Source organism: Aeromonas finlandensis (genome assembly GCF_000764645.1).
Taxonomy (GTDB): Bacteria; Pseudomonadota; Gammaproteobacteria; order Enterobacterales; family Aeromonadaceae; genus Aeromonas; species Aeromonas finlandensis.
In genome coordinates, this window is record NZ_JRGK01000010.1 from 1 (window position 1) to 45,544 (window position 45,544).

The following is a 45,544-nucleotide window of genomic DNA, read 5'->3' on the forward strand; positions in this document are numbered from 1 at the left end:
GGTCAATATCGTCGGCGGCGGCTATGTCAGCCTGCTCAAGGTGGTGATGATGCCGTTGGTGTTCACCTCCATCCTCTCTGCCATCAACAAGCTGGAGCAGGCCCAGTCCCTCGGCAAGATCAGCGCCGTGCTGATCGGCTCCATGCTGACGCTGGTGATGATCGCCGGTGTGGTGGGGATGACGGTGACCCATCTGAGTGGCCTCACTGCCGAAGGGCTGCTGAGCCACGGCAGCGACAGCGCGGCGCTGCAACAGAGCATGAGCACCATCGACAGTGCCCAGACGCTGCCTGCCCTGCTGCTCTCGCTGGTGCCCACCAACTTTGCCGCCGATATGGCGGGTAGCCGCGGCCTCTCGGTGATCGGGGTGGTGATCTTCACCGTGCTGGCGGGGGTTGCTCTGCTCCAGCTGAAGGCGGAGCACCCGGAGGCGGGGGCTCGCGCCGCCGTGGCCATCGACACCCTGCAACTGTGGGTGATGAAGATGGTGCGGGTGGTGATTGCGCTCACCCCCTATGGGGTGATGGCGCTGATTGCCCGGGTGGTGGCTCACTATCCCCTGAGCGAGATCCTCAGCCTGCTCGGCTTTATTCTGGTCTGCTATGTCGCCATTCTGGCGATGTTTGCGGTACACATGGTGTTCCTGCTGCTGATCGGCCAGAATCCGCTGCACTATTTGCGGGAAGTGTGGGGCGTGCTCACCTTCGCTTTTGTCTCCCGCAGCAGCGCCGCCTCCATCCCCCTCAGCATCGAGACCCAGCAGCGTCTTGGGGTGCCCGCCAGCATCGCCAACTTCGCCGCGTCGTTCGGTGCCAATCTGGGTCAGAATGGCTGCGCCGGTATCTACCCGGCCATGATGGTGGCGATGATCGCCCCCATGCTCGGCATCAACCCGTTTGATCCCCTGTTCCTGCTCACCCTGCTGCCGGTCATCGCACTCGGCTCCATCGGGGTTGCGGGGGTGGGCGGCGGTGGCACCTTCGCCGCGCTGATCGTGCTCTCCACCCTCAATTTCCCCATCGCGCTGGTGGGGGTGATGATCGCCATCGAGCCGCTGGTGGACATGGGCCGTACCGCCCTCAACGTCAACGGCTCCATCATGGCGGCGATGATCACCAAGCGGTTGTTGGGCAAACAGCAGCTGGCTGAAGTGCAGAGTCAGGAGCAGACACTGGAGCAGCCACAGGCCGCCAGCTAACCCTGAGTGCCACGCAATATGAAAGAAGCCCGCAGTTGCGGGCTTCTTTATGTCGGCAGTGTTGCCTTGTGGGCAGGCGCGGTTACTCGGCAGAGACGGGGTAACCGGCTCCTTTCCAGGCGAAGATGCCGCCCGGCACCCGATAGACTTGTTGGTAGCCCTGAGTCACCGCCCAGGCGGCGGCGTTGTGGCTGCGGCCGCACTTGACGAAGCCGCAGTAGATCACCACCGGGCGGGACTTGTCTTCACCCAGCAGCGCCTGGAACTGCTCCGGGGTGCCGCTCCCCTCGATGATCTCGCTCCAGTTGTCGCCGGACTTGGCCTCCTTCACGAAGACGAAGTTCTTGGCGCCCGGGATGTGCTCTTTCTTGTAGGAGTCCTCATAGGGCATGGTATCGATGATCACCAGCTCCTCACCCTTGTCCATCCGGGTCTTCAGCTCGGCCACGGTTAGCAGCTGATAGCCCCCCTGCTGCGTCTCTTGCGCCAGCTGCACCGCCGACTGCTCCAGCTTCACCTCCTGCTCGAACTGGTTGTCGCCACAGCCACCAAGGGCAAAGCTGGCGGCGATCAGCGAGGCCAGCAGGGTGCGGGATCGCAATGTCATCATGTCACTACTCCTTTAGAACGGGAAAAACAGGGCGGGAAGTTCGCAGCAGGGCGCCCGCAAGCGTCAGTAGCAGCAGATCCCGCACAATGGCTTGTGGCAGCGAGCTGAGATCAGCCTTGCCAAGACAGCCGCAAGAGATGTCGAGCCCGATGGCAATGCCATAGCCCAACACCGGAATAAACAGGGCGAGCAGCCCGATCACCAGCCACAGCCCCCAGCGTCGGTTGGCGATCACCGCCACGCCCGCGCAGAGCTCAAGGGCGATCAGCCCCCAGCTAACCAGTGGGATCAGCGGCGGCCAGATCAGCCCGAAGGCCGCAATCTGTTCGACAAACAGGGCGGGGGATACCAGCTTGAACCCGGCCGAGGCGACGAAGAATCCCCCCAGCGCCAGCTTGGCCAGTATGCGCAGCAATGCAGGCATCATCTACCTCTTTATGGAGAGAGGTAAATTCTAACCATTACCGATTGAGCCGCAATGGCTAAACCCATGGCGAGCAAGATAAATCTCGATTTTGCGGGGCGGCGCGCGGGAGGGGCGCCATCATACCCTGATGGCGGCGTTGCGCGGGTCTGACGCTTCCGCTTGTCTGGCTTGTTCCCGATCGTGCTGGTGGGTCAGCAGCTCCGCCGCCAGCTCGATGGCCCGCTCGAGCAGCACCAGCAGGCTGTCGAGCGTCAGGTGATCGAGCCACTCGCGGGCCCAGATCAGGGTCTCCCCCTGTTCGGTCTGATCCAGCAGAAACACCGGCTCGTCGCTGAGGTGATTGAGCAGGGGCATGTTGGGCATGGCGTGGCCCGGCAGCAGCAGATAGATCACCAGATGGCCCTCATCCTCTGCCAGCGTCAGCACCAGCTCGTCGTTGATGGCCAGGGTGGTGGCGGTCTGTCCGGCCGCCGGGACGGGGAGTCCGAGTTGTGTGAACAGGGCTGTGATGAGTGCGTGATACATGGCCGAACCTCGAACGGGGTGAGAGTGACACCCTATGCGGCTGATCGGCCGCTGCTTATCACTCATCGTCCTCTTTTTTTAGGTGCGGGTCGGTAGAGAAGAGGGGGAGGCCGGAAGTGTGAGCTGGCAGGCATCTTCTGCGGGTCAGCCCGAATCCTAAAAAAGCGGGGCCATCGCTGACAGGGCGACAGGTGCGGGCGGCGTACGCTGGGGCTCTTCTCTCTTATCAGTGCAGGACCCTCGCCATGAAAATTGCCTCACCGGATATCGATGCCACCCGTCATCAGCCGCCAACCCCTGACGCGACATCAGCGGCCACCGCTCGCCTTGGCAGTGCCAGATTGCGGCTGCTGGATGCCGGTAACCGGGAGTTTGAAAAGGGGATCCGCCGTGGCGCTGGCCGTCAGCAGAGCCCGGAGCTCAAGGCGGTCAAGCAGGCGGTGCGGCACTATCAGGCCCAGCCAGCGCCTTCACTGGCCGGGCTGGCGAAGATAGAGCAGGCGCTGCAGTTCTGGATCGACTCGGGCAAGAACCGCTCCCGTCAGCAGGATCCGGTGTTGCAGAAACTGGTCGATGACATCGCGGTCCGCCGTCAGGCGTTGGCGCAGGGGGGCAAGCCTCCGTCATTTCAGTTGGCGTGGGTCTGCAACGAGCAGGGGCGGGTCAACCAGCCTATCGAGAGCAACCAGCGGATCCGCCAGTGGTGCAGCGAGTTGGCTCGCTTGCAACAGGAGGGGGCCAACGACCTGTTTAAGCGGGAGCTGCAAGGGGGGCTCGATCTGATGTTCGGGGTGAGTGAGGGGATGATGGCGCGGCGGCTGGAGCGGGCGCCGACCCGGGAGGAGGTTGCAGCCAGTCACGAGTGGCAGCTGTTCTGCGGCACCTTGCGTCAGGCGCTGCCCGCACTGGGCGAGCTCAAGCCACAAGCCACCGCCGAGGAGAATGGCCGCGAGATCCTGCTGACTCACAGCCAACTGCTGGAGCTGGGCCACCTCAAGGAGGTGCTGGATCTCGGCATTAAGCAGAAGGTGAGCCAGCAGGGGGAGATCGGCCTGCTCAGAACCGAGCTGCTGACCGCGCTGGTGGATGGCCTGGATGAGCCCTGGCTTGAGCGCGAGGCGCAGGAGAAGGCGCTCTGGCAGAGAGAGGCCACATCAGGCAAGCACTATCAGAGCGGCGTGCGGGCCGAGCTCAAGCACCCTCTCTCTGCGGCCAGCAAGGAGTTGAAACCGGGCGAGCCCAAGGAGTTGAAACCGGGCGAGCCGGTGAGTCAGAAGGCCTTTAGCGGGCTCGGTCTGGTCAGTGCCAGTGCGCTGGTGGAGGCTTTCGCCAAGATCGAGATCGGCAAGTGGGAGGGGCGCCGCGACACGCCGGTAGGGGAGTTTGCCGGCAAGGCGGCCCTGACCCAGGAGAACAAGGCGAGTGCCAAGGCGGAGCTGGTGATTGGCAAGGCGGAAGGTTCGTTGGCATTCAATGCGCCTCCCCGCGTGCTGAACGACACGGCAGGGGAGCGCTACAAGCCGGGCCCCCACGATGTGAGTCTGCTGCGCATCGGTGCCAGCGCCGAGCTGGTGAGCAAGCTGGGGTTGTCGGTGGAGGGGAGCTGGACCATCGGCAATCTGCTCAACGCCAAGCTGGCAGGGTCGGCCGAGGTGGGGGTCAACGCCAAGCTGGAGGCCGGGGCTGCGGCCATCATGACCCCCAATGGGCCCGTGGTCAGTGTCACCGCGAATGCCTCGGCCTTTGCTGGCGTGAAAGCAGAGGGCAGTGCCCAGCTCAATCTGTTCAAGAGCCAGTATGCCGATGCCTACAGCCTCTCGGCCAAGGTGCGTGCCTCTGCCAATCTGGGGGTCGGCGCATTGGCCGGGGCCACCGCCGCCTTCGGGCCGGAGGGGGCCAAGTTTCATACCACCCTTGGCGTGACGCTGGGGGTCGGTTCCGATGTCGGCTGGGAGGGCGGGATCAACGCCATGGCCACCAAGGCCTATGCGCTGGAGCTGGCCGCCCGCGCCGTGACCAATTTTGATCAGCGCAAAGGGGAGCTGCTCGATGGGCGGGCGATGGCGGCAGGGAATGAAAACCGTCTCTTCGAGCTGGCCCAGCGGGTCGATGGCCGGATTGCCGCCCTCGGCACCCAGTTGGACGAACTGCAGCTGGCCGCCAGCGAGAACCGGATCCGGATGCAGGAGAGCCTGACCGATCCCGATATCGCCGCTGGCCGCAGCGCCATGGCGCAGGCCATCGACGATGCCTTCGGGCAGGATCGGGTTGATGAGCAGGGGATCGTCACCGTCCCTGAGCGGGCCGCCGAGCGCAACGAGAAGCTTGAGCTCACCGCCCGGCTGCTGCGGGATCACGCCATCAAGGTGTAACCGCCAGCGCGGGCAGTGGACAAAAAAGAGGGGCTCCCGCGCGGGAGCCCCTCTGTCATTGCGGTGTAGCGGTTCAGGGGAACTGGGGCAGCCACTGGCGCTGGGCGGCATACATCTCGTCGAACATCTGCTGGATCTGTTCCAGGGTGCAGACGGTGGCGGTGACCGGGTCGAGGGCCAGCGCGTAGCGGGCGGCATCGAGATCGCCGGTCAGGGCCGCCTGCACAATCAGCTCCTGCACCGCGGTGTTGCTCTTGCACAGGCTGGCGCACTGGGTCGGCAGTCGCCCCATCGCCTGCGGTTGCAGCCCCTTCTCATCGACCCAGATTGGCACTTCCACCACGCACTCGGCGGGCAGGTTCTCCACCAGCAGCCCCTCTGGCTGGCAGTTGGCCAGGTTGCCGTTGATGCGGGTGCGCTCGCCGCTCACCATGGCGTGGATCAGCTTGGGCCCGTTGAGCATGTTGGGGGCGATGACGAAGGGCTTCTCCCCCGCCAGCTGGGCGGCGATCTCCGCCTTGCCGGCGGCGTGGACCTGCTCTTCCAGTGCCAGCAGATTCCAGCGCTGGGGCAGGAAGTGGTTGATCATCGCCTCGTTCTTGCGGAAGTAGGGGAGGTAATCGCTGCAGTGCCAGTGGTTCTCGGTACACCAGAGGCCGAAGAACTTCAGCACTTCGCAGCGCACGCCGTCTGCCTCGCGGGTTTTCGGATCATCCACCAGCGCCCGGATCCGCGGCTGCATATCCTCGCCATGGATGGCGAAGCGGGTGATCCAGGTCATGTGGTTGATCCCGGCGAACTCGTACTCCACCTCGGCGGGCACATCGTGATACATCAGGCGCTGCCAGCGCTCCGGGGTGGAGGGGTGATCCACCCAGGGGCCGACCCCCAGATAACCGGCGAGCTGGGCGACGGTGTAGCGCACCCCGTAGCAGAGGCCGATGGATTGAATGCCGCTCGCCTCCTTGGCCGCCCAGGTGAGGGGGGCCAGCGGGTTGGCGTAGTTGATGAAGAGGGCGTTCGGGCAGAGCGCCTCCATATCTCGCAGGATCGCCAGCATGGGCGGAATGTGGCGCAGGGCGCGGAAGATGCCGCCCGGTCCCATGGTGTCACCCACCTCCTGGATCACCCCGTATTTGGCCGGGATCGCCATATCCAGCTTCCAGGGGGCGAGGCCGCCTACCTGAATGGCGCTGATGACGAAGTCCGCGTGGCGAATCGCATCGCGCTGGCTGGTGGTCTGGCTCACCTTCATCGGCAGGCCGGATTGCGCCACCATCATGGTGATGAGGCGGTGGCTCTGGGCCAGCACCTCGGGATTGAGATCCATCAACACCAGCTCGGTGCCCGCCATGGCGGGGTAGGAGAGCAGGGCCGAGACGATTTGGCGGGTAAACATGACGCTGCCTGCGCCTATGATGGTGATCTTGCTCATGTCGGAACCTTATTGGAAAAACGGGAGCGCCAGCGTCCCTGTTGAAGTTGCAGCAGGCTGCCGTGGATCATCAGGGCGACGAGGATCATCACCCCGTAGACCAGGCGGGTCCAGAAGCCGTCGAGACCGGCACTGATGATGCCCGCCTCCAGCATGCCGATGATGCAGGCGCCAAACAGGCTGCCCAGCAGGGTGCCCTTGCCCCCCAGCACCGAGGTGCCGCCGATGAAGACGGAGGCAAATACCAGCAACATGTAACCCTGTCCCTGATTGGGCCACCAGCTGCTCATCTCGACGCTGATCAGCACCCCGACCAGCGCGGCAAGCAGCCCCATCAGCATGAAGAGGCCGAGCCGCATCCGGTTGACCGGCACCCCCATCAGGCGGGCGGCCTCCGGGTTGTCACCGATGAAGTTGATGTTGTCGCCCAGCGCGTGATGGGACAGCAGCAGCCAGAGCAGCAGTGCCGCCAGCAGGCTCCAGAGGGCCTGGGCGGGCAGCCACTCCCACACCCGCCCCGTCAGCAGGGTATGGAGCAGGGTGTCGCGGATCTCGGGCAGGCTGAGGGCCAGCCCGTCAGCCAACACAGTGGTGAGGCCGCCGATAAAGAACTGGGTACCTATGGTGGCGATGATGGAGGGGATCTGGAACTGCACGATCAGCAGGGCGTTGAGCAGCCCACACAGCAGCCCCCCCGCCATCGCCCCCAGCAGTGCCAGCAGCGGCGAGCCGGTGTGCTGGAACAGCCAGGCGAAGATGAATCCCCCCAGTGCAATGATCGCCGGAAAGCTCATGTCGATCTCGCGGGCGATGATCAGCAGGGTCATCCCCAGTGCCAGCAGTATGGTCAGCGGAATGGTCGAGAGCAGGGAGGTGTAGATCCGGCCATTGAAAAAGGTGACCGGACTGATGCTGGCAAACAGCCCCCACAGCAGCAGCAGGATCAGCCCGGTCAGTAAAGGCGCTCGATTGGCGAGCAGGAAGTGTCTCATTGGCTGCCCCTTCTGACGGCATCCAGCAACGCCTGTTGCAGGGTAGGGAGAGTCATGTCGGCCTTGTGGTACTGGGCGACGATGGCGCCCCTGTCCATCACCACGAAGCGGTCGGCGACCCGGTAAGCATCGGCCATGTTGTGGGTGATGAGCAGGCAAGCACGCCCCTGTGCCCGCAGCTGTTCGATAAAGCTGAGCACCTTCTCCACCTCGCCGAGGGAGAGGGCGGTGGTCGGCTCATCGAGGATCACCAGCCGGGCATCGAACAGCATGGCGCGGCCGATGGCCAGCCCCTGCCGCTCGCCGCCGGAGAGCAGGCTGACCGGGGCATCGACGTTGGCGCCGATGCCGCGAAAATGGAGCACCCGCAGCAGTTCGGCGGCCCGGCGTCGCTCCTCCTGCCGGTCGATAAAGCCCCAGCGATTGCGCAGATGGCGCCCCAGAAAGAGGTTGCGCCAGACGCTCTGCTGCTCGCCGAGGGCGCCGCTCTGATAGACGGTCTCGATGCCGAGCCGACGGGCGGTGGGCACATCGTAACGCGCGCCAGCCACCGTCTGCCCGGCGATGGTCAGGGTGCCGCTGCCGAACGGTTCGGCCCCGGCAATCACCCGGATCAGGGTCGACTTGCCCGTGCCGTTGTCGCCAAGCAGGGCGACCACTTCACCCGCCCGCTGCTGAAAATGGATATCCCGCAGGGCCTGCACCGGTCCGAACCATTTGTTCAGCCCGTGCAGTTCGAGGACCAGTGGCGCCATTTAGCGCAGACCTTTGGCCGCCAGCGGGGCGATGAGCCCGATGTTGTCCTTGGCGACAAAACCGGCCCCGGTGTTGATGTCCAGACCGGAGAAGCCGTAACGCTTGCTCAGCACCAGCTGAACCACGGAGAGGTAACCCATCAGGTAGGGTTGGCCGTCAGCCACCAACTGTACATAACCGGACTGGATCCCGTCAGCGGTGGCGGGGGAGAGGCTGAAACCACCGACAAACAGCTCACCGGGTTTGACGGCGGCGTTGCGCAGGAAGTTGCCCATCTGGGCGGTCAGGGCACCGTGATCCACCATCACCATCTTCACGTCGGGATGGGTGGCCAGATAGGAGGTGACGACCGGGGCACCCAGGGTCGGGTCCTTGTCCACTTCCTGCGAGATCTGGATGAAGTCGACCTTCATGCCTGCCTCTTCCAGGGTCTTGATAATGCCGCGGGTGGAGTCGCTGCGCTGGGCGATATCCTTGATGCCCCATACCATGGCGCGGTCACCCTTTTTCAGGCCGCTGCGGCGCAGGGCCTCTTTGGCCAGTTTGATGCCGCGGGTGGCGTTGTTGTCACCCACATAGCCAAAGCCATTGCTTCGCTCAATGTCCATGGTGCCGGAGAGCTCGGTGTCCACCGAGGTGACCTTGATCCCCTTGGTGATGGCGTCGCTGATCAGTGGCTGGTAGGCGCTGTCGCCAGGCAGGCCAATGACGACGATGCCTGCGGGTTTGGCGGCTACCGCCTGCTTGAAGTTCTCGATCATCTTCTGGGGTTGCCAGTCGGAGTAGACCAGACGCAGATCCACCCCCAGATCTTCTGCCGCCTGCACGGCGCCGCTCTGCACCACGGTGACATAGGATTCGCCGACCGGGCCGCCGAGATCAAACCAGATGGTCATATCCTTGCCGGAGGGGGCCGCGTTCGCTTGAGAGGCGAGCAGGCAGCCGGACATCAGCAGGCCGGTGAGCCAGCGTTTGGCCGTGTGAGTTTTGCCAGTGTGCGTGTTGTGCATGGTGTTTCTCCTTGTAGTAAATGCAGGCGCGGTGGATCCCGTGCCGTGAGGCACAGGCAATCCGCATAACCGGATAAATGCGGTTGCTGCCACGGTCGGGTGCCGGGCGGTCAAATTTGGTTGATTTTGCAGGTTCAGGCGGCTGGGTAGCGGGCCAGCTCCTGATAGTCGCCGTCCGCTTCGCAGCGAAAGACAGCGGCCGTTTCACCGCGCTGACACCAGCCTTGCCACTCGTTGGGCAGGCAGTGGAGGCGAATGGCTAGGCCGCAGCCAGCGCTGAGCTGGCGCGGCACGTCGCAGACCCGAAACGACTGGTCGTGTTGCTCCAGCCGCTTGCGCAGCCTGACCGTGCCGAGGGTGGAGTGGAACAGGTAGAGGAACTCCTGCTTCATGATGTGCCTCCCGTGCTGGCGCGAGCGCCGAACAGCGCGGCCCCCAGCGCACCGGCAAACTGGGCATCCGGATGGGTGGCTACCTCGCAGCCCAACCCGTCGGCCAGATAGTGGCGGAAGGTGGCGCAGTGGCTGACACCGCCGGTAAAGAGCACGGTCGGTCTGGCGCCGAGGCGGCCGATGAAGTTGGCGCTGCGCCGGGCCATAGATCGGACGATACCGGCCAGGATCGACTCGGCCGGAATGCCCGCCGAGCGCAGGCTGATCGCCTCCGACTCGGCAAACACGGTGCACATGCTGCTGATGTCGTGGGGCTCGGCCCCCAGCAGCAGCTCGTCGAGCTGCTCGACCCGCGCGCCCAGCGTGCGGGTGATCACCTCGAGAAAGCGGCCGGTACCGGCGGCGCACTTGTCGTTCATCAGAAAGTCGGTGAGGTTGCCGTCGCCATCGAGCTGGATCACCTTGCTGTCCTGGCCGCCGATGTCGATGACGGTGTGTACGCTAGGGCAGAGCAGGCGGGCACCCAGCCCGTGGCAGGAGATCTCGGTGACCCGACGATCGGCGAACGACGCCAGATCCCGGCCATAGCCGGTCAGCGTCAGATGGGGGGGGGCTGGCAAATCGGCCGACAGTTCGGCCCAGCCCTGCTCGATGGCTGCCAGCGGACGAAAGGGGGTCGGCACCAGAAAACGGCGGACGATGCGTCCGCCATTCCGGCTATCGAACAGGATCCCTTTGGTCGCGGTGGAGCCCGAGTCAATCCCGATAGAGAGTGACACGGCGACTCCTTACAGCATTTCGATAAAGGCAGCCAGCCGGGTCGCCAGTTGTCCCTTGTCGGCGCTGGAGTAGTCGGTCTCGACCGCCATATAGGGGATGCCGTGGCGTTCGCGCACGTGGCGCTTGATAGCCTGCGACTCCACCGCATAGGTGTGGCAGGCCTGCAGGATCACGTCGATCACCCCGTCCGCCTGATACTCCTCCACCATCTGGCTCAGCAGTGTCATCCGCTGGTGGTTGGGGGAGATGCAGGAGCAGCCGATGGCCAGATATTTGTCGGTCAGGGCATCGAACGGATCACCCTCTTCGCTGACGCACTGCTCGGTCGCCTTGGCTCCGGTGCAGTTCTCGTAGCCCACCACCCAGCCACCGTGCTCCTCGATGAGGCGCACCACCTTGTCGGCGGCGCCGCCGATGGGGCAGCCGGTGATGAGGATGCGCGGGCGAGCGTCGAGCCGCTTGCCCTCGGCATACTCGGCCTTGATGCGGCGGGTCATCTCTTGCAGCTCGGTGATGAGCTGCTCCTTGTCGAAGCGGAAGGTGGCGCCATAGACCACCTTGAGCAGATCGGTGCCGCTCAGCGCCGGGGGATTGAGCTGCCCCAGCCGGTAGAAGTCGGCCAGTGCGCGGCGCTCGCGGTTTTTCAGCAGGATCGCCTGGTGCAGCGCCTGATCTGTGATGGGCTGGCCAAACTGCTGCTCCAGCACCTGCTTGAAGCGGACGATCTCGCTGCGCCACAGGGTGCGGGAGGCCTCGTCATCGGCGCGGTTGGGCAACTGCATCACATGGACCGGTTTGAACTCACCCATGTACTCGTACATCTTCTTCTTGCCGTCGCAGGTAGTTTCACCCACCACCAGATCGGAGAAGTAGAAGTAGGGGCACTTGTCGGTTTTGGCAAAGCCGTAGCTGCTTTTGATCAGCGGGCAGAGGTTGCGGGGCAGATCTTTCTCGGCCTCTTCAATGGTCTCGTCGCTGGTGGAGCAGAGAGACACCACCACGGCGCCGGCGGCCATCGCCACTTCCTGCGGCATGAAGGTGCAGTAGGTTCCGACCAAGGGGATCTGTCGCTCCTTGAGTGCCATCACAGCCAGAAAGCCCTGACGACGGGCATCTGAAAAACTCTCGAAAATGGCTGGCAACTCAGTGATCAGTGACATAGGCGATCCTGCCCTGGTGGAAAATGAGAAAAACAGAAAGGCCGTCCGATACGGCCTTTCCAACAGCGAAATTATACATTTGGAGGTAGGGTTAAAAGTGCGCTGGATCACAAGGAGTCAGAATAGTCCTTAATAATGAAGCGGTTATTAGGTGAGGGGATGGCATGGATGGGCTGCACGGGACCTGCGGTCACGGCAGAAAACAAAACAGGCACCCGAAGGTGCCTGTTGTATTGAACCATTAATCAGCTCAGTGACGCAGCCCGGTGCCCCGGGAGATGAGCCACCAGGCGATACCGTAGAGCGCCACGATAAAGCCGATGATGATGAGATAGGCGGTGCCGAGCGGCACGTCGGAGATGCCGAGGAAGCCGTAGCGGAACGCGTTCACCATGTAGATGATGGGGTTCACTTGGGAGACACCCTGCCAGAAAGGGGGCAGCAGGCTGATGGAGTAGAACACTCCGCCCAGATAGGTGAGCGGCGTCAGCACGAAGGTGGGGATGATGCTGATGTCGTCGAAGGTCTTGGCAAACACCGCATTGATAAGCCCGCCCAGCGAGAAGAGGATCGAGGTGAGCAGCACGGTGAAGCAGACGCTGAACAGATGGTGGATCTGCAGCGGCACGAAGAACAGCGACACCAGGGTGACGATGAGGCCGACACAGAGGCCGCGCGCCACGCCACCACCCACATAACCGGCGATGATGACGTAGTTGGGCACCGGCGCCACCAGCATCTCCTCGATGTTGCGCTGGAACTTGGCGCTGAAGAAGGAGGAGGCGACGTTGGAGTAGGAGTTGGTGATCACCGACATCATGATGAGGCCGGGCACGATGAACTCCATGTAGGTGAAGCCACCCATGTCACCGATGCGCGAACCGATCAGGTTGCCGAAGATGACGAAGTAGAGGCTCATGGTGATAGCGGGCGGCACCAGGGTCTGGATCCAGATCCGGGTAAAGCGGCTCACCTCCTTGGCCAGAATGCTCTTGAAAGCGATGTAGTAAGTGGTCAGGTTCATGCTTTTCTCCCCTCTTCGACCAGACTGACGAACAGCTCTTCCAGCCGGTTGGCCTTGTTGCGCATGCTCACGACCTGCACCTGCTGACTCGACAGCTGCTCGAACAGGCTGTTGAGGGACTGGCTCTTGTCGAGATCTACCTCGAGAGTGCGTTCATCCGGCATCCGGCCGTTGAACTGTGGTACGTCCGGTACGGCAGAACCTGGCGCAAGGTCGAGCAGGAAGGTCTCGCGGCCCAGCTTGCCCAGCAGGTTTTTCATGCTGGTGTTCTCGATCAGGCGCCCCTTGTCGATGATGCCGATGTTGCGGCAGAGCATCTCCGCCTCTTCCAGATAGTGGGTGGTGAGGATGATGGTGACGCCCTGCTCGTTGAGCTCCTTGAGGAAGGTCCACATGGAGCGGCGGATCTCGATATCGACCCCGGCGGTCGGTTCATCGAGGATCAGCAGTTTGGGTTCGTGCATCAGGGCGCGGGCGATCATCAGGCGGCGCTTCATGCCACCGGAGAGGGTGCGGGCAGCCATGTCGCGCTTCTCCCACAGATCGAGCTGGCGCAGATACTTCTCGGCGCGGATCTTCGCTTCCGCCTTGGGTACGCCGTAGAAACCGGCCTGATGGGTGACAATCTGGATCACCTTCTCGAACTGGCTGAAGTTGAACTCCTGCGGCACCAGCCCGAGCTGGGCCTTGGCCTGTTCCAGATCGCTGTCGATGTCGTAGCCAAACACCTTCACCTTGCCGGCGCTCTTGTTAACCAGCGAACTGATGACGCCGATGGTGGTGGATTTGCCCGCGCCGTTCGGGCCGAGCAGGGCGAAGAAGTCCCCCTGCTTGACGGTAAGATCGATGCCTTTAAGGGCTTCGACGCCCCCCTGATAGGTCTTTTTCAGGCCGCTGATTTCCAGTGCGTTCATTGCAACCTCTGTGATGGTTGAACCCGGCTTGATACAGAAAAGGCGGCCAAGGCCGCCCGCACAGAGCAAATGGCACCAGGCCACTTCACCCGTGATAATTCTGAACCTGGCTTACTCCTGGGGTACCACTTTGCCGATAAACGGCAGGTTGCGGTACTTCTGGGCGTAGTCGATGCCACAGCCGACCACGAATTCATCCGGGATGGCGAAGCCGATCCAGTCGACCGGCACCTGCACTTCGCGGCGGGAAGGTTTGTCCAGCAGGGTGCAGATGGCGAGGGATTTCGGCTCGCGCAGGGAGAGGATCTCGCGCACCTTGTTGAGGGTGTAACCGGTGTCGATGATGTCTTCGACGATCACCACATCCTTGCCCTTGATGTCATCATCCAGGTCTTTGAGGATGCGGACGTCACGGGTGCTGTGCATGCCGGAGCCATAGCTGGAGGCGGTCATGAAGTCCAGGGTGATGGGCAGCTGGCACTGGCGGCAGAGGTCGGCCAGGAAGATGCAGGAACCGCGCAGTAGCGCAATCATCACGACTTCATCGGAACCCTGATAGCGGGCGGTGATCTCTTCACCCAATTTGGCGATCCGGGCGGCTACTTCAGCCTCGGAGATCATCACCTCGACGGTGTGTTTCATCACTTACTCCCATAAGGCCAAAAGGGATTTGGCCGTTCATGAATATCAAAACAGATGATTCTACCACTCGTGTCGAAGGGTGCTAGAGATACATGGTGCTTTTATCGGCTTATTTTAATTGATAGAGTTAGCAGACACTCAGGCATGATTAAATACTATAAACACCATAATCAATAACTATTAGATGATAAAAACTATGGAACCACGCGCAGAAATAAGACGTCGTACCCGGTTGTCGCCGGAAGCTCGTCGCTCCCAATTGATGGAATGTGCCATCGAGGTGTTCTCCCGTCGCGGCATTGGCCGTGCGGGTCACGCCGAGATAGCTGAACAGGCCAAGGTATCGGTTGCTACCGTATTCAACTATTTCAACACCCGCGAGGAGTTGGTAGATGAGGTGCTGGCCGAAATCGAGCGCTTTGTGCACCAGATGCTGTCGCAGGCATACGATATCAACGGCTCTATCTTTGACAAGATAAAATGTCATGTGAGTCTGTGTGTTAATGCCGCCTACGACCAGCCTGATTACGCAGGTATCTGGCTGGAGTGGAGTTCATCGGTCCGGGAAGAGGTATGGCCCCGCTATACCCGGCTGCTCGATCAGTCTCTTGAACTGATCGCCAGCGAGCTGCAAGCCGCCATGGATGCAGGGGAGATCACCAGCGTGCTGTCAGCACAGGATCTGGCCCGCTCTTTGACCGGTTTTGGCTATGTGATGATGCAGATGATCAATCAACCCCAGCGCCCGGCGCGCGAAGAGGTGACTGATTTCCTGTTCAAGTACGTGACGGCGCCTATTCAGGCTTGCTGATGCGGCTTAACGAAAAAGGCGCCCCTCATCGAGGGGCGCCTTTTTTATGGCCGGATGTGGCGGGTCACCTCAGTGGTGGCCATAGCCCCAGCGGCTGGTCAGCGCATGCTCGACGCCCAGATGATCGAGGATGCGGGCGACCATAAAGTCCACCAGATCCGCGATGCTTTTCGGCTCATGATAGAAACCGGGGGCGGCAGGCATGATGGTGACCCCGAGCCGCGCCAGTTTCAGCATGTTCTCCAGATGGATCGCCGAGAAGGGGGTTTCGCGGGGCACCAAAATCAGCTGGCCGCGCTCCTTGATCACCACGTCCGCCGCCCGCTCCAGCAGGTTGTCCGAGGTGCCGTTGGCAATGGCCGAGACGGTGCCCATGGAGCAGGGGCAGATCACCATCTGCTTGGGGGCTGCCGAGCCGGAAGCCACCGGCGAGAACCACTCCTCCTTGCCGCAGGCTACAATCTGCCCCTCCTTGGCGCCATATTGGCGACAGAGATACGCCGATAGCTCTTTCGGCGAGCCGGGCCACTCCTGCTGCTGCTCGGTTTTGAGCACCACACGAGCTGCCGATGAGGCGAGCAGATAGACCCGATAGTCCGCCTGCACCAGACACTCAAGCAGGCGCAGGGCGTAGGGGGCGCCGGAGGCGCCGGTCAGCGCCAGGGTGATCGCTTTGTTCATAGTTCGCCGTGGTAATCCTTGAGGCGGGCGATCAGCTTGTCATGAATGCCGCCGAAGCCGCCGTTGCTCATGATCAGAATATGGTCGCCATCGCGGCTCTCAGCCACCAGCCGGTTGATCAGGGTCTCCAGATCGTTGAACACCTTGGCAGGTCGGGTCATGTGGGAAGTCACTTCCCCCAGATCCCAGCCGATGTTGGGTGGCTGGAAGAAGAACACCTCGTCGGCGCCATCGAAGCAGCCGGCCAGCTCCTCCTTGTGTACTCCCAGCTTCATGGTGTTGGAGCGTGGCTCCAGTACCGCCAGAATACGGGCTTCACCCACCTTGGCGCGCAGGCCGCCGAGGGTGGTCTCGATGGCGGTCGGGTGGTGGGCGAAGTCGTCATAAACGCTGATGCCGGCTACCTCGCCTTTGAGCTCCATTCGCCGCTTGGGTGATTTGAACTGGCAGAGCGCCGCAATGCCGTGCTCCACCATGACACCGGCATGACGGGCGGCAGCGATGGCCATCAGGCCATTGTTGACGTTGTGCTCGCCGATGCACTCCCAGTGCACCTCGCCCTGCTTTTCACCATCCAGCCACACCTCGAAGGCGGAGCCGTCATCGGCCAGCTTGACCGCTTTCCACTTGGCGTCGTCCTGACCCACCAGCTCTACTTCGCTCCAGCAGCCCATCTTGCGCACGGCGGTGAGGTTGTCATCTGCTTTTGGGAACAGCACCCGACCGTTGCTCGGCACGGTACGCATCAGGTGGTGGAACTGGCGCTGGATGGCGGCGAGGTCAGGGAAGATGTCCGCGTGATCGAACTCCAGGTTGTTCATCACCAGGGTGCGCGGGTGGTAGTGAACGAACTTGGAGCGCTTGTCGAAGAAGGCGCAGTCATACTCATCCGCTTCGATGACGAAGAAGGGGGCAGAACCGAGACGGGCGGAAACCGGGAAGTTGCCCGGCACGCCGCCGATCAGGAAACCGGGCTCCAGCTTGGCGTACTCCAGTACCCAGGCCAGCATGCTGGCGGTAGTGGTCTTGCCGTGGGTACCGGCGACAGCCAGCACCCAGCGATCCTGCAGCACATGCTCCAGCAGCCACTGGGGGCCGGAGATATAGGGCAGATTGCGGTCCAGCACATATTCAACACAGGGGTTGCCACGGCTCATGGCGTTGCCGATCACCACCAGATCCGGCGCCGGATCGAGCTGGGAAGGGTCATAGCCTTCGGTCAGTTCGATGCCCTGTTGCTCGAGCTGGGTACTCATGGGGGGATAGACGTTGGCATCAGAGCCGGTGACCCGATAGCCAAGCTGTTTTGCCAACACCGCCAGACCACCCATAAAGGTGCCGCAGATCCCGAGAATGTGAATATGCATACCGCTTCCTTTCGCAGTAAAGGGAAGTGCGCATTCTAGGGGGTGTTACGGTGGTGGCACAAGCCGCACTCATGGTGAGAGGCCCACAGATGCGGCATCGGAGGCAGAAATCTTGGCGTTGTTGGGATATGCGAGATTGGAATGGGCTGGTGGGCTTTATTTGAGGCTTGATATTGTGTCGCACTTTCTTACAATTCTTCGGTTTTGTGACGCACTCTACAGTTTTACGATATCGCCCTTTTCCAAAGGAGAGTCCCCATGGGCAAGTTCCTGCTTTGCTATCTGGTCGGTGGTCTAGTGGCCATCAGTTGGGCTGCGCTGCCCGCTCATGGTCCCTGGGATCAGTGGGACCTCGCGATTTTTCATACCGTTAACGGTTGGCTCGGCCAGTCGGCGCTGTGGGCCGATCTGGTGGCCATCACCAATAACCGGCTGTTCGATCTGGTGGTGCTGGGTTGTATGGGGTTGATCCTGGCTCGCTGTTTCTTTGCCCGGGATCTGGCGGGGCGTCGCCAGCTGGTGGCGATGGGCATAGTGATGTTGCTGAGCGCCGTGGTGATCAACCAGCTTGGCCACAGATTGCCGGTAGAGCGACCCAGCCCGACCCTGATGGTGAGTGATGCCCTGCGAGTGACTCATCTCAGCGAGATCCCGACCAAGGACTCTTCCGGCGATAGCTTCCCGGGGGATCACGCCCTCTTTTTGATGATCTTCGCCGGCTTTGCCCTGCGCTATCTGCCACGCAGAGCCAGCCTCTACGCCATGCTGATGGTGCCGATCTTCTCTGCGCCCCGAATTTTCTCAGGCGCGCACTGGTTTACCGATGTCTATGTCGGTGCGCTGGGGTTGGCGACCCTCTGCCTGCCCTGGGTGCTGTTGACCCCGCTGTCTGATCGCTTGATTGCGCGAATTGTTCCCTATCTGGCACCGTTACCGCTGCTACGCAGTCAGACCCACTGATTGAACGTCGCAAAATAAAACGCCCCGACACTTCATGTCGGGGCGTTTTGTTATCAGCACGCTAGATCATCAGCCTTGATAGCCGTTCGGGTTGTTGCTTTGCCAGCGCCAGGTATCGACCATCATCTGTTCCAGACCGCGCTCTGCCTGCCAGCCCAGCTCGGCACGGGCCAGCGTCGGCTCGGCCCAGCACTCGGCGATGTCGCCCGGACGACGGGGTTTGATCTGGTAGGGAATGGGGCGGCCGCTGGCTGCCTCGAACGCCTTGACCATCTCCAGTACCGAGTAGCCCTGACCGGTGCCCAGGTTGTAGGTGAAGACGCCGCTGTCGCTCTTGATGCGCGCCAGTGCTTTCAGGTGGCCGATGGCCAGATCCACCACGTGGATGTAGTCGCGCACGCCGGTACCATCCGGGGTCGGGTAGTCGTTGCCAAATACCCCCAGCTCCTTGAGCTTGCCGACACCCACCTGGCTGATATAAGGCAGCAGGTTGTTGGGGATGCCGTTGGGATCTTCACCAATCAGTCCGCTCTCGTGGGCGCCGACCGGGTTGAAGTAGCGCAGCAGCACGATGGCCCAGCGGGGATCGGATTTTGACAGGTCGCGCAGGATCTCTTCGACCATCAGCTTGGAGCGACCGTAGGGGTTGGTGGCGCTGGTGGGGAAATCTTCCCGCAGCGGCACCGAGGCGGGATCGCCATAGACGGTAGCTGACGAGCTGAATACCAGCCGGAAAACCCCGGCCTTGGCCATCTCTTCGCACAGCACCAGGGTGCCGGTGATGTTGTTCTGGTAGTAGGTGAGCGGGATCTGGCTCGACTCCCCGACTGCCTTGAGTCCGGCGAAGTGGATCACCGATTCGATCTGATGGTTGGCAAACAGTTGCTGTAGGCAGGCTCTGTCCAGCACATCCCCTTCGACGAAGGTGACCGGCTTGCCGGTGATCTGCTCGACCCGTTTGAGAGACTCGGGGGAGGAGTTGGAGAGGTTGTCGAGTACCACGACCTGCTGCCCCGCGCCGAGCAGCTCAACCAGAGTGTGGGAGCCGATATAGCCAGCGCCCCCTGTGACCAATATTGTCATTTTTTATCCCGTGTTCTGGTGAAACTGGGGGCAGAGTCTACCCGTCCTGTTCGCTCCGGAAAAGGTTGAGATGCCAATGAAGCCCTTTGTGTATCTCAATAATCGAGGCTGATATCCCCTTTCGCGGTGCAGGAGCAGGCCAGTACCACGCCGCTCTCCAGATCCTGCGCACTCAGCGTCATCACGCTCTGGCGCTCGATCTCGCCTTCCGTGGTGCAACGACAGCTGCCACATATCCCGGCGCGGCAAGCAGCCATCATGGTTTCGCCCGCAGCTTCCAGCGCCGCCAGCAGGGTCTGACCCGGCAGGATTGTCACCTTTTTGCCGCTCTTTTTCAGGGTCAGCCAGAAGTGGTTGCTGGTGGTAGCAGCGGGCTCTGCGGGAGGAAGACCGAAGGACTCCTGATGCAGCTGCTCCGGCGGCAATCCCTGCTCAGCCAGCATACTGCTGGCCGCCGCCATATAGGGGGCGGGGCCGCAGAGATAGACATGGCGATCGTGCAGATCAGGGGCCAGTTCGGCCAGCATGGCGGGGGTGAGTCGGCCAATCCAGGGGTGAGCTGTTGGCGCCTCTTCCAAGATCAGGGCATGGCGCACACCAGTATGGGCCGCGGCCAGCGCAGTCAGCTCCTCGGCAAAGATCACATCTGCTGGCGAACGGGCGCTGTGAATAAAGCGGATATCGGCGTCCGGCCGTTTGGCCAGCTCGTCCCGCAGCATGGCCCACATGGGGGTGATGCCGGAACCGGCACTCAAAAACAGCGGCCGCGCACAGGGCAGGGCGGTCAGATTGAAATCGCCAAAGGGGCCATCGGCCCGTATTTCGTCCCCCACATGCAGGGTCTGGTGTAGATGGCGGGAGACCCGCCCCACATCCTTGATGGTCACCTGCCAGCACGCGTCTTGCGGGTTGGAGGAGAGGGTATAGGCGCGGCAGTGAGGCTTGCCGTCAATCTCGGTATGCAGGGTGATGCACTGGCCAGCCAGTACGGGAGGGAGGCGGCCTGCAACCGGCACCAACTGCCAGCTCACTACGTCGTGGGTATTCTGTTGGCGGCCAATGCAGGTGAGCGTGAGAGAGGTCATCACAAGGCTCCTTATGTTTGAAACGGTTTGAAAACGTCTGATGCAAATGCTGGATCCAGAAAAAAGGCGAGCCGGGCGGCTCGCCAAACGCTTACAACATGAAGTGCCGATCAGGCCGCCAGGATCTCGGCCAGATCTGCCTCGGCCGTAGTGGTCCCTTTCAGGCCAAACTGCTCCTCCAGCACCTTGAGCAGAGCCGGGGTGAGGAAGGCGGGGGCGGTCGGGCCGGTACGAATGTCTTTCACCCCGAGGGAGAGCAGGGTGAGTAGAATGACGATGGCTTTTTGCTCGAACCAGGAGAGCACCAGCGTCAGCGGCAGATCGTTGACGCCGCACTCGAACGCCTCGGAGAGCGCCAGCGCCAACTGAATGGCGGAGTAGGCATCGTTGCACTGGCCCACGTCCAGCAGGCGCGGAATGCCACCGATGTCGCCAAAGTCGAGCTTGTTGAACTTGTATTTGCCGCAACCCAGCGTGAGCAGCAGGCTGTCGCGCGGTGCCGCCTTGGCAAACTCGGTGAAGTAGGCGCGCTCGGCCTTGTCGCCGTCACAGCCACCCACCAGGAAGAAGTGGCTGATCTCCCCGGCCTTGACCTTCTCAATCACCGCGGGGGCGGCCTGCATCAGGGCGTTGCGGGCAAAGCCGATGGTGATGAAGTGTTCGAGTTCGGTGTGTTTGAAGCCTTCCAGCGCTTGGGCCTTGGCGATCACGGCGGAGAAATCATCCCCCTCCAGATGGGTGACGCCCGGCCAGCCGACGATGGAGCGGGTGAAGATACGGTCACTGTAGTTGCCCACATTCGGGTCGATGATGCAGTTGGAGGTCATCACCACCGCGCCCGGGAAGTTGGCAAACTCCTTCTGCTGGTTCTGCCAGGCGGAGCCGTAGTTACCCACCAGATGGGGGTACTGCTTGAAGAAGGGGTAGGCCAGCGCGGGCAGCATCTCGCCATGGGTGTAGACATGGATGCCGGTCCCTTTGGTCTGCTCCAGAATGAGCTTGAGATCCATCATGTCGTGGCCGGAGACCAGAATGCACTTGCCGGGAATTGGCGTGACCCTGACCTGAGTCGGTTCCGGGTGGCCGAAGGCGCTGGTTTCACCCAGATCCAGCATCTCCATGATTTTGAAGTTGAGCTGACCGATCTCCATGGCGCAGCTGAACAGTCGACCCATTTCGCTCGGGTCTGTGCTGAGCCAACTCATGATGCGGTGGAATTCGGCGGCGACCTCGTCACTCTGCTGATCCAGCACCCGGGCGTGCTCCATGTAGGCGGCAGCGCCCTTGAGGCCGTAGAGGCAGAGCAGACGCAGCCCCATGATCTCCTCGTTCACCTCGCGCTTGCCCCGATTGGGGGCGGCTGGCGCGGCATGAGCGAGCTGTTCCAGCAGCTCGGCACCGGGCTCGAAGTATGCGGACTGTGGCAAATCGTTCACCTGCACTGCCATCCCGGCCAGCTGCTCGGCCAACTGCTGGCGATAGGCCAGGGCCTGATTGACGTAGGCCACGATGCGATTCGAGTCGAAGTTGACGTTGGTGAGGGTAGCGAAGAAGGCCTTGGGCACGAAGGCATCGGTCTCGCGATCGATAATGCCCTGCTCGCGGGCGGCCTGCGCCCAGGCGCTGAGACCCTGCAGGGTATAGATCAGCACATCTTGCAGATCCGAGGTTTCCGCCGTCTTGCCGCACATACCTTGTGCGTAAGCACAGCCGTTGCCAGCCGGGGTACGAATTGTCTGTTCACATTGCACACAAAACATCATGTCTCTCCTAATTGGACATTTCAGTTGTCTGTTTTGTGGCGATTCTATTCCCCTCGCGAAAAACTTAATAGGCATTCAATTTGCCAATTAAGATTCCCTTGATGCAGATCAAAAACAAAAAAGCCGCCCAAACAGGGCGGCAAGCGGGTGGATAAAAGGAGAGACAACTCAGGTTTGCAACAGAACATAACAATCAAGCGGGTTAGGCCGGGGGCTGGTCAGGTGCCCCGGCCCGGTACTTCCTCAAGCCAGCCTGCTTTCGCAGCATCCAGCTTGGCTCACTATCAAGCCAGCATACGTGCGCTGTATCTGGCTTGGTTCACTATCAGGCCAGATAAGCGCGTAGCATCCAGACCAGTTTTTCCTGCTGCTGCACATAGTCGGAGAGGATGGAGGCCGTGCCCTCATCACCAGCTTCGGCGGCCTGGCCCAGAATGCGGCGCTGGGCGACCAGCAGTTCGCGGAAGCTCTCCAGCAGGGCTTCGACACAGGCGCGGCCATCGTGCAGACCCTTTTGCTCGGGGATAGCAGAGACTTTCAGGTAGTCGCTGAAGCTGTGCATCGGCACCCCGTCCAGCGTCAGGATCCGTTCGGCCAGCGCATCGACTTTCAGCAGCAGGTCGTTGTAAATCTCTTCGAACTTCAGGTGCAGTTCGAAGAACTGGTTGCCACGGATATTCCAGTGGAAGCCGCGCACGTTCATGTAGAGGATCTGGTAGCTGGCCAGCAATTTGTTCAACTCGGCTGCCAGGGCTTGTGATTGAGCAGTATCAAGACCAATCGGGCTTTTCATCATTCACCTCCAGATGTGGAAATTAGTTTGAAATTGTCTTTCGGAACCTGTCTTTCGAAACCCAGTCAGAATAACGTCGTGCAAAATGCAGGGACAATTGCTTGTGCCTAACTGTTTGATAGCTAACGGCTATCAAACAGTACGCAGCAACGGGGGCAATGGATGAGGATTATGGGAAGTATTTTTCGAGCAGCGCCATCAGGATGGCCTGACACTCGCGGTCCGGTTCGCTATCGACCTTGCTGGCACGAAAGTGGAGCTGAAAGGCGCCCATGACGGCGCGACTCTGCTCGTCCCACTGGCCGGTCTGGGGCAGGCCGTAGCCATAGCGAGCCAACTGCTGTTGCCACATGGCCGCATCCCAATCGGGCAAGGAGCTGGCCAGTAGTGCCGCCACCCGATCTTCATCGGGCCAGGCGCCGACTCCGTACGTCAGATAGAGCTGGCGCCAGGGGAAGTGGGGGCCGGGATCCTGTTTACGCTCGGGGGCGACATCGCTGTGGCCCAGCACCTGGGTCGGCGGAATGCGGTAGCGGGCGACCAGCTCCCGACTGAGGGTGCCGACGGCGGCAATCTGCTGCGGGGTATAGGGTTGCCAGCGCCGCGCCTCGGGGGCCAGCGGCTCATCTTCCGCTGGATAGCCGAGGTTGACGATCTCGATGCCAAGGGAGCTGGCATTGAGCCCGGCATATTGGTGCCAGCGGCTGCGTCCCGCATGCCAGGCGCGCGCGCTCTCCGGTACCAGCTGATAGACCGGCAGCGGGGTCTCGTGGTTGTCGCGGGGGATCAGGTAGTGGGCGCTTACCTTGTGCTCCGGCTCGGTCAGCAGGCGCAGGGAGTTGGCATCATCTTCGTCGGTGTAGTGGAGGATCAGAAAGGCGATCCGCTCGTTCTGGTTGGCGCTGTGATAGCGGGTCGAGAGCTGATACTCGGACGGGGTGCAGGCCCCCAGCAGCAGGGAAAAGAGGGGAAGAAGACAGCGCCAGCGCCATCCCCCTGCCGCAGCCAGTCTGCTGAGCGCGGGAGGAGTAAGTCGCTGGCACATGTCGAAGGCTCTGCTCGGTCAGCCGCGCGGCGTGTTAGCTGCGGTATTTGGCAGTGAGACCGATCAGGAAGTTGCGCAGGATCTGATCCCCGCAATCCTGATAGTGCTTGTGATCCTTGGAGCGGAACAGGGCACTGAGCTCGGACTTGGAGAGGTTGAAGTCGGCGAGCTTGAGCGTGCCGAGCATGTCCTCTTCCTTGTAGTTGAGACCGATGCGCAGCTTGCGCAGGATCATGTTGTTGTTGATCCGGTTCGGGATCACCTGGGCCGGTGCATCTTCCCGCACGCCACGGCGCGCGATGATGAAGCCATCGAGGAACTGGCTCAGGGCCGAGTCGGGACAGGCGACATAGCCTGCCTCTTGCTCTTCACCCTCTGCCGCCTCTTTCATCAACCAGCTGTGCAGCTGGGCGTGAGTGACCGTCAGGTTGCCCTTGGCAAACATCTCGACCATCTGGTCGTTGCTGATGGTGAGGGCGTAGCGCAGACGGCGCAGAATATCGTTGTTGGTCATGCTGACTCCTGTGTAAACGGCGCAACTTTACCATCTGGCGGCCCTCGCGTCAGAAAAAGCGGGGGCCGGTACAGTTCAGGTCAAGCTCATCAAGCCTTACCGAGATAGCGGGGCGCCTCCTGGCGCACCAGTTCCAGCGCATCTTGCAGCTCCAGCAGCTCGGGTTCCAGCTCGCTGACCGGCACACCGTCGCGCAGCTGTTGCTCCAGCTGAGAGAGCAGCCGTTGCAGCCCCGGCACCCCGGAATAGGCACAGCCGCCGTTGAGGCGATGGAGCTGGGCCAGCACTTCGCTGTCCTCAATTTCGCCAGCCAGCGCGCTATCAAGCACCGGCTCGACTTCATCGAAACTGGCGAGCAGCATGGTCAGCATCTCTTTGGCGAGATCCTCTTTCCCCGCCGCCTGCCGCACCGCCAGTGCCCAGTCGATCTGCTGGGCGCCATCATTCTGGTGGCGGCGATGGGCAAAGTCGGTGATGAGTTGGGCCAGCATACTCTCGTCGATAGGCTTGGCCAGATAGTCGTCCATCCCCTGGCGGATCAGCCGCTCCCGTTCGCCGGGGATGGCGTGGGCGGTCACCGCCACGATCGGGGTGGTGGTGTTGAGGGACTGGTTGCGGATCGCCTGGGTGGCGCTGATGCCATCCATGATCGGCATCTGGATATCCATGAAGATGATGTCGAACGGCTGGCTCTGGGCCTGTTTGACTGCCTCCTTGCCGTTTTTGCACACCACCACCTGACTCACCATCTCCTTGAGCATGGCGGCGATCAGCTTGAGGTTGGCGGCGTTGTCATCCACCGCCAGCACCTTGATCGGTTGCAACTGGCGCGGCGCTGGCTGGGCGGGCAGCTTCTGGCGGCTTGCCTGTGGCGAGAGCAGGGCGTGCAGCAGCTTGCGATGGTTGAGCGGTTTGGAGAGGCAGTGCTGGGCGCCGTGGGCCAGCATCGCCTCGTAGAGCGTCGGCTCGTGGCTGCTGAGCAGCACTATGGTGTTCTGCTGCTGGCCGTTCAGGCTGTCGAGGCGGCCGATCACCTGCTGCGGCGTATGCAGGGTGCTGCTGCCGATGATCACCATCTCCTGCTCGCTCATCTCGGGCCAGGGGTCATCACTGGTCAGGGGATGCACATCGAGCTGCCACTCCGCCAGCAGGGCGAGCAGGGAGGCTTGCGCGAAGGGGTCCGGCTCCAGCAGCCAGAGCCGCTTGCCACGAATGCGATCCAGCGGCAGTTGATCGGTCTGGGGCAGGGGGGAGACCTCCACATCCAGACTGAACGAGAAGGTTGAGCCCTTGCCGAGCTCCGATTCAAAGCGGATCTGACCGCCCATCTGCTGCACCAGCTTCTGGGTGATGACCAACCCGAGCCCGGTGCCGCCATAACGGCGGGAGATGGAGGAGTCGGCCTGATTGAAGGCCTGGAACAGCTGGTGTTGCTGCTCTTGCGAGATCCCGATGCCGGAATCGCGGATCTGGACGTTGAGCCTCACCTTGTGATTGCCGCTGCCAATCTGCTCGATATGGACATCCACGTTGCCCTGTTCGGTGAACTTGATGGCGTTGCCGGTGAGGTTGGTCAGCACCTGCTGCAGGCGCATGGGGTCGCCGGTGAGGTAGTCCGGCACATCGGCATCCACTCGCAGGGAGAGCTCCAGCTGCTTGTCGTGGGCGCTGGGGCCGAGCAGGTGCATGGTCTCGTTGAGGGTGTCGCGCAAGCTGAATGGGATATGCTCCAGCTGCAGCTTGCCCGCTTCCAGCTTCGAGAAGTCGAGGATGTCGTTGATGATGCCGAGCAGGTTGCGCGCCGACTTTTCGATGGTCTGCATGTAGTCGGTCTGGCTCGGGGTCAGGCTGGTTTTCAGCAGCTGGCGGGTAAAGCCGATGACGCCGTTGAGCGGGGTGCGCAGCTCGTGGGACATGTTGGCCAGAAACTCCGACTTGACCCGCGCCGCCTCTTGCGCCCGTTTTTTGGCCATGTCGAGCTCGACGTTCTGGATCTCGATCTGCTCCAGGGTTTCGCGCAAGTCAGAGGTGGCCTGATCGATATTCTGCTGCATCTCTTCGTGATATTCGGAGAGCGCCTTGGCCATGGCGTTGATGCCGTTTTTCAGCATATCCAGCTCGCCGGTGAGTTGACCGCTGACCCGGGTATCGAGTCGCCCCTCCCTGATCTTGTGCACCGCCTGCACCATGTTGGTGATGGGCTGGGTCACGCTCTTGACCAAGCGGAAGCCAAACAGGGTACTGAAAGCGACCCCGATCAGCACCATGATCACCGCAAAGAAGGTGTCGCGGTACTGCAGCAGCATGGCGCGATCTGTGGTCATCTGCATCGAGATGTAACCGATCATCGGTGGCTCTACATCACTGGGGAGCGGGAAGCCATCCAGACTGGTTTCGGCCTGGATCGGGGTGCGCAAAATGATGTCGTCCCCCTGAAACGTCACGCTGGTCAGGTCCGGGATGGGCTCGCCATCGGGCAGCCTGAGCCGGGTGAAATCCCGATGGTAGTTCGAGGTGACGAACAGCTGGTTGTCCTGGGTGAAGACCGCGATGGACTTGATGAGAGGCGAGTTCTTGCGATGGGTCAGCCCAATCAGCCGCTTGAGGGATTCGCGGCTATGCTGGGTCATGCCATATTCACTGGCAATGGCCAGTGGTTCGATGATGTTGATCCCCTGATCGATCAGGTTGTTTTCCAGCTGCTGATAGCGGTGGAAGGTGAAGTAACCGGCCATCAGGCCACCGATGATCAGGGTCGGCAGGATGGTGAAGGCGAGAACGCGTGCTCTCAGGCCATATTTGGTCATACGAACAGGCCACCAGTAAACAGGGTTGGCGATAGGGTTGATGGCAATGCACGGGCTCTCAGGCCGTATTTGGTCATACTATTATTCTTGTGGGACAATACCCGGCAGCAGATTCCACAATCATGACATAGCCACCTATAGGCACCAAGTTTTATGGCCCAGTTTTTCAAGCCCCAAAAGAAGTCCACCCAGCTCCAACGCATTGAATTTACGATAGACACCCTCGATCACCACTGTGTCGGTATCGGTCGCCATCAGGGCAAGGCGATCTTCGTCGAAGGGGCACTGCCCGGCGAGACCGTCAAGGCGCGCATCACCGAAGAGAAAAAACAGTATGGTCATGCCGCCTTGCAACAGGTGGTGACCCCGGCGGCCAACCGCATCGCCCCCTTCTGCAGCCACTACCGCGAGTGCGGAGGTTGCAGTGCCCAGCATATGTCGGCAGCCGATCAGCAAGCGGCCAAGGCGGCCGGGCTGGTCAGCTTGTTCGAGCGGTTGTGCAACATCAAGGCGCCGACGCTGGAGCCGGTATTGACCGGTGAAGATCGCGCCTACCGCCGGGTCTGTCGTCTGGCCATCAAATTTGACAAGAATGGTCGCTGCACCCGGGTCGGTTTCCGCCGCCGCAACAGCAACGATCTGGTGGAGATTGACGGCTGCCCGGTGCTGGCCGAGCCGCTTTCTGCGCTGATCCCGGCACTGCGTGAGTGCCTCAATCGCCTCAAGAGTCAGCGTGAGCTGGGTCATGCCGAGCTGATTCAGGCCGAGCAGGGGATCATGATGTTGCTGCGCCACACCGGCCGCCCCAATGAGGCGGATCGCGCCCAGCTGGTGGAGTTTGCAAAGGCGCAGGGGATCGACCTCTATCTGCAGGCTGCCGATGAGCGCATCGAAGCGCTGCAGCAACAATTTTCCCCATCCTACTCACTGGATGGCCTGTCTCTTGCATTTGCACCCGGTGATTTCATTCAGGTCAACGGCCCCATCAACCAGCGCATGGTTGAGCAGGCGCTGACATGGCTCGGGGCGAGCAAAGAGGACAAGGTGCTCGATCTCTTCTGCGGTATCGGCAACTTCACCCTGCCGCTGGCCCGTCAGGCTCGCGAAGTGGTGGGGGTCGAAGGTGAGTTGGCCATGGTGCAGCGGGCCGAGGAAAACGCCCGTCGCAACGGCATCACCAATGCCCGTTTCTACAAGGCTGACCTGAGCGATGACATCGTCGGCATGTCCTGGGCACGGGAAGGGTTTGATCTGGTGCTGCTGGATCCGGCTCGCCCCGGCGCGCTGGAAGTAATGGGACACGTCGTGAAACTTTCACCCAAGCGGGTGGTCTACGTCTCCTGTAACCCGGTCACCCTGGCCCGGGACAGTCAGGTACTGGTGAAAGGGGGTTACCGTCTGGTGCGCCTTGGCATGCTCGACATGTTCCCTCACACCGGTCATCTGGAGTCCATGGCGCTGTTTGAACGGGAGTAAATGAGCTCATCCTGCCCATCAGTACGGCGATGCCGGACTATGTAGTCCGGCATGTTCGCGGCTGTTTGAGCAGGTGTGATTGGGGTAATCTAGGCCCTCGTCGTTCGGCATGGCCTGTTGGCGCGCTCTATTGTCTTTCTGGACAATATGCCTTGAAAAGTGCGCTCGATATCCCCATTTGAGGCAATCTCATGAGGGGGGAAAGTGACAGCTTTCGGCCCGATAATTTAAAGGATTGATACCATGGTTGCGGTTCGCGATATTCATTTGAAAGACAACTTCACCCTGGAAGAGTGGGTCAGCTCGCTCTCCTTAAGTGACAGTGACAAGGATCAGCTGCGAACCGTCTACCAGTATTGTCTGACGCTCGGTGACGAGGCGCTGACCAGCAAACTGCTGGTGCGCGGCATCGAAATGGTGGGCATCTTGCTGATGCTCAGCATGGATCTCGGTACCCTTAAAGCGGCCATCATCTACCCCTTCGTCGAAGCTGGTCTCATCAGCCAGGAGCGGATGGATGAAGACTTCGGCCCCAAGATCGCCAAGCTGGTGGAAGGGGTGCTGGAGATGGAAGCCATCCGCTCCCTGCAAACCCTCCATCGCAGCGAAACCTCGCCGGAGCAGGTAGACAACGTGCGCCGCATGTTGCTCGCCATGGTCGAGGATGTGCGCGCCGTGGTGATCAAGCTGGCGGAGCGGATCGCCTGCCTGCGGGAAGCGAAGACGGCAGATGAAGAGACCCGGGTGCTGATGGCCCAGGAGATCACCAACATCTATGCGCCGCTCGCCAACCGTCTCGGCATCGGCCAGCTCAAGTGGGAGCTGGAAGATCTCGCCTTCCGTTATCTGCACCCGGATACCTACAAGCAGATCGCCAAGCAGCTCGATGAGAAGCGGCTAGACCGCGAGCGCTATATCCGCGAGTTTGTGCAATCCCTGCGTAATGGGTTGAAAGAGGCGGGAGTTGACGCCGAGGTGTACGGTCGGCCGAAACACATCTACAGCATCTGGCGCAAGATGCAGAAGAAGCACCTCGAGTTCAACGAGTTGTTCGACGTGCGCGCGGTGCGGGTAGTGACCAAGCGGCTGCAGGATTGCTATGCGGCGCTCGGTATCGTGCATACCCAGTTCCACCACATTCCTCGCGAGTTTGACGACTATGTCGCCAACCCCAAACCGAACGGCTATCAGTCGATCCACACCGTAGTGGTGGGGCCGGAGGGCAAGACCGTCGAGATCCAGATCCGTACCGACCAGATGCATCAGGATGCCGAGCTCGGCGTCGCTGCCCACTGGCGTTACAAGGAAGGGGCACAGGCTGGCGGCAAGGCCAACACCTTCGAAGACAAGATCGAGTGGCTGCGCAAGCTGCTCGCCTGGCAGGAAGATCTCTCCGAGAGCGGCTCCCTGCTGGAAGACCTGCGCAGTCAGGTGTTCGAGGACAGGGTCTACGTCTTCACTCCGAAAGGGGATGTGATCGACTTGCCAGCAGGCGCCACCCCGCTCGATTTTGCCTATCACGTCCACAGCATGATCGGCCACCGCTGCATCGGCGCCAAGATAGACGGCCGCATCGTGCCGTTCACCTACGCGTTGCAGACCGGCGATCAGGTGGAGGTGATCACCCAGAAAGAGCCGAACCCGAGCCGCGACTGGATGAACCCCAACTCCGGCTTCCTGCGCTCCAGCCGGGCGCGGGCCAAGGTGGCGACCTGGTTCAGAAAGCTGGATCGGGACAAGAATATCGTGGCCGGTCGCGAGCTGTTCGAGAAGGAGCTGGATCGCCACAACCTCAGCATGTCCAAGATTGACAAGGGCAACATGCTGCGGCGCTTCAATCTGGAGAGTACCGACGATCTGCTGGCCGGTATCGGCAGCGGCGATATCCGCATCAACCAGGTGCTCAACTATCTCGACACCTGCTACAACAAGCCGACGGCGGAAGAGGAAGATCGCCGCCTGCTGGAGAAGCTGGAGCAGAAGGCCAATTCGCCGATGCGCCACAAGCCCAAGGATCACATCGTGGTGGAAGGGGTCGGCAACCTGATGACCCATATCGCCCGTTGCTGTCAGCCGATCCCTGGGGACTCCATTCAGGGCTTTATCACCATGGGGCGCGGCGTCTCGATCCACCGGGAAGATTGCGAGCAGCTCAAGGAGCTGTCACGTCGCAATCCGGAGCGGCTGATCGATGCGGTGTGGGGGGAGAACTACTCCGGCGGCTACGGCCTTACCATCCGGATTCTCTCCAACGACCGCTCCGGCCTGCTGCGCGATATCACCACCGTGCTGGCCAACGAGAAGATCAACGTGATGGGGGTGCGCTCGCGCTCCAACGTGCGCGAACAGACCGCCGAGATCGACATGGAGCTGGAGATTTACAACATCAACGCCTTCAACCGGGCGTTGGCCAAGCTCAGTCAACTTAACGACGTGATCAGCGCCAAGCGGCTTTGATATCAAACCGACCGGCCCAAGTGGCCGGTCTGCATTTCCGACCCTTTTTGAACGAATCGAAAGCGAATATCCCATGTCTCAACGTTACGATCTGCCCCAACTGCTCGACATCATGGCTCGTCTGCGCGATCCGCAAAACGGCTGTCCCTGGGATCTGAAACAGAGTTTTCAGACCATAGTGCCGCACACCCTGGAAGAGGCCTACGAGGTGGCCGATGCCATCGAGACCGAGGATTGGCAGGGGTTGAAAGGGGAGTTGGGTGACCTGCTGTTTCAGGTGGTGTTCTACGCCCAGCTGGGTAAAGAGCGGGGCTTGTTCGACTTTGCCGATATCGTCGATACGGTGAGCGAAAAGCTGATCCGCCGCCATCCCCACGTTTTTTCCGATGCTGACCTTGCCAACGAGCAGGCAGTAAAAGCGAACTGGGAGGCGGAAAAAGCCAAAGAGCGGGCGGCACTCGATAAAGAGAGCGTGCTGGACGATATCCCGCAGGCGCTGCCAGCCCTGACCCGCGCCGCCAAGATCCAGAAACGCTGTGCCACCGTCGGCTTTGACTGGAAGACGCTGGGGCCGGTAGTGGACAAGATCCACGAAGAGATCGACGAGGTGATGGAAGAGGCGCTGATGGCCGATGTGGACGAGGCGCGGGTGAGCGACGAGCTCGGTGACCTGCTGTTTGCCACCGTCAATCTGGTGCGTCATCTGGGCAAGGATCCGGAGCAGGTACTGCGGGGCGCCAATGCCAAGTTCGAACGTCGTTTTCGTCAGGTTGAGCAGTTTATCGCCGCAGAAGGCTTGAAAATGACCGATTGCACCCTCGAAAAGCTCGATGCTGCCTGGGATCGGGCCAAGGAAACCGAGCAAAGTTGATTTGGCGCAAGATGGGGGGGCGGTGAGCCTGATAGATTTTTGCTCATTGTTTGGGAGAGGGGTTTTTGGTATACTGTTTCCCCGTCCTGCTTCATCCCCGAAGCACCCCTTAAAATTCCCTAAACTTCTTTCAGGTTCAGCATGACGACCAAATATATTTTTGTTACTGGTGGCGTTGTTTCATCCCTCGGCAAAGGCATTGCCGCAGCTTCTCTGGCAGCCATTCTGGAAGCCCGTGGTCTGGATGTGACCATCATGAAACTGGACCCGTACATCAACGTGGATCCGGGCACCATGAGCCCGACCCAGCATGGTGAAGTGTTCGTAACCGAGGACGGGGCCGAAACCGATCTGGATTTGGGCCACTACGAGCGTTTCATCCGCACCAAGATGACCCGTCGCAACAACTTTACCACCGGCCGTATCTACGCCGACGTACTGCGTAAAGAGCGTCGTGGTGACTATCTGGGCGCCACCATTCAGGTTATCCCGCACATCACCAACGCCATCAAAGAGCGGGTGATTGCCGGTGCCGAAGGCCATCAGGTTGCCATCGTCGAAGTGGGCGGTACCGTAGGTGACATCGAGTCCCTGCCGTTCCTCGAAGCCATTCGTCAGCTGGCTGCCGAAGTGGGCCGCAACAGCGCCATGTTCATGCACCTGACGCTGGTTCCTTACCTGGCTGCTGCCGGTGAAGTGAAGACCAAGCCGACCCAGCACTCCGTCAAAGAGCTGCTCTCCATCGGTATCCAGCCGGATGTGCTGATCTGCCGCTCCGACCGTGCTATTCCGGCCAACGAGCGCGCCAAGATCGCCCTGTTCTGTAACGTGCCCGAGCGCGCCGTCATCTCCATGAAAGACGTCGACTCCATCTACAAGATCCCGGCACTGCTGAAATCCCAGAATCTGGACTCCTACTTCACCGAGCGTTTCGGTCTGGAGTGCAAAGAAGCTGACTTGTCCGAGTGGGAACAAGTTGTCTTTGAAGAGGCCAACCCGACTGCAGAAGTGACCATCGGAATGGTCGGCAAGTACGTATCCCTGCCGGATGCCTACAAGTCCGTCAACGAGGCGCTCAAGCACGGTGGTCTGAAGACCCGTCTTTCCGTCACCATCAAGTACATCGACTCCCAGGACATCGAGACCCGTGGCTCCGAGCTGCTGGAAGGTCTGGACGCGATCCTGGTCCCGGGTGGCTTCGGTGAGCGTGGTGTGGAAGGCAAAATCCAGGCGGCCCAGTATGCGCGCGAGAACAAGATCCCCTACCTGGGTATCTGCCTCGGCATGCAGGTTGCCATGATCGAATTCGCTCGCAACGTGGCGGGCATGGAAGGGGCTCACTCCTCCGAATTCAAGAAAGATTGCGCGTACCCGGTCGTCGGCCTCATCACCGAGTGGGTGGATGAAGAAGGCAACGTCGAGACCCGTACCGAGAAGTCTGATCTGGGCGGTACCATGCGTCTGGGTTCCCAGCTCTGCCATCTGGTCGACGATTCCAAGGTGCGTCAGATGTACGGCAGCCCGACCATTTACGAGCGTCACCGTCACCGTTACGAAGTGAACAACAAGCTGCTGCCGCAGATTGAAGCGGCAGGTCTGAAAGTGACCGGTCTCTCCGCCGACAAGAAGTTGGTGGAAATCATCGAGATCCCGGATCACCCCTGGTTCGTGGCCGCGCAGTTCCACCCGGAGTTCACCTCAACTCCTCGTGATGGCCACGCTCTGTTCGCCGGTTTTGTGAAGGCGGCAGGCGAGTATCAGAAGCGTAATTTGAAGTAATTTAAAATAAATGCGGTTGGGGCCCTGTGCCACAGCCGCTTTTTTTGGCATATTTTTGTTGTTTTTTTACGAAACCTGAGGAAATACACATGTCCAAGTTCGTTAAAGTAATCGGTCGTGAAATCATCGACTCCCGTGGTAACCCGACCGTTGAGGCCGAAGTTCACCTGGAAGGTGGTTTTGTTGGTATGGCAGCCGCTCCGTCTGGCGCGTCCACCGGTTCCCGCGAAGCGCTGGAACTGCGTGACGGCGACAAGAGCCGTTTCCTGGGTAAAGGCGTGCTGAAAGCCCTCGAAGCCGTAAACGGCCCGATCGCTCAAGCTCTGCTGGGTAAAGATGCCAAGGACCAGGCCGCTATCGACCAGATCATGATCGACCTCGACGGCACCGAGAACAAATCCAAGTTCGGCGCCAACGCCATCCTGGCTGTTTCCCTGGCTAACGCCAAAGCTGCCGCTGCTGCCAAAGGCATGCCGCTGTACGCCCACATCGCCGAGCTGAACGGCACCCCGGGTGTTTACTCCATGCCGCTGCCGATGATGAACATCATCAACGGTGGTGAGCACGCCGACAACAACGTCGACATCCAGGAGTTCATGATCCAGCCGGTTGGCGCCAAGACCCTGAAAGAAGCCGTTCGCATGGGCGCTGAAGTGTTCCACAACCTAGCCAAAGTGCTGAAGTCCAAGGGCTACAACACTGCAGTCGGTGACGAAGGTGGTTTCGCTCCTAACCTGAAATCCAACGCCGAAGCGCTGGAAGTGATCGCTGAAGCCGTTGCCGCTGCCGGTTACAAGCTGGGCACCGACGTGACCCTGGCCATGGACTGCGCTGCTTCCGAGTTCTACGACGCAGAGAAGAAAGAGTACAACCTGAAAGGCGAAGGTCGTATCTTCACCTCCAACGAGTTCTCTGACTACCTGGCTGACCTGACCACCAAGTTCCCGATCGTCTCCATCGAAGATGGCCTGGACGAATCTGACTGGGACGGTTTCGCTTACCAGACTGCTGAACTGGGCAAGAAAATCCAGATCGTTGGTGACGACCTGTTCGTAACCAACACCAAGATCCTGAAGCGTGGTATCGACAACGGCGTTGCCAACTCCATCCTGATCAAGTTCAACCAGATCGGTTCCCTGACCGAAACTCTGGCTGCCATCAAGATGGCCAAAGACGCTGGCTACACTGCCGTCATCTCCCACCGCTCCGGTGAGACCGAAGACGCGACCATCGCCGACCTGGCTGTTGGTACCGCTGCTGGCCAGATCAAGACCGGTTCTATGAGCCGTTCTGACCGTGTTGCCAAGTACAACCAGCTGATCCGTATCGAAGAAGCTCTGGGTGCCAAAGCTCCTTTCCGCGGTCTGAAAGAAGTTAAGAACCAGGCTTAATCAAGCCTCGGTTGTCAACTTCGGTTGACCCGGCCAGACCCAGGTTTGGCGAACAATCCGGAGCCCTTGTGGCTCCGGATTTTTTTATGCCTGTTTTCCGGCGTTGTTGCCGGCACGGCGAACGCTGGCGGCACCTTTCGTTAGCAATCACCAGACCGGCAACAGATACAAAGAAGCCCGCATGATGCGGGCTTTTTGTTTGTGATTGGCTCAGCTCTTGGCGTTGTCAGCGTTGCTGTGCTCTTCGGCTACCGCAGTCGTTTCGGCTGTTGGGACGCGCTGTTCGGCCAGTTGCGGTGCAAGCAGGCGGGATGGCGCGAGCTGGCCATAGTCGCGCGACTTGCCGTCAAACAGCAGGCTCTGCTGATACCAGGTGCTGGCCCAGCTGAAGTCCCGCTCGTGGGCCGCCGCTTCGCCGCAAGGCTGCGGCTGGCGCAGTTGCAGATCCACCTTCCAGTTAAAGCAGGTGAGCTTGTTTGGCTCGCGCAGCGGGAACTCGACGATCTGCTCCCCGTAGACGCGCCCCAGAGTGCCGCTGGCGGCATAGATGCCACCTTGCGGCGGTTCGCTTAGCAGGGAGTGGCCGGTAAACCAGGGCGCCTTGCCCCCCAGCAGATCGAGGATTGTGGGGGCGATATCCTGCTGGGCACCGATGCCAGGCTGATGGTGCGGAGCGACCGAGCCATCGGTGGCGAACATCAGGAAGGGGATCCAGTACCGCCCCATATGGCCGCTGCGATCCCCGGCAGTGTGATCGGCGGTGATGACAAACAGAGTCGGGCCAAGGTTTGCCTGCTGGTACTCCTCGATAAAGCGGCCGAGCGCCTTGTCGGCATAGTGGAGCACGCTCATCTGCCGCTCGTTGCTGCTCCGGTCGCCAAACAGCCAGGGCTCGCCCGGGGGGAGCTGGTCATCGTGGGTGGTGGTGTTGTTCACCATGTAGAAGAAGGGGCGCGACTCCTCGCGCGCCTTGCGCAGGATAAAGCGGTAGAGGTCCGGGTCCTGATAGCCCCAGCTGTTCTGCTCCACCTCGGCGGCGGGCATCTCCAGCTTGCCGTAAGAAGCCTGCGTCCCCAGCAACTGGGCCAGCTGCCCCGTTTCCCCCTTGTGCATCCCCTGAAAGACCGCAGTGCTCCAGCCTGCGTCGCTCAACAGCTTGGGCAGGCACTCGTAGCGCTGATCCTGCAGCGGCGTGTTGGGGATGCCCGCCTCCAGCGGATTTTGATAGGAGCAGAGCGCGCTAAAGAACCCCTCGACCGTGCGGCGGCCACCGGCGATCAGGCCATCGGTGCGCAGCCCCTCGCGATGGAGCGCATCCAGATAGGGGGTGGTGACGGGGGCCGCCGGGTTGTAGCTCTGCATCAGCTCGGCAGGCCAGCTCTCCAGCAGCATCAGGATGACGTTCATCTGGCGCCGGGGCGGCTGGTAGGGGGCGTGGTCGGCAAGGAGCGCCTGCAACTGGTGCGCGGCAGGTTGCGGCAGCTGTCGGTAGAGCGGGGTGCCGCCCCCGGTCGGGTCGGTAGAGGTGGAGCTGACCAGCATGGCATAGACCGGATTGAGGGCGAGCAGTGCCTGCTGGGGATTGCCGATGGCGTAGGCGCGATCCGGCTTCATCGGCAGATCGGTCAGTGAGCCGCGCACACAGAGTACGGCGATGGTGAGGGTCAGCAGCAGCGGCAGCTCGGTTTTCGCCACTGTCATGCGCGCTGGCAGGTGCAGCTGGCGGCGACACCCCCACGCGCTTGCCACCATGCCACCCAGCAGGGCGACCATCAGCAGCGGGTACTGCTTGAGGGCGGTGCTGAGCAGGCTGCCCGCCTCGCGGGTCACCTCACCCAGCTCATAGCTGATATGCCGCCCGGAATTGTCGAAATACATCAGATCGGCGATTTGCATCCCCGCCAGCACCATGGCCGGCAGCCACCACCAGAGCCAGGAGAGGCGGCGCAGCCCGAGCCGCACCGCCAGCCAGCAGAGCAGGGCGATCGGTGCCCAGAGCAGGGCTGCCGCAGCCAAGTCGAAGCGAAAGCCCCACAGCAGCGCCTCAAGTTGTTGACCGGCGGTCAGCACCGCGAAGTTGGCAGGAGACCAAAAGAGAAGCAGGGATTTGAGCAGCAGTGCCAGGAGCGCGAGCAGCGCCAAGCCTGACAGAAGAAAGCGAGCAAACATAACCAATCCGGAGTATCAGGAATTCATCGAGCGGCTATTGATAACGGATGTCGTGTCCGGCTTACAAGCATTACCGGTACGCAATGGTAACCAGATGTGACAAGTGTGAAGAGTATCGGCTTTACGGCGCGAGCGTCATCCTGCTCTTCCGTTGTGCTGGTTGTCGGGGTTTGGATGACCCACTTGCCTTGCTCTGCAGAGCGTGTGATGCGTCTGGACTGCGGCCGCTGGCAGATAGCGCAGCGGTGCAAGGCGTGGAAATCGTACAACGGGCTCAACGGTTTGGTGACGAGTCAGAAAGCCATAGCCGCAGGCGCTGATTACGCGAAGAGTGATGTCACGTTGGGGCTGCCGATATTCTGTCAAAAAGTGCGAGCTGAACAAATTTAAAAATAATATTAAATAGACCATTGGTCGCGATTTTAATTAATATCTTTGCTTGATATCTTTTATTAATGCCCGGTACATACCGTATCGCTAGCCTGCCGTATTACCGTTTGCTAAAAAAGGTGTGCGTCTTCATTTTAAATTGCTAATTTTACAAATTTCCATTTGATTTTTTGGGTCCAAATGAAAACAATGCGCATTATTGTCACCAATAGTAAATGATGTTTTTGTGATTATTTTGACGTTGTTTTCTTTTACCCTTTATCAGGTGCGCTCTGGCTTGGTTGAGCATGAAAATACGAAGGTGACAGGTTTGTTATGACCCACTTGTAGGTAGGTTTAAATTACGAAACCAATTCGTAATTTGTGAAACCTTTCACAGAAAACACCCCCCTCAATGCTTAGCCTTGGCAGCAGTTTTAAATAGCCATGCTCTGATATCAGGCGTTCGCCTTAATTTACAAAAGCATTAAGGAAGATTACATGCCACAACATAATTATCTGGAAGAGCTCACTCCAGCTTTTACGCCTTTATTGGCCATCAAAGAGGCTTCGCGTTGTTTATTATGCCATGATGCACCTTGTAGCCAGGCATGCCCAGCCCAGACAGATCCCGGGAAGTTTATCCGATCCATCTATTTTAGAAATTTGAAGGGGGCTGCCGAAACCATTCGGGAAAATAATGCCCTTGGTGCGGTATGTGCACGGGTGTGTCCGACTGAAAAATTGTGCCAGAGCGGCTGTAGTCGTTCAGGCATTGATAAACCTATCGATATTGCACGGTTGCAACGTTTTATTACCGATTTTGAACAGCAAACGGCGATGAAGATTTATCAGCCTGGTACCAAAACGCTGGGTAAAGTTGCCGTTATCGGTGCGGGTCCTGCGGGATTACAGGCGAGCGTGACCTTGAGTAATTTGGGTTACGATGTGACGATTTATGAAAAGCAGGCTCAGCCGGGTGGCTGGTTGCGCCACGGTATACCGGAATTTCGCTTGCCGCAGTCGGTGTTGGATAGCGAGATTGTCCGTATCGTGGAAATGGGCGTTCAGATTAAGTGTCAGTGTGAAGTAGGTAAGCAAATATCTCTGGAGCAGTTGAAAACAGAGAATCGTGCCGTTTTGCTTACGGTCGGCTTGTCAGCGGGGGCCATGCTGCCACTATTTAAACAGGCTGAAAACATGGAGATCGCTGTCGATTTTCTCCAGCGAGCCCGTCAGGCAGGGGGTGATATTGCGATTGCCCAGAGTGCGTTAATTATCGGCGGTGGTGATGTGGCGATGGATGTTGCCAGCACGCTGAAAATGTTGGGTTGTCCTTCGGTGACGTGTGTCGCCAGGGAAGAGTTGGCCGAGTTCCCTGCCAGTCAAAAAGAGTTTGCCAGTGCCCAGGCGCTGGGTGTGTCGATTATTGATGGTTTCACGCCGATTGATGTCGCTGGCAACAAGGTGACATTTAAACATGCTCGTCTGCCGGGTGCGCTGACGCTGGAGGCGGAACATATTATTCTTGCCGTGGGTCAGCAGGCGCATCTTGACGCATTTACGGCGGTTCAGCCGCAGCGTAATCATATTGATACGCAGGGCTATCAAACGGCCGATCCCGTTATATTTGCCGCAGGTGACATTATCAAAGGTGACAAGACGGTGGTATATGCCGTTAAAACCGGAAAAGAAGCCGCACAGGCCATTCATCACCACCTAGAGGGGGCTTGCTCATGTTAACTAAAGATCTTTCTATTAGTTTTTGCGGCGTTAAATTTCCTAATCCGTTTTGCCTATCCTCTTCTCCGGTAGGTAACTGTTACGAGATGTGTGCCAAAGCCTATGATGTGGGCTGGGGTGGCATTGTATTCAAAACCATCGGGTTCTTTATCGCGAATGAAGTGTCACCACGATTTGATCATTTGACCAAGGAGGATACCGGTTTTATTGGCTTCAAAAATATGGAGCAAATTGCCGAGCATCCCCTGCATGAGAATCTGGCTGCCATTAAAAGGCTGAAACAGGACTACCCGGATAAAGTGCTGATCGCCTCCATCATGGGGGAAAATGAACAGCAATGGGAAGATCTGGCTCGTCTGGTGGAAGAGGCGGGGGCAGATATGATCGAGTGCAACTTCTCCTGTCCGCAGATGACGTCCCATGCAATGGGCAGCGATGTGGGGCAAAGTCCGGTGCTGGTTGAAAAATATTGCCGTGCCGTAAAACGGGGCTCTGCCCTGCCGATGCTGGCCAAAATGACGCCGAACATTGGCGATATGTGTGACGTCGCCCTGGCAGCCAAGCGCGGCGGCGCTGATGGGATTGCCACCATCAACACCATTAAATCCATTACCAATATCGATCTGGATCGGAAGATTGGTATGCCGGTGGTTAATGGTAAATCCAGTATCTCCGGCTATTCAGGCAAGGCAGTCAAACCCATTGCCTTACGTTTTATTCAACAGTTGCGGACGCATCCTGAATTACGTGATTTCCCGATCAGCGGAATTGGTGGCATTGAAACCTGGGAAGATGCGGCGGAGTTTTTGCTGCTGGGGGCGGCCACACTGCAAGTGACCACCGGCATCATGCAATATGGTTACCGGATTGTCGAAGATATGGCGAGCGGCTTGTCCCATTATCTTGCTGATCAGGGATTTGACTCTTTGCAGGAGATGGTCGGACTGGCTAACAGCAATATCGTGCCCGCTGAAGAGTTGGACCGTAGCTATATTGTCTATCCACGGATCAACATGGAAAAATGCGTCGGTTGTGGCCGTTGCTATATCTCATGCTATGACGGTGGACACCAAGCCATGGAGTGGAATGAAGAGGCCCGCACCCCCCATTGCAACACAGATAAATGTGTTGGGTGTTTGTTGTGTGGCCATGTCTGTCCGGTGGCGTGTATCTCGCTGGGGGAGGTGAAATTTAAATCCGGCGCAGAGGTGCATGCAGTCACCTTGTAAATAACGCTGTATCACTGCTCACTCCATCACAGGTGACCGTTCCGGCGGTCACCTGATTCGATAATAAAGCGATGTGACTCGTCGCTGAGGGGTGATAAAGCACAGGGTCAACAGGTCAACAGGTCGCCAGGCATATTGGTCAGCGGCGCTCTCATCCGCCATCCCTTTGAATCATTTCCCCCCATTACATATCCAAACCCTTATCTCGCCTGATGCCGGGTCTGGTTAGCTAATTTTCAAGCCGGTACTGACCGGCGCCTCTGCTGATGGCTATCCCCCGACCCGCTATCCATGACTGCACCCCCAGCCAGCCGTGTGACAGCCTGCGCAAAAAGGTAGGGGTCCGCATTTTTCTGGCATTGCTCTGACGTGAGCCTCAAGAGTGAAAGGTCCCTCTTTGCCCGCCCCCGGCGTGTCATCGGAGCGGGAGTGTATATGACCAGTGCCCTGCAGCCCCTCAGAGCGCCACAACAAGCGCCGATGGGCTGGTCGTCGCCACTATAAGCAAAAGTTGGGTCATCAGCGGGAAATCCATAAATCCAACTTATAGTGGCACCAGCGAGCCTTAAGCCATCACGGGGCGGCCAATATGGGCCCCGCAAGGGGATCTTCCGATCCTTGTTTATGTGGTGGCTGGGTTATACGCGAGTGTCCGAATACGTTGTGCTATTCGAACCTGCGGGCTAGTCATGCTTTCCAAAAAGTAAATATATACCTTTCATATCATGACCAGAGAGTGTTTCAACCAGCTTTCACGGTATATTCCAAGCTGGTATTTGAGCTTTTGAAGTAGGCCAGTGGCGTCGAAAAAACTCGTCGGCGGCAGCCTTGATATCGTCAAAAGTAACTTCTGACATAATAATTTCAATTATTAACTCCACGTTATATGGCTATGCCACGCAGGCCAATTAAGTTACCAAAAGGGTCCTCAACTTGGCACATGGAAAACCCATTTTCAATTTCCATCGGACCGCGATATAGCTTTGCGCCTAGTGCCTCAAAATGGTTTAAGGCTCGGGATAAACTATCCACGGACCAATAGACAACAGTTCCTTTTTTACCAGACTCAACTTTCTCGTCTGCTTGTACGATTTCCAATGAGAAACCATTTAGATCAAGCACTGTAAAATTAAATTCTGGATAATATACTGCTACTGCATTAGGAAAAGCTCTTTGATACCAGGCAAGGGCAGCACCCACATCTGGAACATGAACAAGAACAGCTACAGGGGTCACAATTATCCTCCTTTAAAATAACACCACGTTTTGCGGAAAATTTGTCCGGCAGCAGCACTTTTTTATGCGATTTCTGCAAACTGAGAAGACCTTGGACACCCATCTTTTGGGTTCGGGCTATGCTACGCCTTGCTCAAAAAGGTGGGTGTCCCAGATTTGAGCCACCAACTTTTTTGTAAGCGACTATATGGGAAAGAAATAGTAACGAATACCTTTCGTTAAATCTTATCTTATATTCATATTCATCTTCAGATAGCTTTTCCCAACCCTCTCCAAAGTAGTCGTTTATGTCATTAACAGCTTCACTCTCTTCTTTTAAATGCTTTTTGTTCCACTGATACGTACATGATAAAACTAACACTCCATTAAAAGCAGTTGCATCCATCAATGCGTTTACTAAAGTTTTAGGCGATTCACATTGATCCAGTACATTGAGGCAAACTGTTAAATCAAACTCTTTCTTAACAACACCAGGCTCGAAAGGTGCTTCAATTAAAGTAAATGATACATGATCACACGCTTTTGCTATTGTTGAAGCATCAAAGTCCAAACACCCCAACTCTTTCAAGCTCTTGATATAAGGAAATTCACATTTAGTACCGTCAATTAGTATTTGTTTGAGATTTGATAGCAAGCGGTGAGACGGCTCAACAACTGTGACAGAACTAATGCTTGGTATGTTAGTAACTAACTCGTAGCTATTTCGTCCCAAAGCTGCCCCTACCTCTAATGCGTTAATAGGATTAATACTTTCAGCTTCGAGAGAATCAATAATAAACTTAGCTACACTTTGTGTGTGGTTTGACGAGATAAACGACTCAGGTACGTACTTGGATTTGCTCTCGAATTGTTCAGACACTCCACTTAAGCGAAGTTTATCAAGCCACTGAACTTCATAGTATGCCGCCAATCCTTTTTGATCTATGTAAAAATCGTCCACTTATAATTCCTCCTATGAAGCTTCATTTTTCGGTGCGCATAACGCCCGCTTAAGGGACAGCCAACGCTACTACTGACTTTCCGCATAACACCGTAACCATAAAAGCCAACGCATAACAAAAATGCCACGCGTTGGCTGTCCCTCTTGAAGCGTTTGTTAGGTTTCAGATACCTGTTCACTGAAAAAATACTTCCGGGGGGAAATTCGAGGAAATTCGGGACACCCACCTTTTTGACAGAGGCGTAGTGCTGTTGTTGACTTGAGAGGTCACCGTTGAGGGATGCGCCATGACCATTGCCCGTTCACGTCAAATCAGCTTGCAGGATACGCCTTATTACCACGTGGTCAGCCGCTGTGTGCGGCGAGCTTTCCTGTGTGGGGAAGATGCCCATTCAGGCCAGAGTTACGAGCATCGGCGTCAGTGGGTGGTCGATAAGTTGGGGCAACTCTCGCGGCTGTTTGCTATCGGCATTTGTGCCTATGCGGTGATGAGCAATCACTATCATCTGGTGCTCAAAGTGGAGCCAGATACCGCGGCCAACTGGAGTGAGCGGGAGGTGGCTGAGCGCTGGGCTGCGCTTTTCCAGTGGCCGCAGTTGGTCAGGCATTGGTATCAGGGGGAGGCATTGATCGAGCCTGAACTGGCTGTTGTGCAGCAATTGCTGGCCCAATGGCGGGAGCGGCTTCACTCCATTAGCTGGTTTATTCGACTACTCAATGAAAATCTGGCTCGTCAGGCCAATCAGGAAGATGGTTGCAAGGGCCATTTCTGGGAGGGCCGCTTCAAGAGTCAGGCTTTGCTCACCGGATCAGCCTTGTTGGCCTGTATGGCGTATGTTGACCTCAATCCGATACGAGCCGCGTTGACCGATCGGCCAGAGCAGAGTGAATACACCAGTATCAAACAGCGCCTTGACGAGCCTGCTACTACTGAGGTTTTGCCACCACTTTTGCTGCCGTTTGCCAGCCAGGGGAAGCCTGAAGAGTTGCCTTATGCCTTCACCGACTACCTGATGCTGGTTGATTGGACTGGTCGTGCTATTCGGCCCGACAAGCGGGGTCATATTCCGGCCCAACTTGGACCCATTCTGGCGCGACTGGGCCTCGATGGCGCCTGCTGGTTGAAACAGGTGACGCTATTTAGGCGACAAGGGATCAGAGTGGTGGGGGACAGAGATCAATGCCAGCAGTTTGCCCGCCACTGTGGCCAGCGGCGATGTCATCAACCACGGCTTTGATTGCTTTGCGTCCACCCTGCCGATAGCTCTGGGTATTGCACATAGTCCAGTAAATGGCTGTGCAGGGGCTGTTGCTTTCTAAACCTGAATATCTATCTCACTGGCCAATTTTTGCAGGCTACATCTCGTACGACTTTGCCCTTATTGTGACCGCAAACAACTTATTGTTTGGTTTGCGAGTAGCTTGATAGCGGCTGCGGCTTGCTCCAAAAGATGGGTGTCCAATATTTTGTTGTCAGTGGCCCAAGCAATCGCCCAATAATACTCGTCATAATGCTGCATTAAAGAGAGTAAACTAGTGTTAACCATGTTTGAGTCAAGAAATTTTACTTCCATATTTCACCTAAATTAGAGTGTTTGAATAAATAGTCTGAGATTTTAGAAAAGTAGGACGCCACCAGTCTGGAATAATGTGGGCTTTGAGCCGCTAGGCGAAGCTCAGTGTGGTGGGAGTTAAAACAAGTGGTTAATTTATAAACATTACTTTCCTTGGTAACTAGAAATGTGATTTTTTTGAAACCCAATGTGTTCACCAAACGTCAAGTTTTTATATGTGATGCTTACACTCAGTTCAAATATGATAATAGTGGGGTATCGTCGTTGGATAGTTTTAGACGGGAATGTTATCTAGTTGCCTGTGATTGCAGTTGAATATAGAAATAACCGACGAAATAAATTCAGAACGATATGAATAAACTATCTCCCTTGTGGCCGATAATTTATTCGCGAATGTCTGATTATGCTTCGCTAATAAAACTTACGAGCTGGTTGTTTGCGTTATTTATATATTTCCCTGTAACGTTCTTGTAGCTCTTGCTCTGTGCGTCCTTGAATTTTACTCAGCAATTTATAGTTAACAGTTGGTACTTTGGTTAACATATCTACAGCCGAGGGGTATTCATCGTACGTTGGTAATGATGGCGATATTAAACCACCGAATCTCTTTAGTATTTTTGAATCTATTTTTCCGTCGACAACTTTTGAAAAACCTACAAGAAAACAACTAATTTCTACCAGCAAATCATCAGTCATATGTAGGCATCTTTCAGTTAAATCACTAAGTAATGCTATGTTACCTATGCCGAGTAAATTCTGAATTTCATCAAAACTTAATGGCATTCCATAATTTCCTACAAGCTTTGGCATGAACTCTTCAATTTTTTGATTGCGTTTTTCCCATACTTTTATAACTGTATGGAAATTTGAAACTATTGTGGCGATGAAATCTAATGATGACCATTTATTAAGTGATATTTTATTTTTGGGGACGATAAAAGATAGCGAGGGTAAGTCAAACTCAATGTTTGTTTCTTTAAGTAGTACCGGTGGGATACCTAGTATCCGGTTGATTGGTTCTTCAGTTATCATTCCGAAGTAATTTGACTTAATTCCAACCAAGCTAGACCGGAGAGTTAATGCTGATAATAATGTTTTGTTTACGGCTTTTATTTTTTCTAACTCTATCTTTGTATACTCCTGTTTATTGACGGTATAGTAGGC

The 45,544-nt window shown here is 58.5% G+C and carries 38 protein-coding genes; 12 read left to right on the top strand and 26 right to left on the bottom strand.

Annotation, left to right across the window (positions count from 1 at the left end):
- Positions 1-1,198 (top strand): cation:dicarboxylate symporter family transporter (locus tag LD28_RS0100060; RefSeq protein WP_033134997.1); only part of this gene is annotated, 1,198 nt, incomplete at its 5' end.
- Between the two features lie 82 nt (positions 1,199-1,280).
- Here LD28_RS0100060 and LD28_RS0100065 read toward each other — a convergent pair.
- From LD28_RS0100065 to LD28_RS0100075, 3 genes are all read right to left on the bottom strand, one after another.
- Positions 1,281-1,808 carry a rhodanese-like domain-containing protein gene (locus LD28_RS0100065; RefSeq protein WP_033134998.1) on the bottom strand — a complete coding sequence of 176 codons (528 nt, stop codon included), beginning with the start codon at positions 1,806-1,808 and terminating at the stop codon, positions 1,281-1,283.
- Between the two features lie 4 nt (positions 1,809-1,812).
- Positions 1,813-2,232, bottom strand: coding sequence for a MauE/DoxX family redox-associated membrane protein (locus LD28_RS0100070; protein ID WP_033134999.1), 420 nt, complete (start codon positions 2,230-2,232; stop codon positions 1,813-1,815).
- A gap of 120 nt (positions 2,233-2,352) precedes the next feature.
- A complete protein-coding gene (locus LD28_RS0100075; RefSeq protein ID WP_033135000.1) occupies positions 2,353-2,760 on the bottom strand; it encodes a type III secretion system chaperone family protein in 408 nt (135 codons plus the stop codon).
- Positions 2,761-3,005: 245 nt separating this feature from the next.
- Here LD28_RS0100075 and LD28_RS0100080 point away from each other — a divergent pair, with 245 nt between their 5' ends.
- Positions 3,006-5,132 carry a hypothetical protein gene (locus tag LD28_RS0100080; protein ID WP_033135001.1) on the top strand — a complete coding sequence of 709 codons (2,127 nt, stop codon included), beginning with the start codon at positions 3,006-3,008 and terminating at the stop codon, positions 5,130-5,132.
- Between the two features lie 73 nt (positions 5,133-5,205).
- Here the strand turns inward: LD28_RS0100080 and melA are convergent, their stop codons facing one another.
- The 10 genes from melA to hpt all read right to left on the bottom strand — a co-directional run bounded on the left by melA (position 5,206) and on the right by hpt (position 14,237).
- Complete coding sequence (gene melA, locus LD28_RS0100085; RefSeq protein WP_033135002.1) at positions 5,206-6,567, bottom strand: alpha-galactosidase; 1,362 nt, start codon at positions 6,565-6,567, stop codon at positions 5,206-5,208.
- A complete protein-coding gene (locus LD28_RS0100090; RefSeq protein WP_033135003.1) occupies positions 6,564-7,559 on the bottom strand; it encodes an ABC transporter permease in 996 nt (331 codons plus the stop codon). The genes melA and LD28_RS0100090 overlap by 4 nt, the downstream gene beginning before the upstream one ends.
- Positions 7,556-8,314: an ATP-binding cassette domain-containing protein gene (locus tag LD28_RS0100095; RefSeq protein ID WP_033135004.1), complete on the bottom strand. Its 759-nt coding sequence runs from the start codon at positions 8,312-8,314 to the stop codon at positions 7,556-7,558. The genes LD28_RS0100090 and LD28_RS0100095 overlap by 4 nt, the downstream gene beginning before the upstream one ends.
- Positions 8,315-9,325 (bottom strand): sugar ABC transporter substrate-binding protein, encoded by a 1,011-nt coding sequence (locus LD28_RS0100100; RefSeq protein ID WP_050514224.1) that lies wholly within the window; start codon positions 9,323-9,325, stop codon positions 8,315-8,317.
- 134 nt (positions 9,326-9,459) lie between these two features.
- Entirely contained in the window at positions 9,460-9,717 is a 258-nt protein-coding gene (locus LD28_RS0100105) for a putative Se/S carrier protein (RefSeq protein WP_033135005.1), read from the bottom strand.
- Positions 9,714-10,496 (bottom strand): acyl-CoA dehydratase activase, encoded by a 783-nt coding sequence (locus tag LD28_RS0100110; protein WP_033135006.1) that lies wholly within the window; start codon positions 10,494-10,496, stop codon positions 9,714-9,716. Before LD28_RS0100110 ends, LD28_RS0100105 begins: the two co-directional genes overlap by 4 nt.
- A gap of 9 nt (positions 10,497-10,505) precedes the next feature.
- Complete coding sequence (locus LD28_RS0100115) at positions 10,506-11,657, bottom strand: double-cubane-cluster-containing anaerobic reductase (protein ID WP_033135007.1); 1,152 nt, start codon at positions 11,655-11,657, stop codon at positions 10,506-10,508.
- Positions 11,658-11,907: 250 nt separating this feature from the next.
- Positions 11,908-12,681: an ABC transporter permease gene (locus tag LD28_RS0100120; protein ID WP_033135008.1), complete on the bottom strand. Its 774-nt coding sequence runs from the start codon at positions 12,679-12,681 to the stop codon at positions 11,908-11,910.
- Positions 12,678-13,595 carry an ABC transporter ATP-binding protein gene (locus LD28_RS0100125; RefSeq protein WP_033135009.1) on the bottom strand — a complete coding sequence of 306 codons (918 nt, stop codon included), beginning with the start codon at positions 13,593-13,595 and terminating at the stop codon, positions 12,678-12,680. Before LD28_RS0100125 ends, LD28_RS0100120 begins: the two co-directional genes overlap by 4 nt.
- A gap of 111 nt (positions 13,596-13,706) precedes the next feature.
- Complete coding sequence (gene hpt, locus LD28_RS0100130) at positions 13,707-14,237, bottom strand: hypoxanthine phosphoribosyltransferase (RefSeq protein ID WP_005335618.1); 531 nt, start codon at positions 14,235-14,237, stop codon at positions 13,707-13,709.
- 196 nt (positions 14,238-14,433) lie between these two features.
- Between hpt and LD28_RS0100135 the strand changes: the two genes are divergently transcribed.
- Positions 14,434-15,048: a TetR/AcrR family transcriptional regulator gene (locus tag LD28_RS0100135; protein WP_033135010.1), complete on the top strand. Its 615-nt coding sequence runs from the start codon at positions 14,434-14,436 to the stop codon at positions 15,046-15,048.
- A gap of 69 nt (positions 15,049-15,117) precedes the next feature.
- Here the strand turns inward: LD28_RS0100135 and LD28_RS0100140 are convergent, their stop codons facing one another.
- Complete coding sequence (locus LD28_RS0100140) at positions 15,118-15,729, bottom strand: flavin prenyltransferase UbiX (RefSeq protein WP_033135011.1); 612 nt, start codon at positions 15,727-15,729, stop codon at positions 15,118-15,120.
- Positions 15,726-17,096: a UDP-N-acetylmuramate:L-alanyl-gamma-D-glutamyl-meso-diaminopimelate ligase gene (gene mpl, locus LD28_RS0100145; protein ID WP_033135012.1), complete on the bottom strand. Its 1,371-nt coding sequence runs from the start codon at positions 17,094-17,096 to the stop codon at positions 15,726-15,728. Before mpl ends, LD28_RS0100140 begins: the two co-directional genes overlap by 4 nt.
- 258 nt (positions 17,097-17,354) lie before the next feature.
- Here mpl and LD28_RS0100150 point away from each other — a divergent pair, with 258 nt between their 5' ends.
- Positions 17,355-18,056 carry a phosphatase PAP2 family protein gene (locus LD28_RS0100150; RefSeq protein ID WP_033135013.1) on the top strand — a complete coding sequence of 234 codons (702 nt, stop codon included), beginning with the start codon at positions 17,355-17,357 and terminating at the stop codon, positions 18,054-18,056.
- Between the two features lie 69 nt (positions 18,057-18,125).
- Here LD28_RS0100150 and galE read toward each other — a convergent pair whose 3' ends face one another.
- The 7 genes from galE to barA all read right to left on the bottom strand — a co-directional run bounded on the left by galE (position 18,126) and on the right by barA (position 27,146).
- Positions 18,126-19,139: a UDP-glucose 4-epimerase GalE gene (galE, locus tag LD28_RS0100155; RefSeq protein WP_033135014.1), complete on the bottom strand. Its 1,014-nt coding sequence runs from the start codon at positions 19,137-19,139 to the stop codon at positions 18,126-18,128.
- 95 nt (positions 19,140-19,234) lie between these two features.
- Positions 19,235-20,224 (bottom strand): FAD-binding oxidoreductase, encoded by a 990-nt coding sequence (locus LD28_RS0100160; protein WP_033135015.1) that lies wholly within the window; start codon positions 20,222-20,224, stop codon positions 19,235-19,237.
- 110 nt (positions 20,225-20,334) lie between these two features.
- Positions 20,335-21,984, bottom strand: coding sequence for a hydroxylamine reductase (gene hcp, locus LD28_RS0100165; RefSeq protein WP_033135016.1), 1,650 nt, complete (start codon positions 21,982-21,984; stop codon positions 20,335-20,337).
- A 328-nt stretch (positions 21,985-22,312) separates the two neighbouring features.
- Positions 22,313-22,780, bottom strand: a complete 468-nt coding sequence (locus LD28_RS0100170) for a Dps family protein (protein WP_033135017.1) — start codon at positions 22,778-22,780, stop codon at positions 22,313-22,315.
- Positions 22,781-22,949: 169 nt separating this feature from the next.
- The gene (locus LD28_RS0100175; protein ID WP_033135018.1) at positions 22,950-23,825 is read right to left on the bottom strand and encodes an N-acetylmuramoyl-L-alanine amidase; all 876 of its coding nucleotides are present in this window, start codon (positions 23,823-23,825) and stop codon (positions 22,950-22,952) included.
- Positions 23,826-23,859: 34 nt separating this feature from the next.
- On the bottom strand, positions 23,860-24,339 hold the full coding sequence (locus LD28_RS0100180) for a YehS family protein (RefSeq protein ID WP_033135019.1): 480 nt from the start codon (positions 24,337-24,339) through the stop codon (positions 23,860-23,862).
- Between the two features lie 89 nt (positions 24,340-24,428).
- Positions 24,429-27,146, bottom strand: coding sequence for a two-component sensor histidine kinase BarA (gene barA / locus LD28_RS0100185; protein WP_033135020.1), 2,718 nt, complete (start codon positions 27,144-27,146; stop codon positions 24,429-24,431).
- Positions 27,147-27,299: 153 nt separating this feature from the next.
- On the opposite strand from barA, the gene rlmD reads away from it, so the two are divergent.
- From rlmD to eno, 5 genes are all read left to right on the top strand, one after another.
- Complete coding sequence (gene rlmD, locus LD28_RS0100190) at positions 27,300-28,622, top strand: 23S rRNA (uracil(1939)-C(5))-methyltransferase RlmD (RefSeq protein WP_033135021.1); 1,323 nt, start codon at positions 27,300-27,302, stop codon at positions 28,620-28,622.
- Positions 28,623-28,865: 243 nt separating this feature from the next.
- Positions 28,866-31,079 carry a GTP diphosphokinase gene (gene relA, locus LD28_RS0100195; RefSeq protein ID WP_033135022.1) on the top strand — a complete coding sequence of 738 codons (2,214 nt, stop codon included), beginning with the start codon at positions 28,866-28,868 and terminating at the stop codon, positions 31,077-31,079.
- A gap of 73 nt (positions 31,080-31,152) precedes the next feature.
- Positions 31,153-31,950 (top strand): nucleoside triphosphate pyrophosphohydrolase, encoded by a 798-nt coding sequence (mazG, locus tag LD28_RS0100200; protein WP_033135023.1) that lies wholly within the window; start codon positions 31,153-31,155, stop codon positions 31,948-31,950.
- 141 nt (positions 31,951-32,091) lie between these two features.
- Positions 32,092-33,729, top strand: a complete 1,638-nt coding sequence (gene pyrG, locus LD28_RS0100205) for a glutamine hydrolyzing CTP synthase (RefSeq protein WP_033135024.1) — start codon at positions 32,092-32,094, stop codon at positions 33,727-33,729.
- Between the two features lie 89 nt (positions 33,730-33,818).
- Complete coding sequence (eno, locus tag LD28_RS0100210) at positions 33,819-35,120, top strand: phosphopyruvate hydratase (RefSeq protein ID WP_033135025.1); 1,302 nt, start codon at positions 33,819-33,821, stop codon at positions 35,118-35,120.
- A gap of 210 nt (positions 35,121-35,330) precedes the next feature.
- On the opposite strand, the gene LD28_RS0100215 is transcribed toward eno, so the two are convergent.
- Positions 35,331-37,289, bottom strand: coding sequence for an LTA synthase family protein (locus LD28_RS0100215; RefSeq protein ID WP_033135026.1), 1,959 nt, complete (start codon positions 37,287-37,289; stop codon positions 35,331-35,333).
- Positions 37,290-38,159: 870 nt separating this feature from the next.
- On the opposite strand from LD28_RS0100215, the gene LD28_RS0100225 reads away from it, so the two are divergent.
- Together LD28_RS0100225 and preA are read left to right on the top strand one after the other, a co-directional pair.
- Positions 38,160-39,401: an FAD-dependent oxidoreductase gene (locus LD28_RS0100225; RefSeq protein WP_033135028.1), complete on the top strand. Its 1,242-nt coding sequence runs from the start codon at positions 38,160-38,162 to the stop codon at positions 39,399-39,401.
- Entirely contained in the window at positions 39,395-40,630 is a 1,236-nt protein-coding gene (preA, locus tag LD28_RS0100230) for an NAD-dependent dihydropyrimidine dehydrogenase subunit PreA (protein WP_033135029.1), read from the top strand. Before LD28_RS0100225 ends, preA begins: the two co-directional genes overlap by 7 nt.
- A gap of 882 nt (positions 40,631-41,512) precedes the next feature.
- On the opposite strand, the gene LD28_RS22045 is transcribed toward preA, so the two are convergent.
- Positions 41,513-41,866 carry a VOC family protein gene (locus LD28_RS22045; RefSeq protein WP_081959347.1) on the bottom strand — a complete coding sequence of 118 codons (354 nt, stop codon included), beginning with the start codon at positions 41,864-41,866 and terminating at the stop codon, positions 41,513-41,515.
- A gap of 133 nt (positions 41,867-41,999) precedes the next feature.
- Complete coding sequence (locus tag LD28_RS22050; RefSeq protein WP_081959350.1) at positions 42,000-42,806, bottom strand: class I SAM-dependent methyltransferase; 807 nt, start codon at positions 42,804-42,806, stop codon at positions 42,000-42,002.
- A 287-nt stretch (positions 42,807-43,093) separates the two neighbouring features.
- Here LD28_RS22050 and LD28_RS0100235 point away from each other — a divergent pair, with 287 nt between their 5' ends.
- Positions 43,094-44,044: a transposase gene (locus LD28_RS0100235; RefSeq protein ID WP_033135030.1), complete on the top strand. Its 951-nt coding sequence runs from the start codon at positions 43,094-43,096 to the stop codon at positions 44,042-44,044.
- 777 nt (positions 44,045-44,821) lie between these two features.
- On the opposite strand, the gene LD28_RS23315 is transcribed toward LD28_RS0100235, so the two are convergent.
- On the bottom strand, positions 44,822-45,544 hold a 723-nt coding region (locus LD28_RS23315), incomplete at its 5' end, for a hypothetical protein (RefSeq protein ID WP_162182384.1).

Bases quoted from the DNA above. Each gene is read 5' to 3' on its own strand.
- LD28_RS0100125 (WP_033135009.1), bottom strand. From the start codon at position 13,595: ATGAACGCACTGGAAATCAGCGGCCTGAAAAAGACCTATCAGGGGGGC.
- rlmD (WP_033135021.1), top strand. From the start codon at position 27,300: ATGGCCCAGTTTTTCAAGCCCCAAAAGAAGTCCACCCAGCTCCAACGC.
- galE (WP_033135014.1), bottom strand. From the start codon at position 19,139: ATGACAATATTGGTCACAGGGGGCGCTGGCTATATCGGCTCCCACACT.
- mpl (WP_033135012.1), bottom strand. From the start codon at position 17,096: ATGCATATTCACATTCTCGGGATCTGCGGCACCTTTATGGGTGGTCTG.
- preA (WP_033135029.1), top strand. From the start codon at position 39,395: ATGTTAACTAAAGATCTTTCTATTAGTTTTTGCGGCGTTAAATTTCCT.
- relA (WP_033135022.1), top strand. From the start codon at position 28,866: ATGGTTGCGGTTCGCGATATTCATTTGAAAGACAACTTCACCCTGGAA.
- LD28_RS0100180 (WP_033135019.1), bottom strand. From the start codon at position 24,339: ATGACCAACAACGATATTCTGCGCCGTCTGCGCTACGCCCTCACCATC.
- LD28_RS0100065 (WP_033134998.1), bottom strand. From the start codon at position 1,808: ATGATGACATTGCGATCCCGCACCCTGCTGGCCTCGCTGATCGCCGCC.
- mazG (WP_033135023.1), top strand. From the start codon at position 31,153: ATGTCTCAACGTTACGATCTGCCCCAACTGCTCGACATCATGGCTCGT.
- pyrG (WP_033135024.1), top strand. From the start codon at position 32,092: ATGACGACCAAATATATTTTTGTTACTGGTGGCGTTGTTTCATCCCTC.
- LD28_RS0100100 (WP_050514224.1), bottom strand. From the start codon at position 9,325: ATGCACAACACGCACACTGGCAAAACTCACACGGCCAAACGCTGGCTC.
- LD28_RS0100115 (WP_033135007.1), bottom strand. From the start codon at position 11,657: ATGTCACTGATCACTGAGTTGCCAGCCATTTTCGAGAGTTTTTCAGAT.
- LD28_RS0100090 (WP_033135003.1), bottom strand. From the start codon at position 7,559: ATGAGACACTTCCTGCTCGCCAATCGAGCGCCTTTACTGACCGGGCTG.
- LD28_RS0100235 (WP_033135030.1), top strand. From the start codon at position 43,094: ATGACCATTGCCCGTTCACGTCAAATCAGCTTGCAGGATACGCCTTAT.
- hcp (WP_033135016.1), bottom strand. From the start codon at position 21,984: ATGTTTTGTGTGCAATGTGAACAGACAATTCGTACCCCGGCTGGCAAC.
- LD28_RS0100160 (WP_033135015.1), bottom strand. From the start codon at position 20,224: ATGACCTCTCTCACGCTCACCTGCATTGGCCGCCAACAGAATACCCAC.
- LD28_RS0100105 (WP_033135005.1), bottom strand. From the start codon at position 9,717: ATGAAGCAGGAGTTCCTCTACCTGTTCCACTCCACCCTCGGCACGGTC.
- LD28_RS0100215 (WP_033135026.1), bottom strand. From the start codon at position 37,289: ATGTTTGCTCGCTTTCTTCTGTCAGGCTTGGCGCTGCTCGCGCTCCTG.
- LD28_RS0100140 (WP_033135011.1), bottom strand. From the start codon at position 15,729: ATGAACAAAGCGATCACCCTGGCGCTGACCGGCGCCTCCGGCGCCCCC.
- barA (WP_033135020.1), bottom strand. From the start codon at position 27,146: ATGACCAAATATGGCCTGAGAGCACGCGTTCTCGCCTTCACCATCCTG.
- melA (WP_033135002.1), bottom strand. From the start codon at position 6,567: ATGAGCAAGATCACCATCATAGGCGCAGGCAGCGTCATGTTTACCCGC.
- LD28_RS0100225 (WP_033135028.1), top strand. From the start codon at position 38,160: ATGCCACAACATAATTATCTGGAAGAGCTCACTCCAGCTTTTACGCCT.
- LD28_RS0100095 (WP_033135004.1), bottom strand. From the start codon at position 8,314: ATGGCGCCACTGGTCCTCGAACTGCACGGGCTGAACAAATGGTTCGGA.
- LD28_RS0100070 (WP_033134999.1), bottom strand. From the start codon at position 2,232: ATGCCTGCATTGCTGCGCATACTGGCCAAGCTGGCGCTGGGGGGATTC.
- LD28_RS0100075 (WP_033135000.1), bottom strand. From the start codon at position 2,760: ATGTATCACGCACTCATCACAGCCCTGTTCACACAACTCGGACTCCCC.
- LD28_RS0100135 (WP_033135010.1), top strand. From the start codon at position 14,434: ATGGAACCACGCGCAGAAATAAGACGTCGTACCCGGTTGTCGCCGGAA.
- LD28_RS0100080 (WP_033135001.1), top strand. From the start codon at position 3,006: ATGAAAATTGCCTCACCGGATATCGATGCCACCCGTCATCAGCCGCCA.
- LD28_RS0100150 (WP_033135013.1), top strand. From the start codon at position 17,355: ATGGGCAAGTTCCTGCTTTGCTATCTGGTCGGTGGTCTAGTGGCCATC.
- LD28_RS0100120 (WP_033135008.1), bottom strand. From the start codon at position 12,681: ATGAACCTGACCACTTACTACATCGCTTTCAAGAGCATTCTGGCCAAG.
- LD28_RS0100170 (WP_033135017.1), bottom strand. From the start codon at position 22,780: ATGAAAAGCCCGATTGGTCTTGATACTGCTCAATCACAAGCCCTGGCA.
- hpt (WP_005335618.1), bottom strand. From the start codon at position 14,237: ATGAAACACACCGTCGAGGTGATGATCTCCGAGGCTGAAGTAGCCGCC.
- eno (WP_033135025.1), top strand. From the start codon at position 33,819: ATGTCCAAGTTCGTTAAAGTAATCGGTCGTGAAATCATCGACTCCCGT.
- LD28_RS0100175 (WP_033135018.1), bottom strand. From the start codon at position 23,825: ATGTGCCAGCGACTTACTCCTCCCGCGCTCAGCAGACTGGCTGCGGCA.